The 57,671-nt window shown below is 58.2% G+C and carries 39 protein-coding genes and 15 pseudogenes (2 of these 54 cut by a window edge); 39 read left to right on the top strand and 15 right to left on the bottom strand.

Features of this window, described 5'->3' with window-relative positions; all coding sequences use genetic code 11:
• The 3 genes and pseudogenes from B0G74_RS05610 to B0G74_RS46485 form a co-directional block, all read left to right on the top strand.
• A protein-coding gene (locus tag B0G74_RS05610) for an amidase family protein (RefSeq protein ID WP_132373974.1) crosses the window boundary here: on the top strand, positions 1-355 show its 3' portion. 986 nt of this gene lie to the left of the window's left edge; 355 of the gene's 1,341 nt are visible here — the last part of the coding sequence; the start codon falls outside the window, past its left edge; its stop codon occupies positions 353-355.
• 86 nt (positions 356-441) lie between these two features.
• Positions 442-1,815, top strand: coding sequence for a carboxyl transferase domain-containing protein (locus B0G74_RS05605; RefSeq protein ID WP_132373973.1), 1,374 nt, complete (start codon positions 442-444; stop codon positions 1,813-1,815).
• A 518-nt stretch (positions 1,816-2,333) separates the two neighbouring features.
• Positions 2,334-2,450 (top strand): annotated as a pseudogene (locus B0G74_RS46485) (IS3 family transposase); the annotation flags it as partial.
• A 58-nt stretch (positions 2,451-2,508) separates the two neighbouring features.
• On the opposite strand, the gene B0G74_RS05600 reads toward B0G74_RS46485, so the two are convergent.
• Positions 2,509-3,456: a LysR family transcriptional regulator gene (locus B0G74_RS05600; RefSeq protein WP_132373972.1), complete on the bottom strand. Its 948-nt coding sequence runs from the start codon at positions 3,454-3,456 to the stop codon at positions 2,509-2,511.
• 483 nt (positions 3,457-3,939) lie between these two features.
• Here B0G74_RS05600 and B0G74_RS05590 point away from each other — a divergent pair, with 483 nt between their 5' ends.
• From B0G74_RS05590 to B0G74_RS05510, 16 genes and pseudogenes are all read left to right on the top strand, one after another.
• Positions 3,940-5,091 (top strand): 2-aminoethylphosphonate--pyruvate transaminase, encoded by a 1,152-nt coding sequence (locus B0G74_RS05590; protein WP_105512309.1) that lies wholly within the window; start codon positions 3,940-3,942, stop codon positions 5,089-5,091.
• Between the two features lie 28 nt (positions 5,092-5,119).
• Complete coding sequence (locus B0G74_RS05585) at positions 5,120-6,415, top strand: PLP-dependent transferase (protein ID WP_243658109.1); 1,296 nt, start codon at positions 5,120-5,122, stop codon at positions 6,413-6,415.
• 29 nt (positions 6,416-6,444) lie between these two features.
• Complete coding sequence (locus B0G74_RS05580) at positions 6,445-7,509, top strand: fatty acid desaturase family protein (protein WP_128589490.1); 1,065 nt, start codon at positions 6,445-6,447, stop codon at positions 7,507-7,509.
• The gene (locus B0G74_RS05575; protein WP_243658108.1) at positions 7,509-8,333 is read left to right on the top strand and encodes a gamma-glutamyl-gamma-aminobutyrate hydrolase family protein; all 825 of its coding nucleotides are present in this window, start codon (positions 7,509-7,511) and stop codon (positions 8,331-8,333) included. The genes B0G74_RS05580 and B0G74_RS05575 overlap by 1 nt, the downstream gene beginning before the upstream one ends.
• Positions 8,299-9,015 carry a LysE family translocator gene (locus B0G74_RS05570; RefSeq protein ID WP_243658107.1) on the top strand — a complete coding sequence of 239 codons (717 nt, stop codon included), beginning with the start codon at positions 8,299-8,301 and terminating at the stop codon, positions 9,013-9,015. The genes B0G74_RS05575 and B0G74_RS05570 overlap by 35 nt, the downstream gene beginning before the upstream one ends.
• A gap of 182 nt (positions 9,016-9,197) precedes the next feature.
• Positions 9,198-10,412, top strand: coding sequence for a GMC family oxidoreductase (locus tag B0G74_RS05565; protein ID WP_347814510.1), 1,215 nt, complete (start codon positions 9,198-9,200; stop codon positions 10,410-10,412).
• 358 nt (positions 10,413-10,770) lie between these two features.
• Positions 10,771-11,430 (top strand): homoserine O-succinyltransferase, encoded by a 660-nt coding sequence (locus B0G74_RS46480; RefSeq protein WP_243658106.1) that lies wholly within the window; start codon positions 10,771-10,773, stop codon positions 11,428-11,430.
• Positions 11,431-11,455: 25 nt separating this feature from the next.
• The gene (locus B0G74_RS46475; protein WP_243658105.1) at positions 11,456-11,791 is read left to right on the top strand and encodes a homoserine O-succinyltransferase; all 336 of its coding nucleotides are present in this window, start codon (positions 11,456-11,458) and stop codon (positions 11,789-11,791) included.
• Between the two features lie 123 nt (positions 11,792-11,914).
• The gene (locus B0G74_RS05550; protein WP_105512310.1) at positions 11,915-13,267 is read left to right on the top strand and encodes a glutamine synthetase family protein; all 1,353 of its coding nucleotides are present in this window, start codon (positions 11,915-11,917) and stop codon (positions 13,265-13,267) included.
• 613 nt (positions 13,268-13,880) lie between these two features.
• Positions 13,881-15,017, top strand: a complete 1,137-nt coding sequence (gene nifV, locus B0G74_RS05545) for a homocitrate synthase (protein ID WP_121311294.1) — start codon at positions 13,881-13,883, stop codon at positions 15,015-15,017.
• Between the two features lie 42 nt (positions 15,018-15,059).
• Positions 15,060-15,397: pseudogene (locus B0G74_RS05540) on the top strand (nitrogenase-stabilizing/protective protein NifW).
• Positions 15,398-15,411: 14 nt separating this feature from the next.
• Positions 15,412-15,510 (top strand): annotated as a pseudogene (locus B0G74_RS46470) (nitrogen fixation protein FixA); the annotation flags it as partial.
• A pseudogene (locus B0G74_RS46465) lies at positions 15,511-15,663 on the top strand (FAD-dependent oxidoreductase); the annotation flags it as partial. It lies immediately after the preceding pseudogene.
• 16 nt (positions 15,664-15,679) lie between these two features.
• Positions 15,680-15,978, top strand: a pseudogene (locus tag B0G74_RS46460) (ferredoxin family protein).
• A gap of 77 nt (positions 15,979-16,055) precedes the next feature.
• A complete protein-coding gene (locus B0G74_RS05520) occupies positions 16,056-16,541 on the top strand; it encodes a hypothetical protein (protein ID WP_105512344.1) in 486 nt (161 codons plus the stop codon).
• Between the two features lie 1,147 nt (positions 16,542-17,688).
• Positions 17,689-18,444 (top strand): annotated as a pseudogene (locus B0G74_RS05510) (DDE-type integrase/transposase/recombinase); the annotation flags it as partial.
• Between the two features lie 259 nt (positions 18,445-18,703).
• Here B0G74_RS05510 and B0G74_RS05505 read toward each other — a convergent pair.
• Positions 18,704-19,144 (bottom strand): annotated as a pseudogene (locus B0G74_RS05505) (LysR family transcriptional regulator); the annotation flags it as partial.
• Between the two features lie 468 nt (positions 19,145-19,612).
• On the opposite strand from B0G74_RS05505, the gene B0G74_RS05490 reads away from it, so the two are divergent.
• The 4 genes from B0G74_RS05490 to nodU all read left to right on the top strand — a co-directional run bounded on the left by B0G74_RS05490 (position 19,613) and on the right by nodU (position 25,031).
• Positions 19,613-20,362, top strand: coding sequence for a sulfotransferase (locus B0G74_RS05490; protein WP_132373967.1), 750 nt, complete (start codon positions 19,613-19,615; stop codon positions 20,360-20,362).
• A 98-nt stretch (positions 20,363-20,460) separates the two neighbouring features.
• Positions 20,461-22,473, top strand: coding sequence for a carbamoyltransferase (locus B0G74_RS05485; protein WP_116140763.1), 2,013 nt, complete (start codon positions 20,461-20,463; stop codon positions 22,471-22,473).
• A gap of 184 nt (positions 22,474-22,657) precedes the next feature.
• Positions 22,658-23,296: a nodulation methyltransferase NodS gene (nodS, locus tag B0G74_RS05480; RefSeq protein ID WP_132373966.1), complete on the top strand. Its 639-nt coding sequence runs from the start codon at positions 22,658-22,660 to the stop codon at positions 23,294-23,296.
• Positions 23,297-23,309: 13 nt separating this feature from the next.
• A complete protein-coding gene (gene nodU, locus B0G74_RS05475; protein ID WP_132373965.1) occupies positions 23,310-25,031 on the top strand; it encodes a nodulation protein NodU in 1,722 nt (573 codons plus the stop codon).
• Between the two features lie 198 nt (positions 25,032-25,229).
• Here the strand turns inward: nodU and B0G74_RS46455 are convergent.
• From B0G74_RS46455 to B0G74_RS46450, 4 genes and pseudogenes are all read right to left on the bottom strand, one after another.
• Positions 25,230-25,479, bottom strand: a pseudogene (locus B0G74_RS46455) (IS3 family transposase); the annotation flags it as partial.
• Between the two features lie 97 nt (positions 25,480-25,576).
• Positions 25,577-25,873 (bottom strand): annotated as a pseudogene (locus tag B0G74_RS05470) (integrase core domain-containing protein); the annotation flags it as partial.
• Between the two features lie 16 nt (positions 25,874-25,889).
• Positions 25,890-26,972 carry an IS110 family transposase gene (locus tag B0G74_RS05465; RefSeq protein WP_132373964.1) on the bottom strand — a complete coding sequence of 361 codons (1,083 nt, stop codon included), beginning with the start codon at positions 26,970-26,972 and terminating at the stop codon, positions 25,890-25,892.
• 293 nt (positions 26,973-27,265) lie between these two features.
• Positions 27,266-28,101: pseudogene (locus B0G74_RS46450) on the bottom strand (IS3 family transposase); the annotation flags it as partial.
• A gap of 175 nt (positions 28,102-28,276) precedes the next feature.
• Here B0G74_RS46450 and B0G74_RS05450 point away from each other — a divergent pair.
• The 3 genes and pseudogenes from B0G74_RS05450 to B0G74_RS05435 all read left to right on the top strand — a co-directional run bounded on the left by B0G74_RS05450 (position 28,277) and on the right by B0G74_RS05435 (position 31,867).
• Positions 28,277-29,296: an IS110 family transposase gene (locus B0G74_RS05450; RefSeq protein ID WP_132373961.1), complete on the top strand. Its 1,020-nt coding sequence runs from the start codon at positions 28,277-28,279 to the stop codon at positions 29,294-29,296.
• A 198-nt stretch (positions 29,297-29,494) separates the two neighbouring features.
• A protein-coding gene (locus B0G74_RS05440) for an IS3 family transposase (protein ID WP_132373960.1) occupies positions 29,495-30,669 on the top strand; the annotation gives its coding sequence in 2 pieces (ribosomal slippage) (positions 29,495-29,750 and positions 29,750-30,669; 1,176 coding nt in all).
• Between the two features lie 184 nt (positions 30,670-30,853).
• A pseudogene (locus B0G74_RS05435) lies at positions 30,854-31,867 on the top strand (IS110 family transposase).
• Positions 31,868-32,198: 331 nt separating this feature from the next.
• Here B0G74_RS05435 and B0G74_RS05430 read toward each other — a convergent pair.
• Positions 32,199-33,122: pseudogene (locus B0G74_RS05430) on the bottom strand (IS91 family transposase); the annotation flags it as partial.
• Between the two features lie 242 nt (positions 33,123-33,364).
• Here B0G74_RS05430 and B0G74_RS05420 point away from each other — a divergent pair.
• Positions 33,365-34,381 (top strand): tyrosine-type recombinase/integrase, encoded by a 1,017-nt coding sequence (locus B0G74_RS05420; protein WP_165923814.1) that lies wholly within the window; start codon positions 33,365-33,367, stop codon positions 34,379-34,381.
• A gap of 447 nt (positions 34,382-34,828) precedes the next feature.
• Here the strand turns inward: B0G74_RS05420 and B0G74_RS05415 are convergent, their stop codons facing one another.
• Entirely contained in the window at positions 34,829-36,034 is a 1,206-nt protein-coding gene (locus tag B0G74_RS05415) for an IS91 family transposase (protein WP_132373958.1), read from the bottom strand.
• 8 nt (positions 36,035-36,042) lie between these two features.
• Positions 36,043-36,921 carry a site-specific integrase gene (locus tag B0G74_RS05410; RefSeq protein WP_132373957.1) on the bottom strand — a complete coding sequence of 293 codons (879 nt, stop codon included), beginning with the start codon at positions 36,919-36,921 and terminating at the stop codon, positions 36,043-36,045.
• Between the two features lie 173 nt (positions 36,922-37,094).
• On the opposite strand from B0G74_RS05410, the gene B0G74_RS05405 reads away from it, so the two are divergent.
• Positions 37,095-38,834: a recombinase family protein gene (locus B0G74_RS05405; protein ID WP_243658104.1), complete on the top strand. Its 1,740-nt coding sequence runs from the start codon at positions 37,095-37,097 to the stop codon at positions 38,832-38,834.
• A gap of 8 nt (positions 38,835-38,842) precedes the next feature.
• Here the strand turns inward: B0G74_RS05405 and B0G74_RS05400 are convergent, their stop codons facing one another.
• Positions 38,843-39,046 carry a hypothetical protein gene (locus B0G74_RS05400; RefSeq protein WP_132373956.1) on the bottom strand — a complete coding sequence of 68 codons (204 nt, stop codon included), beginning with the start codon at positions 39,044-39,046 and terminating at the stop codon, positions 38,843-38,845.
• Positions 39,047-39,617: 571 nt separating this feature from the next.
• Positions 39,618-39,904, bottom strand: a pseudogene (locus tag B0G74_RS05395) (transposase); the annotation flags it as partial.
• 499 nt (positions 39,905-40,403) lie between these two features.
• On the opposite strand from B0G74_RS05395, the gene B0G74_RS05390 reads away from it, so the two are divergent.
• The 10 genes from B0G74_RS05390 (at position 40,404) to B0G74_RS46445 (ending at position 51,669) form a co-directional block, all read left to right on the top strand.
• On the top strand, positions 40,404-41,726 hold the full coding sequence (locus B0G74_RS05390) for a SidA/IucD/PvdA family monooxygenase (protein ID WP_132373955.1): 1,323 nt from the start codon (positions 40,404-40,406) through the stop codon (positions 41,724-41,726).
• A gap of 4 nt (positions 41,727-41,730) precedes the next feature.
• Positions 41,731-42,972, top strand: coding sequence for an MFS transporter (locus B0G74_RS05385; RefSeq protein ID WP_132376848.1), 1,242 nt, complete (start codon positions 41,731-41,733; stop codon positions 42,970-42,972).
• Between the two features lie 40 nt (positions 42,973-43,012).
• Entirely contained in the window at positions 43,013-43,792 is a 780-nt protein-coding gene (locus B0G74_RS05380) for a phytanoyl-CoA dioxygenase family protein (RefSeq protein ID WP_132373954.1), read from the top strand.
• Between the two features lie 16 nt (positions 43,793-43,808).
• The gene (locus B0G74_RS05375) at positions 43,809-44,144 is read left to right on the top strand and encodes a cupin domain-containing protein (RefSeq protein WP_132376847.1); all 336 of its coding nucleotides are present in this window, start codon (positions 43,809-43,811) and stop codon (positions 44,142-44,144) included.
• Position 44,145: 1 nt separating this feature from the next.
• On the top strand, positions 44,146-45,729 hold the full coding sequence (locus B0G74_RS05370) for a class I tRNA ligase family protein (RefSeq protein WP_132373953.1): 1,584 nt from the start codon (positions 44,146-44,148) through the stop codon (positions 45,727-45,729).
• Positions 45,730-45,747: 18 nt separating this feature from the next.
• Positions 45,748-46,905, top strand: coding sequence for a PLP-dependent aminotransferase family protein (locus tag B0G74_RS05365; RefSeq protein ID WP_132373952.1), 1,158 nt, complete (start codon positions 45,748-45,750; stop codon positions 46,903-46,905).
• Between the two features lie 365 nt (positions 46,906-47,270).
• A complete protein-coding gene (locus B0G74_RS05360) occupies positions 47,271-48,659 on the top strand; it encodes a cytochrome c peroxidase (RefSeq protein ID WP_132373951.1) in 1,389 nt (462 codons plus the stop codon).
• A 242-nt stretch (positions 48,660-48,901) separates the two neighbouring features.
• Positions 48,902-50,167, top strand: a complete 1,266-nt coding sequence (locus tag B0G74_RS05355) for an IS256 family transposase (protein WP_132373950.1) — start codon at positions 48,902-48,904, stop codon at positions 50,165-50,167.
• A 183-nt stretch (positions 50,168-50,350) separates the two neighbouring features.
• Positions 50,351-50,725 (top strand): DUF3564 family protein, encoded by a 375-nt coding sequence (locus B0G74_RS05350; protein WP_132373949.1) that lies wholly within the window; start codon positions 50,351-50,353, stop codon positions 50,723-50,725.
• Positions 50,726-50,838: 113 nt separating this feature from the next.
• Complete coding sequence (locus tag B0G74_RS46445) at positions 50,839-51,669, top strand: transposase (protein ID WP_243658102.1); 831 nt, start codon at positions 50,839-50,841, stop codon at positions 51,667-51,669.
• 137 nt (positions 51,670-51,806) lie between these two features.
• Here B0G74_RS46445 and B0G74_RS05340 read toward each other — a convergent pair.
• A pseudogene (locus B0G74_RS05340) lies at positions 51,807-52,292 on the bottom strand (IS110 family transposase); the annotation flags it as partial.
• 32 nt (positions 52,293-52,324) lie between these two features.
• Here B0G74_RS05340 and B0G74_RS46440 point away from each other — a divergent pair.
• Positions 52,325-53,204, top strand: a pseudogene (locus B0G74_RS46440) (IS3 family transposase); the annotation flags it as partial.
• 476 nt (positions 53,205-53,680) lie between these two features.
• Here the strand turns inward: B0G74_RS46440 and B0G74_RS05320 are convergent.
• From B0G74_RS05320 to B0G74_RS05310, 3 genes are all read right to left on the bottom strand, one after another.
• Complete coding sequence (locus B0G74_RS05320; RefSeq protein ID WP_132373946.1) at positions 53,681-54,985, bottom strand: site-specific integrase; 1,305 nt, start codon at positions 54,983-54,985, stop codon at positions 53,681-53,683.
• Positions 54,986-55,207: 222 nt separating this feature from the next.
• Entirely contained in the window at positions 55,208-56,791 is a 1,584-nt protein-coding gene (gene guaA / locus B0G74_RS05315; protein WP_132373945.1) for a glutamine-hydrolyzing GMP synthase, read from the bottom strand.
• Positions 56,792-56,994: 203 nt separating this feature from the next.
• Positions 56,995-57,671, bottom strand: partial view of a hypothetical protein gene (locus B0G74_RS05310; RefSeq protein WP_132373944.1) — the 3' portion only. The gene runs 61 nt beyond the window's last position; only the last 677 of its 738 coding nucleotides appear in the window; its start codon lies off the right edge, out of view; the stop codon is at positions 56,995-56,997.

Genomic DNA, 57,671 nt, shown 5'->3' with positions numbered 1-57,671 from the left:
CGCCAATCTTGGTGGACAGCTTATATCTGCCGCAGATTATTCATCAGCAATCCAGAATATAGGCGTCTTACGTCTACAAATAGACTCGCTGTTCAGCACTCGAGGCATCGATTTTCTCGTGTACCCGACAGTTCCGCGTAGCGTCCCTCATCTGAGCGATGCCAGCAGGCCGGGACTGTTTGCCGAGGTGATACGTAACACCGACTTGGCCAGCAACGCCGCGATACCTTCTATCACCCTTCCAGTTGCTCCCGACGATGCATTACCGGTGGGATTGAGTATTGACGCCGCGCGGGGCCAGGACCGCCGCCTTCTGGCCGCAGCAATGTCTATGGAAGACATTTTGGCTTCCTGAAAATGAGGCTGCCATTCAACACCGCACAGACGCACGGCACCGATAACAGCCAACATTCATACGCATTGCCAGGAGGCAGATAGCTAATGCAAATTTCGTTGAAAAGAATAAACGTGCTCTTTGACGCAGATAGTTTTGTTGACCGTCAACCTGCCGCAAAAAGTCATTTCATCTGCGGCGAAGGAACCATAAATTTGGTAAAAACCTTTCTGGTCATGAATCGCGGAGGAGACTGTGAATTTCAGGGAGGCGGACAGTGGCGCACTGCCGAGCAGATCATCAGCACGGTAACTCGGGCCCGGGATAAACGTGCCCCCTTAATCTACATTCAGGACAAGGCAGGAGGGACAGGTAGTTTTGACACCGCGAAAGTGCTCTCGCCGGACATGGCCAGATTACTTTTATCTCCATTCGGAATGGGCAGGGTCAGTGCATCCCTCGCAGAATTTGCAGAAGGAAATTTGCTAATTTCCGTCATACTCGGTCCGACCTCAGGTCCACTTGCTTTACCGTTGATGCTCGCAGACCTAGTGTTGATGACTGAGAAAGGTGCTCTATGTATGGGTCGTCCGGATATGGTGAAGGCAATGCTGGCCCAGGAGTCCGATCTCTATTCGCTAGGTGGAACAGACGTTCACAGCAAGGGCTCGGGCTCGGTTCAACTGGTATTCAAAGATGAAGAAAGTTTATTCAAGTGCATAAGAAAATTACTGCATGGAAGTTTCAAAGGCAAGGGACCCCATGGCCTTGAATATGAAGAACCCGATGCGGTTGATTTTGAAAAATTAATTCCAACAGATCATCGCACACCCTATGACATGCATCATTTGCTGAATTCCTTTATCGACAAAGGCAGCTTTACGGAAATAAGCGACGAATACGCGGAGGAAGTGTTGACCGCCTACGCGAGCATCAAAGGAAATTTCGCTGTAATTATTGCCAACAACCCCCGACATAATGGAGGTGCAATTTATCGGAAATCCGCCTCAAAAATGGTAAAAATGATAAATATTGCCGCAAAAACCAACATTCCAATCATATTCATTGCCGATATCCCAGGATTTATGATCGGCAGAGAAGCTGAAAAAAGTGGCATATTTTCGGCCGCAGCGGAATTATTCAGAGCACATGTTCGATGCAAGGTACCAAAATTACTGCTCGTTGCCAGAAAAGCGTATACGGGAGGAGTGTACGCCATGGGTGGTCCTGGATTTGACCCTGTGGCAGTACTGGCGTATCCGCGGGCCCACATCGGCGTTTTCAGCCCGGACACGATGAAGAAAGTAATGTCTGAGTCTGATGAAACCACCAGATCCATAATGCGAAAACTGACCGATGAAATTGAAAACCCAGAATTGTTGAAAATTAATGGGCTGATTACTGATGTCATCGAGATAGAACATACTCGAGAACAAATTACCAAGTATTTGTTCCCTGTAGGGAGTGAAGCTAGCGCCTGAGTTGAATCGCAAGCGTCTCACTTCCACAGTCCAGCGCAGTCTGCTTGTCGGTAACGCGGATACATGGCGGGCGGATACGACCGCATTAAAGGGCGAAGTTTCGCGGTTTGGCCTCGGTCTGCCGTTGTTGAGAGCTAGCGAGGAGGTGCATGCGGCGTCGACTGAAGCCGACGCCGACCGAATGTCGACGAACCAAGTTGCAGTCTCCAGCGAAGCCACGCTCAACCGCGAGCAGATCCAGAAGGACCGAGAAAATGTTGAAACTAGCGCTTGCTGGCCGTGGAAGTCCGACGTTAAGTCGTGAGTTCGGTGCACGGAGTGGTGGCAGGCTGCCGAACCATCGCGATCACTCACAAACCGTCCGAGAAACCTGTATTACATAACGGCCGCTAGCGTCGACCGACGACAGTCCCCGTGGCGCACAGCACGCGTACTGTGAGCGATAGACTTCATTAATGATGATCTTCAGCACCCAGCGACCGCGCAGTCGCAGCGTCGTCCATCACCGCAGCGCCATTCAGGCAACAACCAGATTGACACATGGCTTACCGTTCGCGCCGAACCTGCTCAATCAGGCGTTTGCCGTCACCGCGCCGAATCAGGCCTGCTGTGGTGATATCCGTTATGTCGCCACAAAACCTTCGAAACCCCACAGATCCATGCCGCATAAGCCTTGCTGAAAGATCCCATTTCCTAACCTGGGTGGACTGGTCTTCGCGTGGTCTCACGCGGAGCAACCATGCGTGACGCCTCCTGCAATATTATCTCCCGCATCCAGTTGCTTGCCGGATCACTGCTGTGAAGGGCAGACCATTGGACGGCCTCGGTGAATGCGGGCAGTGGCAGCGGAAGTTCGACGATCCGCAGAGGCATCGTTTTTTCGAAATGCTTGGCCAGCCTGAAGGGCATCGTCCCTATACGGTCAGTGTTTAATAGCATAGGCAGGATCATGCTAAAGCTCTGCACGATGACCTCGTTCCGTCTCTTGAGGCCGTGCTCAAGCAAAAACCACTCGTCGACGGAGGGCCGCCGCGTCCGTCCGAACCTGACCGAAACGTGCCCCATCGACATGTATCTCTCGAATGTAAGCTGCCCTGATAGCTGCTTGTTCGTGCGGCAGCCTACGCACACGAGTGTCTCCTCGAACAGCTTCGCTTTAGGATGCGCGCTCGACATGAACAATTCCGGCAAGATAAGAAAATCGGCTTCGCCGCGCCGGAGAACCTCATCGGGGTCATCGGCAAGTGGCAGCAATTCGAAGCCGACGGCGGGAGCTTCCCGTGCAATACGCTCCACGATCTTTCGAAAAAATACGACTGCCATGAAATCGGAAAGGATGATCCTGAAGCGGCGATCCGATTTGGCCGGGTTGAAGACGTCCCGGGAAATAACGGAGAGCTGGATGTGCACCAGAGCCTCGCGGATTGGAGCAGCGAGCCCTTCAGCACGCGGTGTGGGGACAAGTTCCCGGCCCCTCATCGTAAACAGTTCATCGCAGAAATAGGCGCGTAGCCGGGCGACGGCCGCGCTCATGGCCGGCTGGCTCAGGTTGATGCTGCGTGCCGCCGCGGTGAGGTTACGCTCGGTCATCAGAGCATCGAGCGCGACGAGGAGATTTAGATCGAGGCCCTTGAAACGCATGATCCCAACTTATAAATAATGTGGATGTGTTCCATCAAAACAATCGACTTTACGCGTTGTGCGGCATGGAGGATAGTGTTCCTGGTACATCCGATTGAGTTTCGCCAACCTGCTGGCGCCTTCGTGGTGCCGGGGTAGCGGAAGAAGTGTGCGGTAGAACTGAGCGAAGCCGAGGAACTGACATTGCAGCAGTTGTCGATCAATCACATGCATCGGGGCACGCGAGCGCGGCCCTGTCGCTGCTCGGACACAGGATCAAGCGCAAGCTACTCCAGCGGGCTTACTTCCACCGGCCTCCCATAGGATTCGTGCATCCGTCGATTCCATGAAGATTGTGGAGCTACTAAGCCTTACTGCAAGCAGCTCGACACTCGCCCACCGCCAGATTTTGCACAGACAGGAAGATTCCCCTGTGAAAACTTTGCCGCGCGGCAAAGCGTTCGTACCGCATTTGCATATAAACGTCTAAATTAGGAGTGCTATATGTACGGCCAACATCATTTCTTAATGACACCAGGCCCGTTGGCCTTGAGCGACGAAGTGAAGGCGCAGATGCAATTCGATATGGGCTCGCGCGACCGGAGCTTCAAAAACATCACGGCTTTGGTGCGTGAACTAATGATCGAGCTGATCGACGGGAATGACACACATTCGGTCGTCCCAATCCAGGGCAGCGGTTCCTACGGTATGGAAGCTGCGCTGGCTACCTTCATCTGTCCGTCTGATCGGCCGCTCGTCTGCATCAACGGAATTTATGGCGAGCGGATACTGAAGATACTGGAGCTGCGAGGCGTGCAGACCGTCAGCATGAAGGCGCCGAGCGATCAACCGCTCTCGGCCGCCGACATCGCCGCGTATCTGGAGCAGGACCGCACGATCACGCACCTTTGTTTCGTGCATTGCGAGACGACTACCGGTGTCATTAATCCACTCGATGCGATCGTGGATCTGGCTAAACGGCGCGGCGTCAGGACGATCATCGACGCGATGAGTTCTTTTGGCGCCACCGACATCAGTGCCAGGAGAATCGCTTTCGACGTGCTCGTAACGTCCAGCAATAAATGCATCGAGGGGCCGCCGGGCGCGGCTTTCGTCATCGCATCACTTGATCTGCTCAGGAGCAAGGGCAATCCGGTCAATTCCTTTGTCCTCGACGTCCGTAATCAGTGGCAAAGTTTCGAGCAAACCGGCGAATGGCGATCCACGCCACCCACGCATGTGATCCAGGCATGCGCAAAAGCGCTTGAAGTACTTGCCAGTGAAGGCGTGATTCACCGCGGCGAACGTTACGGCGCGGTGCGTGACGAAATCGTCCGCTCGACCGAACGATACGCATCGCCACTTCTAAACGCCCAAGTGCGCTCACCCGTGTGTCTGGCGCTCACGGCAAACGGCATCATTAATACCCAGAGGGATTTCGATGCGCTTTACGCGCATCTCACCAACTACAACCTCTATATCTATTCGAAGCTGCATCTTCAGACCCGCAGCTTCAGGATCGGATGCATCGGCTCCATCAAGCCGGCATGGATCCGCCTGCTGGCGACCGCATTTCGAGACTTTTTCGACGCGTCCCGGATTACCGGAAAGGCGTCAATCCACCCCGAAGCTGAATTCGTCAAAGAGGTCTTGTAACATGTCACGGAATATTCCCGGCACGGAAATGTCCCGAGAAACCGCGCTCCTGTATGCCGGTTATCGGCACGACCCCATCACCAAGGCCGTCGCGGTGCCGATCTACCAATCCACCGCCTATGAGCTCGACGGCGATCTGTCGAAGATTGCCGACATCTACAACGTCAAGGAAGACGGATTCACCTACACGCGGATCATCAATCCAACCACGCGCATCCTGGAACAGAGATATGCCACGGTGGACGGCGCCGCCGATGCACTCGCCGTGGCGTCGGGACAGGCCGCAACGTTCCTTGCCCTCGTGAATCTAAGCAGCGGGCAGCCTGGCGACAACGTCGTGGCATCGAAGTACCTGTACGGGAATTCTTGGAACCTGTTGTTCAACACGTTCAAACGGCTGGGCATCGAGGCGCGATCGGCCGACCCACGAGAGGTGTCATCGTTCGAATCGCAGATCGACGATAGAACCGTCGCGATCTTCGGCGAGGTGTTTTCCAACCCCTGTCTTATACCGTTTCCCGTCGCGGCGCTTGCCGAAATCGGCAAGCGCCGCGGCATTCCGCTTGTGGTCGACAACACGACCACGCCGCTCGTGTCCCGCCCCGCTTCGCTTGGCGCCGCCATCACAACATATTCGGCGACGAAATACATCTGCGGCCACGGCACGACGCTGGGCGGGTTGGTAGTCGACAACGGCAACTTCGCCTTCGACGATCCTTCCCGCTTGCCTTTACTCAATGAGCCCGACGAAGCGCATGGCGGAATACTCTGGCGCGATGCCGTGCGGAAACTGGGCGACCTTGGCGCGAGCGCCTATCTCCTGAAGGCACGGATGACCTGGCTTCGCGATACCGGTGCCGCGATCAGTCCGTTCGCGAGCTTCCAATTGATTCAAGGCCTAGAGACGCTGCATCTGCGCATGCAACGCCATTGCGAAAACGCGGCGGCGGTGGCCAGTTTCCTGAAGCAGCACCCGAAGGTCAGGCGCATCTCGTATCCGGGGCTCGCCACTGGACGCGATCGCGAACTCGTTGACGAACTGGTCGACGCCCGCGTCGGTCATGGCGCCATGATCATGTTCGAACTGGACAACGAGGCGGCTGGCCGGGCGTTCATCCAGAACATCCGGCTCATGTATCACGTTTCGAACGTGGGTGATGCGCGGACACTCGTGACGCATCCCGTCTCGACCACTCACACCACCGTCCCGAAAGAGAAACGCGAGGCCGCGGGAATATTCGACGGATCGATCCGCCTGTGCGTCGGCATCGAAAACGTGGACGACGTGATTTTCGATATTCAACGCGGGCTCGACGCCATCTGATGCCCAATCCGGCGAGGAAGATAACCATCATGGAAACGTCTCAAGTCTGGAAACTGCGGAACAAGCGGTTCGATACATTCCATTTCTCCCGCGACATCACGCGGGATCTGTCCGAATTGCGACCGGACAATATCACCGGCGCGCTGTACGTTCTGAAGGACTACCTGGTCATGCTGGCTTGTGCGTTTGTCACGGTTCGGTTCAGTTGGTGGCTTTACCCAATTGCGGTGCTCATGATTGGCGCGCATCAGCGGGGGCTGACGACGATCTCGCACGATGCCGCCCACCGGATACTCGCGAAAAATACAAAATGGAACCATTTTCTCGGCATTACGTTCGCCGCCTATCCGATCTTTCAACGGCACTGGGCCTATCGCGTTTCCCATGTGCATCTTCATCATCCGTACCTTGGCGATCCCGAGCAAGATCCCGACCTGCAGTTTTTCATCTCTTCCGGGGTTTATCAGGTGCGCGAGCCGCGCGAGTATGCGTTTTCGATCGTCTGGAAGGCCATTCTGGGCGGGGCCACGCTGCGCTATCTGAAGTACCTGTGGCACAACCGCTTTCTGATTTCGAACAAGGACGACAAGAGCGTCGACAAACGGGGCGCCGCCATCGATTCCTACGGGTTCGCGGCCTTCTGGGTGATCATCATTGCCGGCTTTGCCAAGGCCGGTGCGCTGCATTTACTGGTGCTGTTCTGGCTGATTCCCTATCTGACCACCTTCCAGATACTGGGCTGGTTCATTGAGATCGCCGAGCACTCGCCAATGTGCGAGACCGAGGTCGAAAACGTCTATCTCACGCGCAACCGAAAGGGCAACCTGATCGAACGGCTGCTGTTCGGCGTAAATTTCGATGAATACCATCTGGAGCACCATCTTTCGCCCGGTGTTCCGTTCTGGCTGTTAGCGCGCGCGCAGAACATCCGCATGCGCGATCCGAACTATGCCGAGATTACCGATTCCTGGGGCGGCCTGTTTGTGCGTGGCCCCAAGGGGCAGCCGAGCGTCATCGGCCAGTTGCTCGACCGGAACAGGCGTCTCTACGACGCGCGGCGTGCATCCCTCTCAACGGCGGTGCAAGAGCAATGATGGACAAACCTCGTGATGTGGGTCGCGCCGTCGTCGGAGTCACGGCCAATCGTCACCTTTACGACGGCGTTCACCGTGACTGGTTGCGGCGGCGCTACATCGATGCGCTCGACCGGCACGCATCCGTCGAATGCGTGATCCTGCCAACGATCGACGGCGATCTGCCCTGGGACGCAACCGTGCGCAATTTCCGCGAAGTGATGCGGCGCCTGGACGGCCTGGTATTGACCGGCGACGAATCGAATCTCGATCCCAGGATCTTCAACGAGCAGCAACGCGTCTGGAATCGCGGGGAAGACGATGTCATTCCCGGCGAGCGAGATCGGCCAAGGGATCGTCTGTCAAGCGTCGCATTGTCGGTCGCTATTGAACTCGAAATGCCGGTCCTCGGTATCTGCCGCGGTTTGCAGGAGATGAGCGTTCATCGGAACGGCACGCTGCATGCCGACTTGTCAGTGGTGGGCCAAGGCATCGTGCATAGCGAGAACCCGAACGTGCCTCGCGATCAGCAGTATCTCCCCGTTCATACGATCCAGGTCGTTCCCGGCGGACTACTGTCGTCGATCGTCGAGAACCGCGAGCTCTACGTCAATTCCCTGCACAACCAGGGCATCACCACGGTGGCGTCCGGTGTTCAGTTGGAAGCGGTCGCCGAGGATGGCGTGATCGAGGCTCTGTCCTACACGACGTCAGCGGCCTTTCAACTCGCGGTGCAGTGGCACCCCGAATGGCATGCCGCCGCCGATACCACGAGCCGGAAGATATTCAGGGCATTCGGAAGTGCATGCCATGCTTATCAATCAACGGGGCAATTGTCGAAATAGCGGCCGGGCCGGTTTTTTGGCAATCCAATCTCCCTTGCAATTCAATCGCATCTTCAGGCTAACTGGACGATTTATGGATTTACATTTGTTGGCTTTGTTTTCCGTTGCCTTCACGTCCGCAATCGCCGTGCCCGGCCCCAACGTTGCGTTTGCAGTTGCCCAGGCGATCAGGCATGGAATCAAAACGACAATTCCCGGTGCATTATTCGGTTTTGGGCTGGGAACCGCCATTCACGCGACGGTCGTGCTGTCGGGCGTCGGTTTGATCATCTATGACCATCGCTGGATCCTGACTTACCTACGATGGATCGGGGCGATCTATCTCGCCTACCTCGCGGTCGGCGCCTTCTTCGCGAAATCCGGGCCGAGCGACGGGAAGGTCGGCGATTCGAGCCCGAAGCAGATGTTTGTCGATTCGCTGCTCGTTTCCCTGACCAACCCCAAGGGATGGCTGGCCAGCCTGCTCACCTACCCGAGTTTCATCAGCCCGCGCGTTTCGTACACCATCCAGGCAATCTCCTTGGGTCTGGCGGCGATGGTCATTTCGCTCTCGATCTATAGCGGGTATATGTTCCTCGCCCACAAGGCGCGCGCGGCCTTCGACAACAAATCTGCATTCAACAGGGTAACAGGCGTGATTTACGCGTTGGTCGCGCTTGGTCTGATCCTGTCTCCTTATTGACGGACTGGAATCACCGATGGTTTATCGATCAACGGCATGACAAAAAGGAGCACCATGATCTTCGACTATATTTTAATTGGCGGTGGCAGCGCGGATCGATCATCGCGCGACGGCTCGCCGATGCGAATATCGGCTCGGTCCTGCTCATCGAAGCAGGACCACCTGACGAGGGAATCCCCGCGATGATGGATATCTCCCGTCTGTTTGAACTCGATTCCGGTACGGACTGGGCGTTCCTGACCAAACCCAAGAAGCATTCCGGCCGCCAGATCACGTACTCGCGCGCCAGGATGCGGGGCGGCTGCGGCAATCACAACGACTGTGCCTACCTGGTACCGCCGGAAGCGAATTTTGATTCATGGCGCGAGCTTGGTGCCGATGGATGGTCAGGAAAGGATGTCAGACCGTATTTCGAGCATCTGAAAGAACGCGTCACGATCGAGCAGCGTCCGGAGCGACACCTCGCTTCGCGCGCGTTTATCGAGGCAGGTGTCGCGCTCGGATTGCCGAAGGTCGATTTCGGCATTGGCATGCTGACCTTGAACGTGCACGGGCGCCTGAGGAATTCGTCGTCCGTCGCCTACCTCCATCCGTTGACGTCCTTGCCCCCTAATCTGGAGATCCAGACCGACACGCTCGTCGGCAGGATCAAGTTCATCGGCAGCGTGGCCAGCGCCTGCCTCACCGGGAGGGGGCGCATTGCCGCCGGGCGGGAAATCATTGTTTGCGCAGGGAGCATCCAACCTCCTCAGCTTCTTTTGAGCTCGGGAATCGGCGATGCGGCCGATCTGCGTGAACTCGGTATCGACGTGGTCCACCACAGTCCCGGTGTCGGCAAACACCCGATCGATCACTACTCAGTGCCGGTGATTTTCGAAACGGCGGCGCCGGTACCCGACCGGCACATCACGCCTTACGAGGCGATTGCCATGCTGAACACCACACCGGGCGCGCAATCGGTGGAGAGCCAGCTACAACTCGGCCCGACGGCCGGCTGGGTCAACGGGCGGTTCGGTGACGAATACCAAGCGTCGACCCCGAAGCGAGATCTATTATTGCGCTCGAGCCGAATGTCGCCAGAAGCCGGAGCCACGGGTTCCGAAAATTACCTCCCCCGATATTTGCGTCGCGCCGACAATCGACCTCAACTATCTTTCGGACGCCGATCATTACGACGAGAATATTCTGCTCGAGAGCGTTTCGTTTGCCGGCGGCTGGGCCAGACGGAAAGCTTCAAGAGAATTATCAGCAAGGAATTGCTGCCCGGCCCCGACATTATTCAAGAGAGCGATCTGCGCGAATACATCCGGAAAAATTGCCAGACGAACTATCACGCTGCCGGCACCTGTCGAGCAGGCTCCGCCAACGATCCGAACGCCGTCGCGTCCCCGATCTGAAGGTCAAGGGGGTTTCCGGGCTGCGCGTCTGCGACGTGTCCGTGTCCGTGTCCGTGTCCGTGTCCGTGTCCGTGTCCGTGTCCGTGTCCGTGTCCGTGTCCGTGTCCGTGTCCGGCGATGGTGTCGGTCAATATCAATACAACCGTCACGATGGTCGGCGAAAAGGCAGCAGATCTGATTGTTTCCGCTGCCAGGCAGTTTGCTTCCGCCGAAACTGGCAGCCAGTCAAGCGTGGATCGGCAAGTACCTGGCCGATCGATGCCGATATCGGCCAGATGCTCGGATTGGCATCGTCTCAGTCGCGCACTGAAGCAGAAAAGACGAATGAATACGCTGCAGAATAAATCGCAATTCCCGTATGGTTTCCGTGATCGATGCCGGCTGCGGCGAAAGCCGCGACCGAATCGTTTTGATACCTGGCGTACGTTTAACTCATAACGGAGGCTGCAAGCCCATGCCAATCAGAATTCCCAAAGGTTTGCCCGCAGTGTCCGCACTTGAGACGGAAGGCGTCACGGTGGTGGACGAAGAGAGCACGGTATATCAGTATCACCGGCCGCTGCGCGTTGGCTTGCTGAATCTCATGCCAAACAAGATCAGTACGGAAATCCAGATTGCCCGCCTGCTCGGCGCCACAGCGTTGCAGGTCGAATTGACGCTCGTCAAGATCACCAACCACGCGCCCAAGAACACGCCGACTGAACATCTCGTGTCGTTCTACCACGACTGGTTGGACGTCAAGGCGCAGAAATTCGACGGATTCGTCATTACCGGGGCGCCGGTCGAAACGATCCCTTTTGAGGAAGTCAGTTATTGGGACGAGCTCGCCAGCATCTTCAGCTGGACGCAAACCAACGTCCACAGCTGCTTCAACATCTGCTGGGGGGCCCAGGCGGCAATGCATTATTTTCATGGCATGCCCAAATACGCGCTGAATGAAAAAGCCTTTGGTGTATTCAGGCATCACGGCCTAAAAATCGACTCGCCGTACCTGAAGGGTTTTTTCCGACGATTTTGATATCCCGGTGTCACGCTGGACGGAAATGCGGCACACCGACATTCCGGCCGACAGCGGCGTCTCTGTGCTCATTGACTCGGCGGAAACCGGCCTCTGTCTGCTCAACGACTGCAAACATCACGCGCTCCAAATCTTCAACCACATCGAGTACGACTCACACACGCTGGCCGACGAGTACTTCCGCGATCGAAACGCGGGCAGAGACATCCATCTTCCGAGAAACTATTTCCCCGACGACTGCGAAACCTTGCCGCCAAAAAACCAGTGGCGTAGTCACGCACATCTGTTGTTCGGAAACTGGATAACCCAGATTTTTCAAACCACCCCATCCGATCCGGGCAGGATCGGCATCGATCGATGATGGCCGCCCGACGGCGTACGCCCATACGGATTGGAACCACCTCGGCCCCGGCCGCCCCAAGGGCCTCCCGTGCAGATAATTGAAATGACACCTTCTTCTTGATAGATGGCTGAAAACATGAGCATGAAATTCGATGAATTGAAGCACGCAGTGACCTCTGGCGCCATAGACACCGTGCTCGTCTGCATGGTGGACATGCAGGGCCGCCTGATGGGAAAGCGGTGTCATGCCGATTTTTTTGTCCATCACGGCTACCAAGAAACGCACGCCTGCAATTATTTATTGGCCGATGACATGGACATGCTGCCGGTGCCCGGTTATACCAGCGCCAGTTGGGTGGACGGTTATGGCGATTTCCTGCTCAAGCCCGACCTCTCCACCTTGCGGCGGCTGCCGTGGCTCGACGCAACCGCATTGGTGATCTGCGACGTGTTTGATCATAATGGGCAGCCGGTTGTCCATTCGCCGAGACAGATTCTGCAGAAACAGTTGCGCCGGCTGGCCGATCGCGGCATGTGCGCCTGTTTCGCATCGGAGCTGGAGTTCTATTTGTTCGATGAATCCTACGAGGCGATATCGAGAAAAAAATACAATAAGCTGGAGACATTCGGCGCCTACAATCAGGATTACCACATCCTGTCGACAACGCGCCAGGAATCCGTCATGCGCCCGATCAGAAACGGACTGCACGGCGCAGGAATCGCCATTGAATGCTCTAAGGGCGAAGGCGGTTCGGGTCAGGGAGAAATCAATGTCCGCTATTCCGACCCGCTGGTGATGGCCGATCACCATACGATCATTAAGCACGGTAGCAAGGAGATTGCGGCACAGCATGACAAGGCGATCACCTACATGGCAAAGTGGAGTTATGATCTGGCAGGTTCCTCCAGTCATGTCCACGCCTCGCTGCGGTCGCTGGACGGGCGACCGCTGTTTTATGACGACAAGTCGCCTCACGGCATGTCCGATCTGATGCACCATTACCTTGGGGGCCTGCTGAAATATTCGAAGGACATCACCCTCTTTCTGGCGCCCCACATCAACTCCTATAAGCGATTCCAGATCGGCACGTTCGCGCCGACCAAGGTCGCATGGAGCCAGGACAATCGGACGGTCGGTTTCCGCCTTTGCGGCGAAAGCTCGGACGCCGTCCGCGTGGAGTGCCGCATCGGCGGTGCGGATCTGAATCCGTATCTCGCTTTTGCGGCCCTGATCGCGGCGGGTCTTGCGGGCATCGACGAGAAACTGGCATTGCCAGACCCGTTTGTCGGCGACGCTTATCGGGATGCCGAGCTACCGGAAATTCCGAAAACGCTGCGGGACGCCACCGACATCAGTTCGAATTCGACGTGGCTGCGCGAGGTGTTGGGGAACGAGGTCGTCGATCATTACGTGCACGCCGCGCGATGGGAGCAGTTCGAATACGATCGGCGGGTCACGGATTGGGAGTTGGCCAGGGGATTCGAGAGAAGTTGAATCGCCACGGGACTGCCACGTTAAATTGTTCGCGACGCGATAGGGGTTGCCCTTCTACGAGCAGAAAGTTGTCAAGGTCATTTTCGAACTGACTCGTGAATCGCCGACATGTCCCTCCTACACCTCGTCAGGACGAGGTGATGTTGCTGTAGTCGAATCTGCCGGGAGCACCCGTTTTGCAGTATCGAGTCCATATGTCGTAGCGTCCATCTGGGGCCTCTGTTCCTCAAGTGGTTGTGTCGCAACTCCACTTCGGCACATTGATGTCGTTCGGTCCTGGGGACCCTGAAGCGCGCCCACTTCTCCGGAGGGAGGGCAGCGTCCATTCCATCTCGACCGGTTCATGGCCAAATTGCTTTGTTAGCCTAATTATTTCGAGTATGCATCAAGCGAACAGGTTCGACATTCCATCCGCTAGCGGATGGAACCGATCGAGCCACCTCCAGCGCGGCCGAATTGTCCGGAACGTAACATTCGCGACACGAACAATCGGACGATGCACCGCCATAACCCGACATTGTGCCGGTCGACATCCCGCAAATTGTGCCCCGACTGTAGATGCTCGCTTGGCACAACGCTTGCAATCCATCGGCGACAACTCAAGAGACCTGACATGCTCAATCCGATCATCAATGACACAACGCTTCGCGACGGCGAGCAGACCGCTGGCGTCGCATTTCGCACTGAGGAAAAATGCGCAATCGCCGCCGCACTGTCGCAGGCCGGCGTGGCCGAACTCGAAATCGGAATTCCTGCCATGGGTGAGGACGAAATGGCGTGCATCGCTGCAATCGTCGACCTGAACCTCGACGCTCGCCTGATGGTTTGGGGGCGCCTCACCGACGAGGATCTCACCGCGGCATTGCGTTGTGATGCCGATATCGTTCATCTCTCGGTTCCCGTTTCGGATATTCATTTGCAACACAAGCTGCGGCAGTCGCGCAGTTGGGTACTGGCGCAGATCGCACGCGTCGTCGGCGAGGCAGCGAAAAACCATCCCAGAATTTCCTTGGGCATGGAAGACGCCTCGCGCGCGGATCCCTCATTTCTCGTAGAAGTGGCTCAATGCGCGCAGCAGCACGGCGCCCAGCGCGTGCGCTTTGCCGACACTGTCGGTATCCTGGACCCCTTTAAGACCTTCTACGCCATTGCAGCGCTACGCGTTGCCGTCGATCTGGAGATCGAAATACATGCGCACGACGACCTCGGGCTCGCCACAGCCAACACACTAGCCGCCCTTGGGGCCGGCGCGACCCATGCGAGCACCACCGTCAACGGGTTGGGTGAGCGCGCCGGCAATGCAGCGCTGGAAGAAGTCGTGATGGGCGCACGGCACCTGCTGCGACGAGAAACTGGCGTCGACACCAGAGCGCTGCCCGACATTTCGTCGTTAGTCGAACAAGCCTCAGGCCGCGCAGTTTCCTTCAACAAGAGCATCATCGGTAGGAACATCTTTACTCACGAGTCGGGCATTCACACCGACGGCCTCGCGAAGCACCCCACGACCTACGAGGGATTCGATCCGGCAGAGCTCGGCCGGCAACGGTCGACGATACTCGGGAAACATTCTGGATCTCAAAGTGTGCGTGAGGCCTACGACGCTCTAGGCGTGAGGGTGTCGGAGCGGCTCATCCCGCTCCTGCTTGCGCGCATCCGTTCTTTCGCCACGCAGTACAAGCAGGCGCCGAATGCAACCGATTTGCGCCGCTTCCTGACCCAAACCCGCAGCACGCGGGTGAAAGTCTCGTGAGTGTGGTTATGGCGGCCGAACTTGTCCAATAGAAGTAACGACATGCAAGAAGTTATCGAACAACTGCGTCACCTGTCGTCGGCCGAGGATTTCCTGCGATTCTTCGACATCGCATTCGACGAGAAAGTGGTGAACGTGAGCCGCCTGCACATCCTCAAGCGCTTCTTTCAGTGTATCGAGCAACAGAAAGAACTGCCGTGTAACAGCGCGACGGCCGTGCTCGCCGTTTACCGATGCTTACTGCAGAAGGCCGACAACGACTTCGTTGTATCCACGCCCGCGAAGCAAAAGGTATTCAAAGTTTTTTGGAAGCGGACGGTCGGCGGCTCGTCTCAGTTGACGACCTGCGCGCGTCGCTGCCGGCACGCGGCGGCGCCTGACCTGGAGTACCTCAATGCATATTGTCGTCTGCATCAAACAGTTCCCGGATTCCGTGCAGGTCCGGGTTCACCCTGTCACCAACACTATCGTGCGCCAGGGTGTTTCGGCGATACAGTTCTTTACAACATACCCTGATCTCGTCGCTCAAGCGGCCCGCACCATGATTACGGTAAATGGCGTCGACAAAAAGACCAGAAAGCACGAGATCATGGCCAGTCTCCGCAAAAATCGCTCACTGACCGGGCTGGTCAGCGACGCATACAAATTCGGAGAGCCTTCTGATGAAAACGGTCACTGTCAATATCGAGGAAAAGCTGTTTCAGAACCGCTACCGCGTGGACGTCGGGGCGCCGCACGTCCACATCAAAAGCATTGAAGTCTGCACCAACGACTGTGCCGAAAAAACTGCACGTTCGTGTGCCCGGTCTCCTGTTATCGGAAGGAGAGCAGCGGCTCGGTCACGCAGATTACCGACGGCTGCCTGGAATGCGGTAGTTGCCGCATTCTGTGCACGGACCATCACAACCTCGAATGGGTGTATCCGCACGGCGGGCATGGCATCCAGTTCAAGTTCGGGTAGACAAACACATCCATCGTCACATCGGCTTCCGCGCGCCGCAAAAGCGGCCGGACGCCTCACCATATCGGAGTAAATTGTTGAATCTCATTACTGGTATCGAATCGACCGATCTGTTTGGCGGCAACGTCCCTTCCCCCGTGCTACAGTTGATCGAGACAACCCGCGGCGGCAGCAATGACGATGTGGCCGCCGCGTTGTGGACTGCGGTCCTGTCGTATCCGCGCTGCCTGCCATCCTACTATCTGCTGTATAAGTTCCATGCGAACCGGGGTGAACTTGGCGAGGCGCAGGAGGTCGCGACCAAGGCTTTGGCGGCCGCCGCCCGGCAAGCGTCGCTCGACAGCGACTGGTGTGCGGTGCAGCCGGGCGACACCGACTTCACCATTCCTGGTCCGGGCCGCTTCTGGCTCTTCACACTGAAGGCGCTCGCGTTCATCAGCGTGCGGCGCGGTGAGCGCGCCGTTGCACTGAAGCTGATCGCCAAGCTGCGCAGGCTGGACCCGCTCGATTGCATAGGCTTGGACGTCGTTGAAGCCTTGCTCGCACAGTCCGGGTCCCGATAATCGCCGTCGGAAGATCAACTGACAGATCGACAATATGCCCGCGGCGTGGCTATGGTAGAACTCCATTGCAGTCCATGGCGATCGTTTCAGCATCGCTTCAGTAGTCAAAGCTGACGCTCACCGCACACTTCGCGCGGGCGCGCACGCAGGGCTACCTAGACAGCCAGATCTTCATTCTAGCCCGAAGCAATCCGCGAAATCGGCACAATCGCCGCTGAGCTCGGCTGAAAAAAGTGAACGCCAACATTCCGTAAAATTGAGGAATGGAGGTATTGATGAACCGAATCCCCAAGGCTGTGTACACTGTTATGTCGCACTAAATTTGGGTTTCAGCGGAGCTGTTCGTCTCGGTATCAAATAGGATAAGTTGTAGCACGCCGCCTTGAACATCATGAGATATGTCGGACGTGAAGAAGGCCAGTACTGCTCTGTTATCGTGGGAAGTGACGAAGCCCCACACGAACAACAAACCAGACCGGCCTATGCCTCGAATTGTATTCGCGTTTCCTGTTCTTGAACGACATCTCAACGCGGCCGATCGCACGCCACAGGTCCATCGGCCCGTCGCTTGCGGGCACTGCGGCTGCTCGGGCGTGTGGTGTCACGGCCGCTATCACCGCAAGGCTGACCGCAGCGCCGCCGGTGATCTCAATCCGGTTCCCGTTTTGCGCTTTCGCTGTCGAGCCTGCAGCCGTACGTGTTCGCGCCTGCCGCTGTGCATTGCGCCCCACCGCTGGTACAACTGGGCGCTCCAGCAGCAGGTCCTGCTTCTGCTGTTTGCCGGCTGCTCGCAGCGCCCCGTGCCAGCGCGATCTTCGCGCTTGGTCGGCATACGGTACGGCGCTGGTGGCAACGCCTCGGCGAATGCAGTCTCACCTTCGAATTCTATTTGCGTAGCCGTTTCGGCCAACTCGGGCGCTCAGTCGAGATTGCTGAATTCTGGTTGCGCTGTCTGCAGCGCATGCCACTGTGTGAGGCGATGGCCTGGCTCGATGGCGACGGTGTTTGCGTCCCGTGATCAACGGCTTCTGAACGGGTGCGCGACGGCGTAATTCCTGTCATTCCGGCTATCCACACACTTTGCCCACTCGCGCCGAATTCGGATCGCGGTTCTCATGGTTGCTCCCTTTTAACAATTGGAGTGCGCATGAAGGACATCGACCCGAAGGCCCTGTTTCGCCTATCTGTACTCGGACCACTGGTCAGTCGGGAACGGCTTGATCGTGGCGATGTGCAGAAGATCATCCGGCAACTGGCTCAGCAGGAGTACGCCATTCCGGGTTCCCGCCGACACCACATCGGCGAGAAGACGCTTCAGTCGTGGTATTACGCCTGGAAACAACACGGGCTGGAAGGCTTATGCGGCAAGCCTCGTGTTGATCGCTGGCAATCGAAGCTGCCGCCCGCAGTGCAAGCGGCGATCCTTGCGGCCAAACGCGAGAATCCGCGACGTTCGATCCGCCAGATCCGTCTATTGCTCGAGTCCGCCGGTATCGTGGCGCACGACACGCTCTCGCGCTGCGCCGTTCATCGGCTGTTGCAAGCCAATGGGCTCTCGCGGATCATTGGCTCGGCGAGTATGCCCGAGGAGAAGCGCAGCTTCGTGGCCGAACACGCCGGCTCCATCTGGTACGGCGATGTTCTGCACGGTACGCACCTGTCGCTCGGCCGTGGCCGCCGCAAGACTTACCTGGCCTCGTTGATGGACGACGCCTCGCGGCTCATCGCCCATAGCGCGTTCTGTTTCTCTGAGACCGCGATCGACATCGAGGGCGTGCTCAAACAGGCCTTGCTCAAACGCGGCGTACCGAAGATGTTGATCGTCGACAGTGGTGCCGCCTACCGCGCTTCCACGCTGCAAGGCATTTGCGCACGGCTGTCGATCAGACTGGTTTATTGCAGGCCGTACGCGCCTGAGGGTTATGTGCCGGCCAAATATATGGCGCGGCGAACGGCCAGAAGTATGCAACATATTTTAAATCGTTCGATACTGGTTCGCCCATGTTTTCAAAGGAGGGCAAGCCATGTTGGAAACCCTATTCGCTCGCCCTTGTCATCTGGCTCGACACTGCTCAAACCCGTTCGCCGCATCGATAGATCAGTATCTCGAACATTGCCTGGAGCAAGGCTATCCACGGTCGTCATTGAAGAAGATCGCCTGGGTCGGCTTCGCCGCGCCGGAGAACCTCATCGGGGTCATCGGCAAGTGGTAGCAATTCGAAGCCGACGGCGGGAGCTTCCCGTGCAATACGCTCCACGATCTTTCGAAAAAATACGACTGCCATGAAATCGGAAAGGATGATCCTGAAGCGGCGATCCGATTTGGCCGGGTTGAAGACGTCCCGGGAAATAACGGAGAGCTGGATGTGCACCAGAGCCTCGCGGATTGGAGCAGCGAGCCCTTCAGCACGCGGTGTGGGGACAAGTTCCCGGCCCCTCATCGTAAACAGTTCATCGCAGAAATAGGCGCGTAGCCGGGCGACGGCCGCGCTCATGGCCGGCTGGCTCAGGTTGATGCTGCGTGCCGCCGCGGTGAGGTTACGCTCGGTCATCAGAGCATCGAGCGCGACGAGGAGATTTAGATCGAGGCCCTTGAAACGCATGATCCCAACTTATCCATAGTGTGGATGTGTTCCATCAAAACAATCGATTTCACGAATTGTACAGTATGGAGGATAGTGTTCCTGGTACATCCGATTGAGTTTCGTCAACCTGCTGGCGCCTTCGTGGTGCCGGGGTAGCGGATGAAGTGTGCGGTAGAACTGAGCGAAGCCGAGCAAATGACGTTGCAGCAGTCGTCGATCAATCACATGCGTCGGTAGTCTTCTTCGCGGGCCCGCCGCATGCTTGGCAACGATTTGGGATTTCCGCGAGGTTCCAGCACTTCAGCTTTCTGGTCGCGCCATCACTGAAGCGCAACCATCGCCAGTGTGGAAGTCAGCCTGTCACGGAAGATCCTCAATGGCATCCAGTCAATCTATCGACGCTGGAACGCTGGCATCGTGAGTCGGCTGACTTCACATCATTGATTCAATCCCGAACTGTCGCGAACAACGTTATCTGGAGCCAGAATGACCCACCCTACACCGCCTCCTGAGCCATTTGCAATCCTTGCGATGCCAAGGACGGGCACGCACTATCTGGAGCAGTTGCTAAACAGGCATCCGAACGTATTGAGCAACGGTGAGCTGCTCAATACGTATGATACGAATTGGCCCGATAAGAATCGCCTGCTACGTGGCGACCGTGAGCTCCTCGAGCTTGCCTACCTTCGCTACCCGACGCGGAGCGACAAGACCAATGTGACGCATGTCGGCTGCAAGATCAATGAACCTCAGTTTCGCGCCCGTCCGGGCTTATTGGCTGAGCTGGCTCGTTGGCCACGCCTCAAGGTCATCCTCCTGCCTCGCAGAAACACATTGGAATCGCTTCGATCGCTGGTGCAGGCAAGGCAAACCGGCCAATGGCTGAGGTTCAGTTCTGGCAACGATGCGGCTCTGCCTCCGCGCGTCGGATTGTCAATCGCCGACTGCGAGGCCTACTTCAAGACCGCCGAGGATTTCCACGCTAGGGTCGCGCACTCCTTCGCATCGACCAACCTGCTTGTGATGGAGTACGAGAGCCTTCTTTGCGAATCCGCCGCATGCCTGGCAACGATTTGGGATTTTCTCCAAGTTCCAGCGCCTCAGCTTTCTGGTCGCGTCATCCTTCAGCGCCAGGAAACGCGACCACTGGACCAAACGGTACGGAATTTTCATGAATTGCGGCGCCATTTTGCAGACGGACCCTACGCGAGATTCTTCGGGGCTGGTGAGGTCTGACTGGTATTCGCAGCGGCGAGCGATAGCCTACCTTACTTAGGTGGTGCGGGTTCGAGTCTTGCCAATAGGGCCTTCCTCCCACAATCAAGGAGAGAGACATGCTGTGCTTAGGAGTGAGCGGCGGGCTGGACAAAGTTCATGAAAATCCACTCGAACTGCCGAACACATTTCTGCACGATGGCGCTGCGGTGCTTGTCCGGGACGGACGCGTAATAGCGGCCGTCGAAGAGGAGCGCCTCAACCGGATCAAGCACTCTAACAAGTTCCCGAGCAGTTCGATTCAATACTGCCTTGCATCCGCAGGGATTCAGCTCAGCGATATCGACCGCATCGCGTTTTACGCTACCGAGGCCTATTGCAACGTCATGCTCGAACGCCTGTTCCTGTCCCAGCCGAACATCTCAATTCCGGTGGATGCCAAGCTGTTTCTGCGTAAGTTACTAATGCAGGAGTTCGGTACCGAAGTCGATCCTTCGCGAGTCTCATTCGTGAGTCACCATCTGGCGCATGCCGTGAGCGCGTTTGCGATGTCTGGATTCGAGCAAAGTCTGATCCTCGCGGTCGATGGCGGTGGTGATTTCCTCTCGGGGCTTTTGGCGCTCGGGTCCGGAACAGAAATTACGCAACTCGCGACTTTCGCAGAGCATAATTCTCTAGGGCTGTTCTATCTCGAAACAATCCGGTATCTCGGTTACGGCTTGTTCGACGAATACAAGGTCATGGGGCTTGCACCTTATGGGGACCCCGCTCCCTATCGCGGGCTCTTCGAGCAATTCTATCAACTCTCCGCCGACGGTGAGTACCGCGTCTACCTGGACCGCATCGGTCCGACGTTGCTCCGCAGCATCCAGGTCCGGCGAAAGGGAATGCCATTCACACAGCAGCATCGAGATGTGGCTGCTTCATTGCAGGAAGCGCTGGAGCGGATCGTGTTTCACATTCTCCGCCATCATCGCGAGGTCACCGGTATGAAGCGGCTGTGTATAGCCGGAGGAGTAGCTCATAACTGCACCATGAACGGTAAGCTGCTGTATTCGGGACTTTTCGAAGACATCTTTGTGCAGCCCGCAGCGCACGACGCCGGTTGCGCATTAGGCGCCGCCCTTATGATGTCAAACGACTTCGGTCAGCCCGCGCCGCGTGAGCGATTGCAGGAGGTCTATTGGGGGCCCGATCTTGGGAGCGATCTAGTCGTGGAGCAAGAATTGAATGCGTGGGCCGGACACCTCGACGTTGAACGCAGTGATGACGTGGCAGGCAGAGCAGCCGACTGGATGGCAAATGGCGCCGTGATCGGCTGGGTGCAGGGTCGTTCGGAGTTCGGGCCACGCGCGCTTGGCAACCGCAGCATTCTTGCCGATCCCAGGCCGACCGCAAACAAGGACCGGATCAACGCCATGGTCAAGAAGCGCGAGGGTTACCGACCGTTCGCGCCATCAGTGCTGGAGGATGATGCGCACGAATTTTTTGACCTCCCAGAGGGTACCCGCGAATTCCCTTTTATGAATTTTGTAGTTCGCGTGCGCGACTCCAAGCGTGCCTTGCTCGGCGCCATCACGCACATTGACGGTACAGCGCGGCTGCAAACAGTATCGCGGAAAACCAATCCCGCCTACTGGGAGGTTATTAATGCGTTCAAGAAGCGGACAGGAATCCCAATTCTGCTCAACACTTCCTTTAATAACAACGCTGAGCCAATCGTAGATTCGGTTGCAGACGCGATTGCCACATATCTGACGACAGAGCTGGATGGACTTGTGGTCGGGCCGTTCCTCGTCAAAAAACGGCCCGCAACGCAGGAACATTGGACTGCGCTCGCGGTTTCACTGCCGCCCTATGCATCGCTCTATCGAATCCGCGCTCACACAGCGCGGGATCGTCAGGAGACGGTATGCGAAATTCGCACCGGCGGCTCCATCTGTGACAGTGTGCGCATTTCACATGAGTTGTTCGATATGCTAATGCAGATCGAAGGCGAAGCCGTGCTCGGACATCTTCTCGATACAATTACGCTTGAGCAGACGCGACGTGAAACCCTCGTCAAGGAACTGCGCGGATTGTGGGAACAGCGTCGGGTTCGACTGCATCCCTCACGGGCGTTGTCACGGTAACGACGCCCTTCCAATGAGTGGCTGAAGGTCTGAAGCTGCGTAACAGCCCTCGCGAGCTATTTTTTCTGGAAGTTAAACAATAGCGTTTGGTCGCCGTGCAGTTCTCGTAGCAACACGCCTCTTTTCAACGGAGCACCAGTCCCGGCCCAAGGTCCGGATACTTGCAGCGGCGAACCATAAAGGTATGGCGGAATTGAAACATCAAACGAACTTCGAATTGCTGCGCCGGGAATTGGACACAGACGATCCATGGCGGCTCGACAACAATCCGTTTGAGCACGAGCGCCACAGGCAAATGCTTCGGATGGCACTTTCGCAGGGATCTGTCACAAATGCGCTCGAAGTCGGATGCGCCGGCGGAGCCTTTACGGAAAAATTGGCACCGCACTGCCAACGGCTCACCGTGATCGATATTGTGCCACGCGCAATTGCTAGGACACGCGAACGGATGATGGACCCACCACACATCAATTGGATCGTCTCCGATGTCCAGCATTTTTCGACTGAGCAACAGTTCGATCTGATCGTGGTGGCGGAGGTTCTCTATTACCTCGACGGCAGCGTCGAGGTGCGCGCCGCTGTCCGCAATTTAGCACGGATGCTTGCGCCCGGTGGACAGCTGGTTTTCGGATCGGCACGTGACGCCAATTGCCGGCGATGGGGCCACGTTGCCGGAGCCGAGACGGTCATAGCCATCCTGGAAGAAGAGCTGGTTGAGATCGATCGTTTGAGCTGCGTCGGTCAGTCGTTGAATGAAGACTGTCTGCTCGCCTGCTTTCGGAACGGGACTTCTCCTTCGTGTGGACCAACTTACCAGCGTTAGGCAGGGAGATATTATGCGCATCTGTGGGATCAAACTGACACACGACGGAGCGATCGCCCTTGTCGAGGATGGAAAACTCGTTTTTTGCGTGGAGCAGGAAAAGCGAGACAACAATCCGCGGTATCAGGCGATCGACGACCTCGACGCGATCACGATCGCATTGTCCGAGCATGGTTTCCGTGCGCACGATATCGACCAGTTTGTCATCGACGGCTGGGACGGGGTAGTCGAGTCGCAGTTTCGGGTCCTCAGTGGGTCGCTTCCCGTCAGCCTAAAAGGGGCCCCTTATGCCGAACGCCGAGCCGATGATCTGCTCGCTTCGCTCGACGGCTCCGGACTGCTTGTCGGCGGCCACTCCTTTCCTTATAAAAGCTATCCTCATGTGTCAGGCCATGTGGCCTCCGCGTACTGCACCAGTCCCTTTGCCCAAAGCGGGCAACCTGCATTCTGTTTGGTGTGGGATGGTGGCATCGTCCCACGGCTCTATCATGTAGAACGCCACCACGCCCGCCATGTTGACTGCCTGTTCCCCATGGTAGGTCACATCTACGCCGCAGCGGGTCATCACTTTGGTCCTTATAAGAAGCCGGGCGGCGCCCGGTGGGATCTGGGTGTGGCCGGCAAGCTGATGGCTTACATCGCGCTGGGCTCCGTTGACGAAGATATCGTTGAGGTATTTCGCGGGCTTTATCAGGCACGCTTTGCTGGCGACGCGGAGTGTGCGCAAGCTTATCGCGAGAACATCCACAGCGCGGACGCGTCACTAGCGGCTGTAGGAGAGTTCTTCGAAGCTAGCGCGCTGCGACTGGAAGCCAGGCCATCCGAAGACGTACTCGCCTCGTTCCATGTATTCCTCGAGCGTCTTCTCGTTCATGAAATGGGTATCGCGCTGCAGCGCCATTCGATTCCGGGGCCGAGAAATTTGTGCATCGCTGGCGGATGCGGGCTCAATATCAAATGGAACAGCGCCCTGCGCGCGAGCGGTTTGTTCGACGCAATCTGGGTACCGCCGTTTCCCAACGATAGCGGCTCGGCGATCGGCGCCGCTTGTTGCGCGCTGGCAGCTGAGAAGGGCTTCGTGCCGCTGGAGTGGTCGGTATATAGCGGACCGGTCTTAAAAGGTTGCCAAGTACCGCCCGGATGGACGGCGTCTACTTGCTCCATTGCAGAACTCGCCAGCATACTCGCCAGTAGCAAGCCCGTCGTTTTCCTTGCCGGCCGGGCCGAGCTCGGACCACGAGCATTGGGGGGCAGAAGCATTCTGGCCGCCGCGACTTTGCCCACAATGAAGGATCATCTCAACGACATCAAGTTTCGAGAGCACTTCCGTCCCGTGGCGCCAATTTGCCTTGAGGATCGTGCGCCGACCATTTTTAGCCCGGGGAGCCCTGATTCCTATATGTTGTTCGATCATCAGACGCGCGCGGAATGGCGAGAAAAAATCCCTGCCGTCGTGCATCTTGACGGATCTGCCCGATTGCAGACCATTTCAAGAACTTCCGAGCATCCGGTGGCGCAACTTCTGGTCGAATACGAAAAGCTGACGGGCATTCCGTTGCTCTGCAACACGAGCGCCAACTATCACGGACGAGGTTTCTTCCCGGACGCTGCTTCAGCCTGTGCGTGGGGACGCGTCGAACGTGTGTGGTGCGATGGTTTGTTACTGACCAGGACTGGTCTGTCGCCGTCAGTCGACGAAACACTTTTCGCTACGTCGCCGTTCGAAGATTGCTGACGTTGCAGCTCAGTGGTCAGTACGATGCGGTCAATTGTCCCGGCAGCTTTATCGCTAAGGTCCGAAGACGATCAGCAGGCCGCCCTTGGCTCGATTTTCGCAAGCACTTATCCCGGGCGGAGGTTGCTCATCGACCCACGGAAGCTCGATGCCATCCTCGGAAATTTTCAAGGTAGTTGTTGCCTCAACGTTTAGAGTTCAGACGGCCTTTCGCTCCTGCTTATCGCGCTGCGGAGTGCCTGGCAGGTTGTGAGTTCGATCCGGGTTCAGATGCACAGTACTTATGCGCTGCCACTTGCGCGTGCGGCCTGTCCATCGCAGCGGATTGCGTTGCCGGGCAGTCTCATAGAGCGCCATGCGCCGATTCCAGAATGTCCTGATCAAGGTTGGCATGACGCTGCGCCGGCGTCACGAACCGGATCGCGCTGTGACGATGTTCGTCGTTGTACCCGCGCACCAGTGCGCCCACCCAGGTGCGCGCGACAGAGGTGACGCCGTTGGTTCGGACAGTCAGATCGAGTTTATAAGTGGAAGCGCCGGGGTCATCAAGCTGCCGATTTGATCGCTGGCAGTGTCGCGAAGTATGCCTCATCCGGCGTCTGATCGGACAGACTCGAATGAGGTCGTTTCTGGTTGTAAAGATTCAGGTAATCGCCAATAGAACGGCGGGCATGGCTGACCGATTCATAGGCCCTCAGATACACCTCTTCATATTTCACGCTGCGCCACACACGCTCGACGAACACGTTGTCGCGCCAGGCACCTTTGCCGTCCATGGACAAGCGAATGCCGCGGCGGAGCACCGCGTCGGTGAAGTCTGTCGCTGTGAACTGGCTGCCCTGGACGCCCTTCTAAAGGTCAAGTAGCAATTTGAGTCTGTCCGATCTGGCTGTTACGCTGCCGAATTACGTAGTAGACCTCCCGGGCGATATAGCGCTTGAGACAGCGGATCGCTTCAAGCTTGGAGTGCCCCTCGCTGACGCGTTTGTCGACATAGGCCCTCGTGCGGGCGTCGGTTCTTAATCGACCGATGGCAATGATGTGCAGTGCACTATTGGCAGCGCGGTCCCCGCCTCGATTTAGCCGATGTCGGGTTACCTTTCCTGAAGACGCTGGGACGGGGCTTACGCCACACAGGGCGGCGAAGCTCGCCTCCGACTTAAGTCGGCTACTGTTGTCGCCAGCTGTCAACAGCAGCTGCGACGCGGACTCGTAGCCGATTGAATTGCGCGAGACCAGATCTTGTGCAAGCTCGTCAACGAGGGCCGCTATCATGACGTCGAGGTCGGCGATCTCATCGTGCAGTTCGAGATAGCGACGTCCGAGCGACTTTAGCGTGATCCCGTAAGCAGAGGCCAGATTCCGGAAGTCAGAGAGATCCGGACGCCACGCGGCCAACGTGCGGATAAGCTGCATGCGGGTCATCGCACGTAGTGGCTCACGCAGCTCATCAGGTGCGCAGACAATGGTGTTGTGGATCAATTGCAGGGCAACACGCCGGGCGGCGATGGCCGTCTTGCGACAGACTTTCAACACGCGCAAAGACTCGATCATGCCATCACGGGTCTTCGGTGTAACCGTGCGTACGCCGGCGAAGGCAGCATGTGCTGCGTTCTGGGCATCCAGCGTATCGTCCTTACCGCGTTTGCGCCGGTCGCTTTTATCCGGGGTGGTCACCTCCAGCACCGTTACCCCTTGCTGCAGATAGCGAAGCAGGCCCGCGCCGTAGGTCCCGGTGCACTCGATGCCGACTCGGGCGAGTTCGCCAAATGAGCGCATCCATATCATCATCTGCTTATAGCCGTGTCGTGTGGTTGGGAAACATTCGCTTCCCAGCACGCGATCATGTTCGTCAACGACGGCCGCCACGTGCAGATCCTTGTGCGTATCGACCCCGCCCACCACGGTGCGACGGCCAGCAGTAGCCTGTTCTTCTTTCATGCAGCCTTGCTCCAGTTCTCGATCTTGGATTGGGCGATTCCACCGACATCGAGTACCTGGACAAGACAGTAAAGTGACAGAGCGTCAGGCCCTTCTTGAGTCACATGTATCGACGAGGCGAAACCTCGCCGTTCGGCAGTTCCGGACGACCGACAGGTCCAGGGAAAGACAATCAGTCGATCGGTGTTTGGGTCAGGTTGCCCGGAACGCTCTACGGCACCAAATCTTCCGCGAATAGTCGATGCCTGTAAAACACAGACCGGCCGGGAATAATTGGTACCGACATTCTTACTATCGGTGTTGACGATCTCCGGTTGACCGTATTTCGCGAATGCTTCCTCCAATGCCTCGACAGCATTCATCGCCTCCATCGTGATCGCCACACGGTGGGCCAGTACCTTTCGGCTGGCCCAGTCCACTACGGCGGTCAGGTACACGAAGCCCCGCGCCATCGGGATGTAACTCGTATCCAGTGCCCAGACCTGGTTTGCGCGATTGATCGTCATGCCCCGCAACAGATAAGGCCAGATCTTGTGCTTCGCATGACGGCGGCTGGTGTTCGGCTTGCAGTACAGCGCTTCAATGCCTATGCGTTTCATCAGTGTGCCGACATGTTTGCGTCCGACCTGGACGCCTTCCCGCTTCAGCAGGCGCACCAGCATCCGCGCACCGGCGAACGGAAACTCCAGATGCAGCTCATCGAGCCGGCGCATCAGCTTCAGATCAGTCTCGCTTACCGGGTGCGGTTGGTAATAGGCGCTCGAACGAGCAATGCCCACCAGCTGGACCTGCCGGCTCACCGGCAGCGCGTGCGCGCGATCAATCATCGCTTTACGCTCAGCAATCCCGCCTTGCCGAGCGCGCCCTCCAAAAAATCATTCTCCAGTGTCAACTGTCCGATCTTCACGTGCAACACCTTCACGTCGACGGGGGGCTCGGCCGATGTCTTGCCTGTCTCGAACACTTCAGCAACGCGTTCCTGCAATTGCTTCTTCCAGTCCGTAATCTGGTTCGGATGCACTTCGAACTGTTGCGCCAACTCCGCCAGCGTCTTGTCGCCCTTCAGGGCCGCCAACGCCACCTTCGCCTTGAACGCTGGGGAGTGCGCGCGTCGATTTCGTTTCGTCATTTCTGGGTTCCTATTTGCCAGCCATTATGGCCGACTCGGACCCCAGCTTTTTCCACTTACCGAGCTGTCCGAATTCCCGGCGCCACCTCTAAGGACGGTGGATCCTCACAGGCAAACGGCATCGATGTGCCAAGGTGGAGAATACGGAGTTTCCAGGCAAACCGGAGAATCCATCGTGAAGCTTACGCCAGTTGGGATTGACATTGCAAAGTCGGTTTTTCAGGTCCACTACGTCGATCAGGAAACCGGAGAAATCGTGAACAAGCCGATCAAGCGTGCAAAGTTTCTCGAGTACTTCGCGAACCGGGCTCCGTGCCTGATCGGCATGGAGGCGTGCGGCGGATCGCACCACTGGGCCCGGCAACTGACGAACATGGGTCACGAGGTAAAGCTGATGCCGGCGAAGTTTGTGAAGGCTTTCAACATCCGCAACAAGAACGATGCAGCGGACGCTCGGGCAATCTGGATGGCTGTCCAGCAACCCTGCAAGCCCGTCGCGGTGAAAACGGAGATACAACAGGCGATGCTTGCGCTACACCGTATGCGACAGCAGCTGATCAAATTTCGCACAATGCAGATCAATAACCTGCGTGGACTGCTGATGGAATATGGAGAGATCATGAGCAAGGGCCGGAGCAAGCTGAACAAGGAGATACCGGTCGTGCTGGAACGGATCGCGGAGCGCCTGCCCGCCGTGCTGATCGATACTTTTCGCGAGCAGTGGAATGGACTGGCGAAGCTGGACGAACAGGTCGCCGAGATCGAGCGCCGGATGCGCGAGTGGAAGAAGGAAGACAAGGCGGTGAAGGCGGTTAGCGAAATTTGCGGCGTCGGGCTGCTGACGGCGACGGCAGCCGTCTCAATGATGGGCGATCCGAAAGCATTCAGTTCGGGGCGGGAGTTTGCCGCATGGGTTGGCATCGTGCCGAGGCAGACGGGCTCGGGCGGAAAGGTGAGGCTGCACGGAATTAGTAAGAGAGGCGACGCCTATTTGCGCACACTGCTGATCCATGGTGCGCGTAGCGTAATAGAGCACGCAAAGGAGCCCGGCGAGTGGGTCGAGCAAATGATGAAGCGGCGACCAAAGAATGTGGTGGTCGTAGCATTGGCGAACAAGATGGCGCGGACGATCTGGGCTGTGCTGGCCCATGACCGGCCCTACCAGAAGGCCTACGTGAGCGTGAAGCCTGCCTGAATGGTTCACGCGAAACAGAGGATCAACGTTTAACACAGGCTGAACGTCGAAAGGTTGCGCAGCAATCGAGTGTGATGACAAACCAGGTAGGACCGGGACTCGCTAAACCTGAATCCGCCGTCCAGCTTCGATTGAGCTTGCCCGTAAAAAATGGATCCCTTGCTGAGTGTGTAAAACTCACGCGAGGAGGAAGGAAAGATGGGTAATCCGAGAGCACGGTACACGCAGGAATTCATGATAGAAGCCGTGCGCATGGTCCGCAGCGGCCAGAGCATGGCGGCGGTGGCAAAGATACTAGCCATTAGCCCGAAGACGCTGCACAACTGGGTTAAGGCCGATGCCGCTGGCAAGCTGAACGGCGCAGGCAAGCAGGTTTCTCCCGAACAGATGGAGATTGCCCGGCTGCGCGCGGAGTTGGCACGCGTGAAGATGGAGCGCGACATATTGGAAAAAGCCACGGCGTACTTCGCAAAGGTGTCGGATTGAAGTACGCCTGGATTGAACTTCACAGCCGACAATGGCCGGTTTCCCTGACCTGCCAGGTGCTGGGTGTCAGCCCCAGCGGTTACCATGCCCGCAAGGCCCGGGACGTCGATACGGAGCGTCCGCGCCGACGTATCAGCAACGACGCCCTGCTGGTCCACATCAAGGCCGTGCACGCTGAATCCAAAGGCGAGTACGGCTGGCCGCGGGTGTGGAAGAAGCTGCTTGCCCAGGGCATTCGCGTCAGCAAGGATCGTGTCCAGCGGCTCATGAAGCTGCATGGCATCAAGGCGAAGACCAAACGCCGCTTCAAGGCCACCACCGACAGCAACCACAACCTGCCGGTCGCGCCGAACCTGCTGCAACGCGATTTCTCGCCTGCTCGCCCCGATCAGGCCTGGAGTACGGACATCACGTACCTCTGGACTGACGAGGGCTGGCTGTACCTGACGGTCATCCTCGACCTGTTCAGCCGTCAGGTGGTGGGTTGGTCGATGCAGCCACACATGCGCACGGAGCTGGTGTCTGACGCGCTGCGTATGGCGTGGTTTCGCCGCCGGCCGGAAGCGGGCCTGATCGTCCATAGCGACAGGGGTAGCCAGTATTGCAGTCATGACTTCCAGGACCTGCTTAAGGGCTACGGCATGCGCAGCTCGATGAGCCGTCGAGGAAATTGTTGGGACAACGCGCCGACCGAAAGCCTGTGGGGATCGCTCAAGCGAGCACGCATCCTTGGCCAGCGCTTCGCAACGCGTCGCGAAGCGATGGACGAGGTAATCGACTGGTTGAGCTTCTACAATCATTCGCGCTTGCACTCGACGTTGGGCTACGTCAGCCCGATGCAATTCGAGCAGGACTGGCACGCCGCCCAGAACCAACGGGTGGCATAATCTCCGCTCAGTTAAGGGATCCGAAATTCGCGGGCAACGTCAGAGCTCGCGCAGGAAATGAGGTGCGAGTCAGCGTATTTCATAGAGGCCCGCAGCAGCAATACCGGCTGCAACAAGGCTGATGGCATGGACTCCCGCCCCCTTCGGGGCGACACTTACCTCACCAATTCCCGGGAGAACGTCAATGCCTGCACTTACCATTGGTCTGGATATCGCAAAGAACGTGTTTCAGGTTCATGGCGTCGATCGCCATGGCAAGACCGTTGTGCAGCAGAAACTTCGCCGAGCTGAGGTGTTGAAGTTCTTCGCAAAACTGGAATCCAGTCTGGTTGGTATCGAGGCCTGTCACGGCTCCCATTTCTGGGCCCGTGAGCTAACCGCGTTGGGACACACGGTCCGCCTGCTGCCGACACAATATGTGAAGCCGTTTCTGCTCGGTGGCAAGAACGACGCGAATGACGCGGCAGCGATTTGCGCGGCAGTGACGCGCTCAGGCATTCACTTCGTTGCGATCAAGAGCGCTGAACAGCAGTCGCTGCAGTCGGTTCATCGCATGCGCCAACGGCTCATCCAGGAGCGGACAGCGAAATCGAATCAGATCCGGAGCATGTTTGCTGAAGAGGGGGTGATCTTCGCGGTCGGGCTTCCGCAATTGAGAAAGGGAGTGGTTGAGCTCGTCAACAATCCCGATGCCCACATTACCGCATTGCTCAGACGGCTTGGCTCGATGTACCTCGAGCAACTGAAGGCACTGCAGCAATGGCTCGACGAACTTGCTGCCGAGATAGCGGAGATCTTCAAGAGCAACGAAGCTTGCCAACGGCTCGCTACCGTTCCAGGAATCGGGCCAGTGATCGCGACCGCGCTCGTCAGCAGTGTCGGTGATCCATCGCAGTTCAGGAACGGCCGACAGTTTGCGGCCTGGCTGGGGCTGACGCCGAGGCAAAAATCCAGCGGAGGCAAAACCAGGTTAGGCGGTATCACAAAACGCGGCGACACCTATCTGAGAACCCTGCTTGTACAGGGCGCCCGCGCGGTCATGCACTTCGTGAACCGTCGCGACGATCAGCACAGTCGCTAGATCAAGGCTGTGATGCAACGCCGCCACGTGAGCATTGCTGCGATCGCCCTGGCGAACAAGACGGCGCGCATTGCCTGGGCAATATTGACAGGTAACGGCTGCTTCCGAGTTGCGTAACAGGCAACAGATATTGAGTATTGCTTTATTTCTTTCGCGATTGCGCAAGAAGCAGCAAGCATGGCGAACCGGTCGGACCGGCGCTTGCAGATCCTGATATATCCGGCGGCTGCAGTACGAAGCCAGAAGGCCGATGAGGAGCAAGCGCGCAAATTTCCATGATGGCTCGTGCAGCAGCAAGCACATCAGAAGCCGAATGTACGGACGCAGTCGTGACCCTCAAAATGCAAACCGATCTTGCTCATAGGCGGGAGTCCATGTACGGATATAAAGCTGCAGCCCATCCTGTCTGTCTGAACACACGAAAACTGTTGCAAACGGGACGCGTTCATATAAAGCGGCGGATGAACTCATCGGCTGTCAGGGTCATGGTCCTGTGGCGGGCTTCGTGCCGGTAGTCTTTCCACCGGAACAGCACCGAATCGCCATCAAAGTGCAGCAGCCGGTTATTCGAGATGGCGACGCGATGCGTGTAGCGACCCAGGTAGTCGAGCACCTGTTGGGCGCCGCCAAACGGTGGTTTGGCGTAGACCACCCACTCGGCCCGGGCGGTGGGCGCAAGCCACGCGGCGAACGCCCGGGGATCCCGCAGGCGTTCGAGCTGGCCATGGAAACGCAGCCCGCCGGCGTCGAAGGCGCGGCGCAGCTGCTCGAGGAACAGGCGGCGAAACAGGCGCGAGAGCACGCGCACCGGCAGGAAGAAGCCGGGCCGGCACGCGATCCAGCGCTCGCGATCCGGGGCAATGCCGCCGCCCGGTACGACGCAATGCACGTGCGGATGGTGCAGCAGATTCTGCCCCCACGTGTGCAGGACCGAGAGGAAGCCGATCTGCGCGCCGAGATGTTTCGGATCGGCGGCGATCGTGCGCAGCGTTTCGGCCCTGGTGCGGAACAGCATGTCGTAGAGCACGCGTTTGTTCTGGTACGCGAGTGCCGCAACGGGTTCTGGCAGCGTGAAGACCACATGAAAGTACTCCACCTCGGGAAGCAGTTCGGCGCGCCGGCGTTCGAGCCATTGCGCACGGGCAAGTGACTGGCATTTCGGGCAGGCGCGATGCCGGCACGAGTTGTAGGTGATACGCTCATGTCCACATGTATCGCACTGCTCAACATGCCCACCGAGTGCGGCGGTACGACACAGTTCGATGGCGCTCATCGCGCGCCGCTGGGCACAACCGAGGGCGTCGGCATGGGTCTGCCGGTACTGCGGGCCGCGACGGCGGAAGATGTCCGCCACTTCGAGCGCGGGTCTCATCGCCAGGTTCAGAAATACTCGGGCGCGGCGGGTGCAGACGGAATAGGTTCAGGGCGCGGAAGAAGGTCGAAGGGACTGGTGGTGGCGCACACAGTGCTCGTGGCCACTTTAAGATAGCGCAAATGTGCTGCAGCACATTTCCGGTACCTCCCGTTTGTCGCAGAACTGGCTGCTGCGGCCAGCGACCGTTTCAGGGAGCGCTACGGTGCGCTTGTCCGACCATTTCCCGATGGAGGTGCAGCATGAAAGCGACGTACCCCAACGTACTGGCCCAATCACTGCGATCATTCGTCAGCGAATATCTGACTGAACAGCGTGGTGTGAGCCGGCATACTGTGCTCAGTTACCGGGATACCATGATTCTACTTCTGCGTTTCATCGCGGCGTCCAGGCACTGCGATCCGGTAAAGCTGGATCTGGATGCAATCTCGCCGGAGGCTGTTCTGGCGTTCTTGAGCTATTTGGAACAAGAGCGTCATAACAGGACCTCGTCGCGCAATGTAAGGCTCGCTGCCATTCATGCGTTCTTCCGCTACGTGGGTTCTCACTCTCCCGACAGGATGGAACAAGCCCAGCGGATTCTCGGAATTCCCTTCAAGCGCACGCGAACCAGATCGATAGACTATCTGGAGGAAGACGAAATTCGCGTCACCATGGAATGTATCGATCGGGGTACGTCGCTCGGACGTCGCGATTACGCGTTACTCGCCGTCGTGTTTAACACTGGCGCACGAGCCCAGGAAATTGTCGATTTGAACGCCTGCAACCTACAAATCGCCCCCCCACCGCTGGTAAGTTTATTCGGGAAGGGGCGCAAACGGAGGATCTGTCCTCTCTGGCCCGAAACGGCGCAGGTCCTGAAGCAGTACACAGAGGAAATGCGTCTGGATATGCGCTCCGATATGCCACTTTTCTGCAATCAGAGAGGACAGCGGCCTACCCGATTCGGAATCGCTTACATTATGTCGAAATACTGCCGCGCAGCAGCTGTCAGATGCCCGTCAATGTGCAACAAACGGCTCCACCCGCACAGCGCCCGGCATAGTGCCGCAATGTTGTTGCTCAAATGTGGCACGGACCTGCCAACCATCAGTCACTGGCTCGGTCACGCCAGCATCAACACCACCAATCGTTACGCAAGTGCCGATCGGGAAATGAAGCGTCAAGCAATTGCTCGCACAGGAGTCGCTAATCCCGTCAGGGCAAAAGCGTCATGGCGTCGTGACGCGTCCGTGATTGAATGGCTTGCGTCGCTTTAGCGCCGATATAATGGGGAGTCCGGTCGCTCGGACTCCCCTACCTGTAAGTGCTTTCTTTGGCAACTCCACATTACTGACCTCTCGACATTAGGCAGAGATTTTTTTGGTTGGCGGTCGCGGCAACCAGCGCATCGCCATGTCGTCGGACCTGATCCGCGACCGGTAATCAAAAAAATGTTTGTGCGAAACCGCTCCACAGGCGGTGGCCGCTATGGGCATTGAATGGCCGCCGCGGTAATTTGTGATGCCTTGCAGGGGCGATCACACACGGACTTCCGGCGAGAGTGGGAAGCATCACGTGTAAAGGAAGCGGGAATGTGCGCGTGAACCGGAAAATCACCCGCCATTTTGGAGTACGCTGGTGCGCCAGCAGATCGAAGGCACGAGTGCAGCCGCGTTGGCCTCGTCAGGAAAGGCGAACGTGTACGGAAACAGGTGCGGTGGCAACTAGCGCGCATGGGTGGGACCTGGCGGGGCTCGTGGAAGGCTGCCGGGCATGTCTTGGATGTGGAGCATGTGTCCCTTGCCACATACGGGGCAGTCGCGCAGTGACTTGCCGGTGAGTCGCTGGTAGCGGTCACGGTAGTCTTCCCCGGGCTCGGCTGCGGCAGCGGCGGGAGCCTCGACACCGAGCAGCTGCCTGCAGGTGGCGAGCCTGGTGGCACGGTGGCAGTTGGCGAGCCACCCGTAGCTGCGGATGCGCTTGAAGCCGTCAGGCAGCACATGCAGCAGGAAGCGACGGATAAACTCGTCGGCCGTGAGCGTCATGGTCCTTTGTCTGGACTCGTGCCGGTAGTCCTTCCAGCGGAACTGCACGGTGTGCCCGTCGAAGGCGAGCAGCCGGTTGTTGGAGATGGCGACGCGGTGGGTGTAGCGGCCCAGGTAATCGAGCACGTGTTCGGCACCGCCAAAGGGCGGCTTGGCGTAGACCACCCACTCCGCCCGTGCCGCGGGTGCAAGCCAGGCTGCGAATGCGACGGGATCGCTCAGGGATTCGAACTGACCGTGCAGGCGCAGCCCGCCGGCGTCGAAAGCGCGGCGCAGCTGTTCGAGAAACAGGCGGCGAAAGAGCCGTGACAGGACCCGCACGGACAGGAAGAAACCGGGACGGCAGGCGATCCAGCGCTCGCCGTCCGGGGAGATGCCGCCGCCCGGCACAACGCAATGCACATGAGGGTGATGCTGCAGATTCTGTCCCCAAGTATGCAGGATCGTGAGGAAGCCGATCTCGGCGCCCAGGTGCTTCGGATCGGCGGCGATCGTGCGCAACGTTTCGGCGCTGGCGCGAAACAGCAGATCGTAGAGCGTCCTCTTGTTCTGAAGCGCGAGGGCGGCGATGGATTCGGGAAGCGTGAAGACGACATGGAAATACTCGGTCGAGGGGAGGAGCTCCGCATGCCGGCGTTCGAGCCATTGCGCGCGGGCGAGTGACTGGCACTTCGGACAGTGCCGGTTACGACATGAGTCGTAACTGATGCGCTGATGGCCGCATGCATCGCACTGCTCGAGATGGGCACCAAGCGCTGCGGTACGACACAGCTCGATGGCACTCATCACGCGTCGCTGCACACGACTGAGCCCCTCGGCATGGGATAGCCGAAAACTGGGCCCACACTGGCGGAAAATGTCCGCCACTTCGAGCGCCGGCCGCATGACCGCGCTCAGAAGTACTCGGGCGCAGGTGGCGGGGATGGAATGGGTGCCGGGTGCGGCAGCAGATCGAAGGGACTGGTGGTGGCGCACACGGTGCTGGTGGCCACTTTAAGGTAACGCGATGTTGTGGACAGGGACCTATGGCCCATCAGCAGCTGGATCCGGCGCACGTCAGTCCCGGTTTCCAGCAGATGCGTGGCGAACGCGTGTCGCAAAGAATGGGGTGTCACGGGTTTGGTGATGCCGCTGCGCTTGCGTGCAAGCTCGCATGCGTCGCCCACGGCATGGCGGGTGATGGGCCGCCCCGGAATGCTGCCTGGAAAGAGCCATTCCTTCGGATGGGCGTCCTGCCAATACAGCCTCAGGATCTCGAGTAGCCTCGTCGAGAGCATTACATAGCGATCCTTACGGTTCTTCCCCTGGTTCACACGAATAACCATGCGCTTGCTGTCGACATCGGTGACCTTCAGATGCACGACTTCCGACACCCGCAGTCCGGCGGCGTACGCGGTCATCAGGATGGTGCGGTGCTTGAGACTGGCGACCGAATCGAAGAAGGTGGTGATCTCCTCCAAACTGAGGACGACTGGCAGTCGGAACGGCTTCCTCGGCAAGGGAAAATCCTCGTCGCTCCAGTCGCGCTTGAGCGTCACACGGTAAAGAAAACGCAGTGCACCGACCGTTGCGCCGAGACTGGCGGGTGCCAGCTTGCGCTCTTCGAGCAGGTAGACGAGCCAGGCCCGGATCTCGTCGGGGCCCAGCAGTTCGGGCGAACGGCGAAAGTGGCGGGCGAAACTGCGTACCTGAATCAGATAGGACTTCTGTGTGTTCTCGGCGAGATTACGGATCTCCATGTCGTGCAACATGCGTTGGCGCAGCGGCGTCATGACTAACCTCCTGGAAGCAGTGATGGAGCCCGGTTGGGCATCCACATACTGCTCCTGGAGGTATCTGCGCCCCCTCGTTGGGATCCTGCGTCAGCTCACCGCCACAATGAACGTCAGCCATCAGCTCTCGCACTCCTCCCCTACCGCGTCAGCGGTTTAGTACAAATCGAGTAATGCTACACATAACGTTACTCGACGCCGATGGCTGCTACGACGCGGGCGACTTCAACGACGGCTTGATACTTGGTCTCAAAGGTACGATGGCACAGGCCGAACTGCACTTCTTGCGCGGCCGCCTCCAGGGCGGCAAACTCAACAAGGCGAAGAAGGGTGAGTTGCGCTTTCCACTGCCCGTCGGCTTGTGCTACGGCGATGACGGCCGCATCGCTCTGGATCCCGATGACGAGGTACGCGGTGCCGTGCAGCTCGCATTCCGTCTGTTTCAGGAGACCGGCAGCGCGTACGCGGTTGTCAAGCGCTTTGCCGAAGAGGGTCTGCGCTTTCCAAAGCGTGCCTATGGAGGTGCCTGGGCAGGTCGACTCATCTGGGGGCGCCTGAGTCACGGACGTGTTCTCGGTTTGATACGGAATCCTTCCTATGCCGGCATCTATGTTTTTGGACGATATCAGTATCGTCAGCGCATCACAGCACAGGGAGAGGTCCATAAGCACGTACAGCCGGTTCCGAAGACAGAGTGGCGCGTTCATCTGCCAGACCATCATGATGGATATATCACCCCGGAGGACTTTGAGCGCAACCAGGAACACCTGGCGCAAAACAGGACCAACGGCGAAGGTACCGTGCTCAGTGGTGCGGCGCGTGAAGGATTGGCGCTGCTTCAGGGGCTGCTGATATGCGGCGGCTGCGGTCGGGCGTTGACCGTTCGCTACCAGGGTAACGGCGGCCTTTATCCATTGTACTTATGCAGTGCTCGTCGCCGCGAGGGGCTGGCGACCACAGATTGCATGAGCATGCGCAGCGAACTACTTGACAACGCAATTGGCGAGGCTGTATTCACCGCCCTGCAACCAGCCGAACTCGAGCTCGCCGTGACCGCCCTGAGCGAACTGGAACAACGCGATCATGCCATCATGCGCCAGTGGCACATGCGCATCGAACGCGCCGAGTATGAGGTCGCACTCGCTGAACGTCGCTATCAGGAATGCGATCCGGCCAATCGTCTGGTCGCGGGTACCCTCGAACGGCGCTGGAATGACGCGATGCTTCACCTTGAGGCGATCAGGACGGAATCCGCCCAGTTCCAGAGCCAGAAGGCACTCGTCGCGACGTCCGAACAGAAAGCTCAGGTCCTCGCGCTGGAGCGCAATCTGCCGCGCCTTTGGCGGGCGCCGACCACGTCAGCGAAGGATCGCAAGCGCATGTTGCGACTGCTCATCCGGGACATCACGGTCGAGAGACGGTCCGCCACGAGACAAGCCTTGCTGCATATCCGCTGGCAGGGCAGCGCGTGTACTGATATCACCGTGGACTTGCCCAAGCCGGCTGCCGACGCGATGCGCTACCCCGCCGCGTTCGTCGAACAGGTGCGCGAACTATCGCAGCATCTGCCTGACCGGCAAATCGTGGCGCACCTCAATCAGGAAGGCTTGCGCAGTTCCACTGGCAAATCGTTCACGCTTGAGATGGTCAAATGGATCCGCTACCGGTATCGAATTGAAGTAACCTGCTTCAAGCGGCCGGACGAGCTCACGGTACAGCAGCTTGCTCATCGGCTGCATGTCAGTCCACACGTCGTCTATTACTGGATCGAGCGCCAGGTAGTCCAGGCCCGCAAGCTCGATGGGCGGGGCCCGTGGTGGATCGCGCTGGATGCCGCCAAGGAACGGCAGCTAGACGATTGGGTGCGCACTTCAGGGCATCTACAGCGGCAACATTCCAACACTCAACTGTGAGAGGTGCATTATGAAGTCCCCGTCGGAATTCCCAACGAGCGCTTGCGGTGCTTGTCATTGCCCTTCGGAATTTCCACGCCACGCACCGGCGGGGGAAAGTAGCTCCCTGAAGACATCCGGCTCCACAGCTTGTACAGATTGCCTCCAAGCCGCTGTTCAAATGCCTCGATGGTTTGCCCGTCCACACCATGCGCGCCATGGTTCGCTTTCACCTGAAGCCATGCTGTCCACACAGACTGCTTCGTTATTGCAAACGGCCTGACTCGACTCATCGGCTCATCCCATTCTCTGGTTGGCCCACAAGTCTTGCCGGATGACGCATTCCCTTCGCTCCACCCCCGTTACGAGGCTTCATCGCTACTACGAAATGCTCCGCCCCTGTATCCCGCATCGGTACTCTCGCCTTCTTCGAGTCTTTCAAATCAAGCTTCTCCCTTCGCATCGGAATGACAGGTTCCTATGTTCCGTTCAATCGCCTGGAGTAACGTCACGCCGTCTATATGCCGGTCGCCACCAAGCCAGTCATCAGGCTCCCGTTTGGTTTATCCCAGGATGCAACGTGGACCCTGGTTTTGACGACGGGTGGGAAAAGCTATCGACACCTCATCGACGGTTCGCTTGCGCTCGTCTCGTTATTCCGTACCTGACGCATTCACTGCGCCTTTTCTTCAACGCTCACCACCATGGCTCTTTACCACAGCAGCTTGAAGTGGTTTGATGCCTTCTCCTGAAAGACGACATCGAGGGGCCTGCCCTCATCGATCAAACAGCTTTCATAGCACACACGTTGCGAACTTTTTTCAATAAATCGCGCTCCATTTTTACTTCGGCCAATTCCTGCTTGACCCGCCCCGCCCCGGCTCGGCCTCGACCTCCATCAGTGGTCTCTGATGCTGCCCAACATTCTCCAGCTTGCCATCCTTTGCAGCACGAACCCAGTTTGCTAATGTCTTCATCAAAATTGACAATCGATACGCGGCTTCGAAGATGCCGAGGCAATCGGCTATTACCAGCTTTACTGCCTCTTCACGAAACTCCTTCGTGTACACAGCCTTGGGGATTCGGTTCATCAATACCTCCATTCCTCAATTTTACGGAATGTCGGCGTCCACTTTTTCAGCCAACCTCACCATCGCACGACGCGATTGATGACGATCGCCGCAAGCGATGACCACGATAGACAGATTCGATGTTCTGAGTCCCGGATGTTATCCGAACCACTGAGCAGCGTGACAACTCTCTCTTTGGACTGCGGGTGATCCGGCGTCTGAATCCGATAACGCCGCGTGGACAATTGACGCACCGCAAGGTTTGCGTATGTTCAAGGTGTTCAGCTTCTCAATTCCTCGTATGATTCACTCAGGCGGCCCGAGGTAATGTCAAACCGAGCATAGTGCTGGTCAGAATGCCATTGGGAAGAAAAGCGATCGTCATCTACGGTTTTCGTTTTCCTGCAGCGGGCATCGGCTACGCAGTACGCCGGTACGACCGCCTCAATCTTAGTTCACGGGAATTGCGCTGCACTATATCGGCTGGCCCATTTCCCTCTAACGGCGGAACAACCTTCCTATGGACATGCTAGACGTCATCGGTATTGGTATTGGACCCTTCAATTTAAGCCTCGCGGCGCTCATTCAGCCCACCGGTTTGCGAGCGCTCTTCTTTGAGAAGCGCATAGAATTCTCCTGGCATCCCGGGCTCATGCTGACCCAAAGTCAACTCCAGGTGTCGCCGCTCAAGGATTGTGTGACCCTGGTGAATCCCACAAGCCCATATTCCTTTCTCAACTATCTCTCTGTACATCGACGCCTGTACAGCTTCGTGAATAAAAGTGGAAACAGCACGTCGCGAAGTGAGTTCACCCACTATTACCAATGGGTCGCGCAATGCCTGGACACGCTTCGATTCGGCGAGGAGGTGATCGATATCAGGCCTTGCAGTAAGGGCTATTGCGTGACCACTACCGCGCGCACATATCATGCGCGCGCGGTAGTGGTCGGGGTCGGCGTCGAACCCAAGGTGCCGGCATGTGCGCGGCAGGTGGTTGGCGAGACGGTCTATCACGTAGACGACTACCTTAACCGGAAACCGTTCAGCGAAGACGAACATGTGCTGGTGGTGGGCGGCGGGCAGAGCGGCGCGGAAGTCGTCGAGCACATGCTGACCGAGTCAGGTCCCGACAAGATCACTTGGGCGACGTCGCGCGCCAATCTGTTTGCGATGGACGACAACGCATTTGTCAATGAAGCATACATGCCCAGTTATAGCCAAAGCTTTCACACGCTGCCGATCCAGCAGCGCAGGGCCATTGTCGAAAGCGAAAAGCTCACCAGCGACGGCATCTCCGCCAGCCTGTGCAACCGGCTCTATGAAGCGTTGTACGAACGCAGCGTCCATGGCACGCTAGCCGACTGCTTTCGTCTGTTGCCTTCGGTGACAATGGACGAGATCACCCGCCGCAGCGGTCGCTGGCATATCGGGTTGACCTCGCGCGTCACGTCGCAGCGCAACGGCATAAGCGCGGACAGAATCATCCTGGCAACCGGTTTTCAGCCGCGCCATTTACCATTCGTTCAGAAGCTGCTCGACGGCGCAAGCCTTGAAGACGGTCTGCCAACGCTCGATCCCGATTACGCCGTGCGCTTCGATGCGCCAATGCCCGGTCCCGTGTATCTGCAAAACCAAAGCCGCGTGCAGCATGGCCTGCAAAGCGTCAATCTTTCGCTGGTCGCGTACAGGAACAGTCGCATCATCAACAGTCTGCTGGGTCTTGCCTTCTATCCGGATGTTCCGGACCGGCAACTGCTCGACAGCCTTGAGGATCAGGAGACTGAAGCAGGATCAATACTGTGCGACGCGCCTCAGGCCTCGCGCCGGCCGGCAGTGGCGTAAGCGCATGACTGACTCCTCCATTTATCTATCGACTGGCAAGCGTGCGATCTCGCACCCCGAGCACTTGCCGGCATCCCTGCAATTACGGGCGTTCATTCCGTTTCTGATCGCGTCACTGGTGATCGCCGCTTCGTACGGGACGAGTTTTCTCCTGCCCGAGTACCTGCAATCCCTAGGCATGAAGAGCGATGTCGCCGGCGCCGTGATTTCGAGCGGTATGGTCTCGACCATGATCTGCTGCTGCGTGGCTGGACGCATAGCCCAGCGTATCGGTGTCATGCCGACCATTGCGCTGGCCTCGCTCGTCATGGCAGGCAGCATGCTCTGCTTCGCCGCTGCGCCAATGGACATTCGTGCCGTCTATGCGGGCGGTTTGCTGTTGGGCGCTGGGTGGTCCGTGTTCTTCATACTCGCGCCGCTGCAAATCATCCATCATCTGTGCCCCAACGCGCGTATCCAGTACCTGACCTTCGTTTCCGGCACGCAAATGGCCGGCCTAGGCATGGCGGCGCCTTTGAGCCGCCTGATCGCCCAACATACCGGCTCGATCGCGCTGGCCTACCTTCTGTTCGCTGCGGCATGCGCGGTGGCGGCAGTCTGCGTCAAGATCGCCAGCGAGGCGATGAGGGATAGGTCCTGTTTGCCGATGACGCGCGTGGCCATTACCGCGACCGACACGTTGGCCCTGCTCAGGGCACGAACAGCAGTGCCGATCGCAATGATCGCACTGGCAGCCTGTGTCTTCGCCGGGCTGGCGACTTACCAGACACCCTATGCCGTCTCGCGTAACCTCAGGCCAGACCTGTTCTTCCTGACGTTCACGATAACCAGCGTGGCACTGCGCTTGTCGTTCGCGAGAACCCTGGGACGCATCAACCCCGCGCGACTGGCGCTCGCATTGTTTTTGCTGACCGGCGCCTCGCTCGTACTGTTCCTGTCGAACCGCGGCAGCACGACGCTTTATATCGTCGCTACCGCGCTGTTCGCCACGGGCTACGGACTGAGCTACTCGACCCTGAATGGCATGGCCGTGAACCTCGCCGGAGACCACGGCGTTTCGGTGCCGATGACTTCGCAAATCTTTACGCTTGCCTATTTCATCGGTCTGTTCGGATGCCCTTTCCTATGTGGCGCCCTGATTCACGTTTTCGGCGCCGATGCAATTCTCGTCGCCCTGCTAGGCGCCGTACTCGCCAATGTCGTGCTACTCGGCGTCATGCGAATGAAGGCACATTTCGCCGCCTGACTTCTCCTTGAAAACTCCTTTCTTTAACGAGGTGGTTCGTATGCTGAATGAAACGCAAAAATCCAAGTGGCATGAAGATGGATATCTAAAAGTAGAGGGCTTTTTCGATCCGGTCACCCGCGAAAAGATCTCTGCTCTGGTCAACGATGTCTCGCGCTGGGAAATCAGCGACAACAAATGGATGATGTGGTTCGAGAAGACTGAGGACGACCGCAGGATCGTTTCAAAGGTAGAGAACTTTTTGGACTTCAACAACGAGCTGCGCGACCTGTTGCTGGCCGACAAGCGTATCCAGACGGCTGTCGAATCGCTTCTCGATGAAGATACCCGCATGCTCAAAGAACTGCTCATCTTCAAGTACCCGGACAGCGGCGGCTATCGTCCGCATCAGGACATCTATCACATCCCGCACAACATTCCTGAACGCATGGTGCATGCCGTGGTCGCCATCGGCATCGACGATTCCGGTCCGGACAACGGCGGCCTGTTCTTCAGTCCGGGCAACCATCAGAAAGGTGTGTTTCCGATGGACGCCGGCGGCGTGATTCATCCGGAGGTGGCCGAGACGTTCAAGTGGGAACCCATGCCCTGGAAGGCCGGCGACATCTTCGTCTTCGACGACTACGCGCCGCACTATTCGCAGCCCAACAAAAGTAACCGTTCGCGCCGCGTGCTCTATCTGGTGTTCCAGCGCGCCTCAACTGGCGGCCCCACGCGTACGGAATACAACAAACTGAAGCGTGCCTACAACCCACCCGAAGGAAAGGAATCGGATATCCACGATCTGAAGCCGCCAAATGGCATTTTCTATCGCACCTAATGTAATTCACCGGAGGATGTGCGTGTACACAAAGCAGATTGACTCATCCATGATGCGGCCGGAATACGGCGTTCTTGTTTGCCGGCTGCTCGAACATCTGCCCGCTGGCCTGACAAAAGCGTTCGGCACGTCGATTGTTGAGGTCGTGCCGGCGGGCGCTGTCAATCTGCACTCCCATTCCGAGCATGAACTGTGGGTACTCATTTCAGGCAAGGGAGTCTTCGAGGTGAATGGTCAGGCGCAGCCAGTCGCAGATTCAACGCTGCTCTATATCGAGCCGAATCAGGAGCACGCGATTCGCAATGCCGATCCGGCAGCGAGCCTGAAATTTCTATCGATATGGTGGGACTAACGTGACCACACGCACTTTTTTCGTTTGCCCCGCACCGCCCTGCCCGAACGGCAAGCTGCATCTCGGCCATATCGGCGGGGTCTATCTGCTCACCGATCTTTTCGTTCGCTTTCAACGCATGAGAGGTCACCGCGCCTACCACGTCACAGGTGCGGACGAGCATGGCACCTATACGGTAGTGAAGGCGCGCAAGCTCGGTCGTCCGATTGACGAAGTCGCGCAGCTGCATATTGACGAGATAATGGATTGCTTGCGGGCAATGCACATCGAGCCCGATGTCTTCGTCAGAACAACGGACGCTACGCACAAGCAGAACAGTCTGAAGATCTTTCGCGAGCTGGAAGCTGCAGGCTACATTGATGTGCGTGATGGCCATCAACTCTACTGCGAAAACTGTGACCAGTTCGTGGCCGATTCGCTTGCCGTCGGCCGCTGCCCCGCGTGCGATGCGTCCACCGACAGCAACTTGTGCGAAAACTGCGGTTTGGCGCAACAGCACTCGAAGTTGCGAGCGCCAGTCCACACGTCGTGCGGCAAACCGCTATCGCTTCGCCCCATCGAACAGGCGGTTTTCGACATCCCTCGCATGGCAGCCATGCTTGACGATGCGATCAAGGGGAGTGAATGGGATCAAACGATCCAGCGTAAAGCGCGTGCATGGTTGCGTAACGAATTGCGGCCGCTGCCTATGTCGCGCATTTTCGACCGGGGTGTGACACTTGAAGCACCCGCGAAGATTGCGGGACAAACGTTGATGACGTGGTTTGAAGGGCTTTGGTGTTTCGAGACGGGGATCCGCCTGCAGTGCGCGCGCGACGGGGTCAACTACGACACCGTGATGCGCGACCCCGATACACGCCTCCTGTTTTTCATGGGCCAAGATAACCGCTTCTACTACACCATCGGCGTGACTGGCAGTCTGCTTGCGCGCGGCTATCCGCTTCCGGCAAATCATTCGATCCAGGACTTTTACAAATTGGAGGGCGAGAAATTCTCGACCAGCCGCGACCATGCACTCTGGGCGGATGAAGTATCCCGGCAGGTCGACCCGAGTGTATTGCGCTATGCGCTCGCTCGGATTGCCAAGCCGTTCGGCACCAACAATAACTATTTCCAGATCGGCGAACTGATCCGGTCGGCTTCGCACATCCTTGCGTGGGAAAGCGCCCTCCGCCGCGATTCACTGCACTCGGCGAATGTCGATGGAAGCGGTCTTACGCCGGCGCACGACGACATAGTCCAACGTTATATCACCGCGATGGACCAGGTACGCTTCTGGAACGCCCTCGATCTGATTGACGAATACTTCGTCGCGACGGGCTTCGGCACGAGCCCGGAAACGTGGCGGCCGGTGCACGTATCCGTCTTTCTGAGCATGCTCCATCCCGTGATGCCAGTGCTGGCCGAACGCTATGGAAACGTGTTCTTTGGCGGGAATTGGACACCGGCACTCGGCGCAAACGCCACGCTATCGGCTACGCCTCCCAGAGCAACGGCCGAATTTCCGCCGTTCGGAATGCCGATTGCCGACTCGTTCATCCGCCAATATCAATCGCGCTTCCAGCGCGCTGTCGATGCCGCGTAACCAACGATGGAGCCAGTCATGTCGATGCGCAGTCGCACTTCGCTCAGTTATGGGGTATTCGACTACACCTCAGGCAAGGACACAGTCAACTTCGCCTATGGGCTTCCCGATCCTTTGACGTTCGCCCGCCTGCAATGGCCGGACCCGCTTACCGTCGAGACGGGCGTCAGCATCTCCGACCTACCGCAGTACACCGACGCCTATGGCCTTCCCGAACTGCGCGGACAGCTTGGCCAAAGGTACCGGATGGCGCGTGGCAATGTCATTCTGACGAACGGCGCTTCACAAGCCCTGCAACTGCTCGCCGATGCTTTTATCGACCCAGGAGACGTCGTGCTGACCGAAGACCCGTCCTATCTCGGCGCGTTGCGCATTTTCTCTATTGCGGGCGCGACGGTGGTTCAAGTAGGTGCGGATTCCTTGGGTGTCGACCTCGATCTGCTCGAACAAGCATTGCTGCACGCAAAGGGGCGAGCCAAGTTGTACTACACCACTCCGGCGTTCCACAATCCGACTGGACGATACTTTGCACACCGGCATATGGTCGAGGTGGAGGCTCTACTGTCCCGCAACGGCGTGCGGCTGGTGCAGGACCTGGTTTATAGCGAGTTGCCCTACGATGGCGCGTCACCCGAGGTTCTGCAGGCGGGCGGCAACATCATCAATGTGCATAGCTTCTCCAAAATCTCAGGCCCCGGGCTTCGCGTAGGCTGGGTGCTGGCCGAGCCGGAAATTGTCGACCGCCTGGCCCACCTGAAATGCGATGGAGGTGTGAGTCCCATTGTCAGCAATATGGCGCTCGCCTTATTGCAGTCGTCGTCTTTGGACGCTCACGTCGAACACCTAAGGACGCACTACCGGAGCAAGCGTGACGCAATGCATAGGCTGTTACAGGCCTGCCGATTCTGCAAACCGGATTACGAGATTCCGAGTGGTGGATTTTCGTTCTGGGTCTCGCTTGCCGAAGGCATCGATTCCGCCGAATTGGTCCGCGAGGTGCGCCGGAAGCACAATGTGAAACTCGTCGAAGGAAAGCACCATGGACCGTGCGGTGCAGCCCGTGTACGCTTAAGCTTCAGTTATCTCCAGCCGCGTTTGATCGAGCGCGGCTTGGCTCAGATAGACGATGCGCATGCGAGCCTTCTGACATCGACGCGCTTTAAGCTGCGTGGCTAGAGAATGCCAAGTACTACGGATAGTCGGTGCGAGATGCACAAGCGTAGGCCGAGCGAAGACATCCACTGCGCCGCCCCTACCGCAAACAACTCGACGAACGCTTTTCGGCATGGCACTACGTCACTGATTTCGCCCAGGATCCGTCCGTTATATAGACAGACACCCCCTTCGCGCGTGTCTCGGAACCCTCAACGTGAGAACCTCAGTACATTCTGCGTTCGGTTCGGCAATTGATTTACCGCAATAGTCGATTGCTGTGCGTTCTGTACGATCAACGCGTCATCGCTCTGAAGCCGATATCAACATCAAGACCTACCTGATGTAAACGGTATGGAATTCCGACCAAAGTCGAAGCAGGAGAGCAAGTGAAGAAACTTCTGATCGTATCGATCGCCGTCGTGCTGATAGGCTATCTATGCATCAGCGGTATCGCGTACATCCACCACAAGGACTATGCGGAAAGAGCGGCCGTGAGACTGGCCGCGTCCCCACAAGCGTACGGCATCCGTGAAGTGTTAGATCGAAACGCGTGCTATTACTGCCACTCGACGAAAACCGTCCTGCCCAACTATGCCGCGCTACCAGGCATTCGTCAGCTAGCCGAGCACGACATACAGACGGGCCTCGCCTACTTCCGCATCGACAGCCTGTACGCGGCGCTCGAGAGTGGCGCACCGGCCCCCGAAGCCGATCTTGCAAAGCTGGAAACCGTTGTGAACGAACGCACAATGCCACCAAATCTGTTTCGCTTCGTACACTGGACCACCGGCTTGAGCGCCTACGATCAACGTGCGCTTCTCGACTGGATCGCGTCCCAGCGACGCAGCGCATATGCGACGCCCGGCGTTGCACCAGAGTTCGCTAACGAGCCGGTACAACCTTTGCCTCATTCCTTGCCGACTGACGCGGGCAAGGTCGCGCTCGGGAAGCAGCTTTTCAACGATGTCAGACTATCGGCGGACAACACGATATCGTGTGCGAGCTGCCACACGCTAGCGATCGGTGGCGTAGATCGAAACAAGGTTTCGTCCGGCGTGGGCGGCCAGTTGGGTGCAATCAACGCACCGACAGTGTTCAACTCGGCACTCAACCGCAAGCAGTTCTGGGACGGTCGCGCCGCCACGCTGCAGGAGCAGGCCGGCGGCCCACCGCTGAATCCGGTCGAAATGGCGTCCACGTCATGGAGTGAGATCATCGATAAGCTGAAACAGGACTCATCGCTGACGCAACAGTTCTTGCGGGTATACCCGGACGGTTGGTCAGGCGAGAACATCACAGACGCGATCGCCGAATATGAGACGACACTGCTAACGCCGAGTCGCTTCGATGCTTACCTGCGCGGCGACATGGATGTGCTGAATGGCGAGGAACTGCGCGGCTACCAGTTATTCAAAGCAAACCATTGCGCGACCTGCCACGTTGGCAAGAATCTGGGCGGACAGTCGTTCGAACGGATGGGCCTTGCGGCTGACTACTTCGCCGCGCGGGGTTACGAACGCACCGACGCAGACAACGGCCGCGCCAACTTTACGAAAGATCCGCTCGATCGCCATGCGTTCAAGACGCCGACGCTGCGCAATGTTGAGTTGACCGCGCCCTATTTCCACGACGGTAGCCGCGTCGATCTGCGCGAAGCTGTACGTGACATGGCGACATATCAGGTCGGTAAACAATTGGCCGAATCGGAGGTTGACGCAATCGTCGCGTTCCTGAGGACGCTAACGGGTACGCACCAACCCGTCGCGACCCATTGATCCGACCACCGCGGCTGACATCAGGGCGCGACAAAAGCACCTTGCAACGGCCGCGCGCACGCGCTGATCCTCCCCGCACGCGCATTGGGGAGAGATGGCGCTACCCCTACGGGCCGGTCGGGGAGCTAAAGTCGAATCTGGTGTACGGGGGGAGTTGAGGCGGGAAGTTGAAGGCGGTGGAGGTTTCAGCTGAGAATCTGATTGTCGAAGTCGGAAACCAGCAAAAAATCAAACCATCCACCATGAGCAAGGATACGGAAAAAGCAGTCGTCGGTCTATCGGGAGTCGGGCTTGGTCTGGACGAATTGGTTCGTCACGGGGCGCGGCAAGTGATTCAACAAGTGATCGAAGCGGAGCTGGCAGAGCTGATGGAGCGGTTCGCGAACGTCAAGACCTTGCACGGGCAACGCGCCGTGGTGCGCAACGGTTACTTGCCAGAGCGCGAGGTATTGACGGCCGCCGGGCCGATTGCGGTGAAGGTGCCGAAGGTGCGCGATCGATCGGGATCGGGCGTGAAGTTCAATTCGGCGATCGTGCCGCCGTACGTGAGGAAGTCGCCTCGCGTGAGCGCAGCGCTGCCCTGGTTGTATCTGAAGGGTATTTCGACGGGCGATATGGGCGAAGCGTTGAGCGTGCTGCTGGGCGATGATGCCAAGGGCTTGTCGGCCAACGTGGTGAGCCGGCTGAAGGCGCAATGGGCCGACGAGCATGTGGCCTGGAGCCGTCGTGACATGTCCGGGTCGCACTACGTCTATTGGTGGGTCGACGGCATTCACACGGGGCTGCGCAGTGAGAACTCCGATGGACAATGCTTGCTGGTCATCATCGGCGTGAAACCGGACGGGAGCAAAGAGCGTGTGGCGATCGGCGATGGTTATCGCGAGACGAAAGCGTCGTGGCTGGAACTGCTGCTCGACCTGAAAAAGCGCGGTCTGAAGGCGGGCCCACGGCTGGCGGTCGGCGACGGCGCAATGGGCTTCTGGGCGGCGCTGGAAGAGGTGTTTCCGACCACGCGTGGCCAGCGCTGCTGGTTTCATAAAATGGGAAACGTCATGAACGCACTGCCCAAGTCGCAACAGGCACGCGCGAAGGCCGACATGCAATCGATCTGGATGGCGGCGACCCGCGCCGACGCGCACGCCGCGTTCGATCGTTTCGTGTCGATCTATGCGGCCAGATATCCGAAGGCGACCGAGACGTTGAAGAAGGACCGGGAGGCCTTGCTCGCGTTTTACGAATTCCCTGCCGAGCACTGGCAGCATCTGCGCACGACCAACGCAATTGAATCGACGTTCGCGACGGTGCGCCACCGTACGACGCGCACGCGTAACTGCGTATCGCGACCAACCTTCCTCGGACTGGCGTTCAAGCTGATCGAGGAAGCCGAGAAAACCTGGCGCCGTGTCAACGGCCCGGAAAAGATCAAGCTGTTGCTCGAGGGCGTTGCCTTCAAGGACGGCGAACCGGTGCAAGACGATCGGCCGGTTCAGCAGAAATTCGCCGCTTGAAATCGTCCGCCGTCAAATTGCTCATACACCACTCTTGACCTTAGCTCCCGGTCGGGTGGCCCGACATAGACGTACGACGCGCATGCGCTGATGCAATGAGCACTCGGTCAGTGATTCCGTGGCAAGCGCCGCGATTTTCTCGGTACGTCTCAGCTTGGCGGAATATATGTTCGGAGAATCTTCATGCGTCTTACTGTCCAGCTCGACATGTTCAATCGGGCCCATCCGATGGCATTTGCAATCCTCTGGATCGACAAGGAAAAGCGGCAATGGTCGCGCGAAGGTCATTTTGGACTTGAACTGCCTAAATGGGGCTCGCTGCACGTGGATTGCGGCAATACGCTAGTGTGCGAGCCCAACGACAGGACACCAGTATATGTTCTAGAAGGACTGAATCTAGACTGTTGCTACGGACTCTTCCAAGGTGAAGCCGGACGCGTGCAGTGGTGCACGGAAGGCGACCTCGCTCTGATGTCTGGCCGTTGGCGTGTGCAGTGTATCGACAACGAACGGGCGCAGCCGGAACACGGACTGTTCGCTACCGGTGGCGACTCCTAACGCAATCTGGGTTACAGGTTGTGATAATCATATAGCCGACCTCCCTCCGTTCGAATCGAACGGCCGGCGTACAGTCAGGGTGCGAACACCGACGTGACGCACAGGAGGCCAGCATGAATAAGTTTAGTGGAATCGACCTGCACTCAAACAACAGTGTGGTCGTCGTTAGCGATGACGCTGACCGGGTTGTCTACCAGCGACGGTTGCCGAACGATCCGGTGCAGATCCGGGCGGCGCTGGCGCCGCACCGCGAAGATCTGGTGGGCGTGGTCATCGAAGCGACGTATAACTGGTACTGGCTGGTGGATCAGTTGATGAACGATGGCTACCGGGTGCATCTGGCCAACCCCGCGGCAATCAGGCAGTACGAGGGACTGAAATACAGTGGTGACTTCACCGATGCCGCCCATCTCGCACAACTGCTGCGTCTTGGACTATTGCCTGAAGGCTACATTTATCCAGCAGAAGAACGTCCGGTGCGCGACCTCTCTCGCAAGCGGATCCAACTGGTGCAGTGTCGTACGGCCCAGATCCTCGCGATTGAGAATCTGTTCTCACGCCATACTGGTGGGCAGATGCAAGGTGAGCGGGTTAAGCGTCTGGATGAGATGCAGAGCCGACGGTGCGAGCGAGAACGAATCGGCTTGATCGTCGCTTGCCGCGCAGTGGAAGCCGCTACGGGCTACGCCCTTCGCAGCTTCCACTGCGCGATACATCCTCACACGAAGGAGGACAAGCACTCCGCAAACCCATACACTTATCCACAACCGGTCCTGCTTCGGACCGGTCTCCACCCCGGCTCAAAGCTCGGTCGGCGCGGTGGCTCAAAATTCATTCGGCGCGGACAGGTGAAGGACTGCTGTACTACAACCGGTCATGTTGGGCCGCTGGCCCGGACCCTGATGAAAGACGCGCGCAAGGACCTCATTCGTTGGGCGGGATAGGAATCCCCGTTTCTCTGACAGGTATGCCTTGCGCGGGGTCCAACCCGCTTCACATCACCGCTGGCAGTGCAAAGTGATCGTCTATCCGCTCATGATGACTTTCGTTGGTCGTCGGTGTTTGGTGAGGCGCGACGACTTCACGCTGCGGCCGGTTCGTGCTTGAAATCGTCGCCGTAATTTAGCATTGCCCAAGCCATTCTCGCATTCTTGGCCGCGATCGCGACTGCCGCACGCCAGTAGCCGCGGCGTTCCACCAGGCTGCGTACCCAGCGGCTGAACCGGTCCTGCTTCTCGCCGAGACTGGCGATCACGGCGCGCGCCCCGAGCACCAGCAGGCTGCGCAGGTAGGCGTCGCCTGCCTTCGTGATGCTGCCCAGCCGCGCCTTGCCGCCGCTGCTGTGCTGGCCGGGCGTCAGGCCAAGCCATGCAGCCACCTGGCGACCGTTCCTGAAATCATGTCCGGCACCGATGCTCGCAAGCAATGCACTTGCGGTGGTCGGACCGATGCCGCGCAGTAGCATGAGTCGCTTGCTGCGTTCGTCCTCACGCGCGATCTCCCTGATCGCTCGGTCGTATTCGGCCAGCCGGTCCTCGATGAGGTAGCCTGACTTTTTAAGACACTCCTTTTTGACAAACTTTATCAATGGGAGCACAGATGACGAAACCAAGAACATACACACCAGAGCTTCGTGAAGAAGCTGTAAAGCTTGTGCTTGCACAGGGCCTGACGCTGGATGAAGCGGCGAAGCGAATTGCCATTCCGATGGGGACTTTGGCCACGTGGGTCGAAGCAGCCAAGCTTGGCGATGGCGCCGTGACGGCGCCAGGCAGTCGTACGGTTGCCGAATTAGAAGCCGAGGTAGCCAGACTACGTAGGGAACTGGCGGAGACCAAGATGGAGCGAGATATCGTAAAAAAAGCGGCAGCGTATTTTGCGCAGGAGTCGCTGCCAAATACGCGGTCATGAATACGATGCGACTCGATTATCCGATTGCTGTCCTGTGCCGTGCCTTTAAGGTTTCACGCAGCGGCTTCTATGCCTGGTCTAAAGGTAAGCTGTCTCCACGTGCGCAGGTTGATGAACGCCTGAAAGTCGCCATCAAGGCTGTGCACAAGCAGAGCCGCGAGACCTATGGCACGCGACGCGTGCAGCCTGAGCTTGAGGCACAAGGCTTTATAGCCGGCCGCGACCGCATCGCTCGCCTGCGCCGAGAGCTCAATCTGCGGTGTAAGCAGAAGCGCAAATTCAAAGCACGACGAATTCGAATCACAACTCGCCTGTCGCCGACAATCTGCTGAACCAGACGTTCGCGCCAACGCGGCCAAACGAAGCCTGGGTGACAGACATCACCTATTGTGCCACCGACGAGGGATGGCTCTACGTCGCCGGCATTAAGGACGTCTTCACCTGTGAGTTGGTTGGATACGCCATGAGTGAGCGCATGACGCAAGGACTCACGGCGCAAGCCCTGTGGCGTGCTGTGCGCAACAAACGCCCCGAGAAAGGCCTGATTCATCATTCGGACAGTGGGAGTCCGCCAATAACCAGAATCAGGCGAGGCGCCGGGAATCGTAGCCTGAAACAACCATCACTGTAACGTCGAACCCCAGCGTTGTATTTACGCAAAAAATGGCACGAATTTAAAGCCCGCCGCAAATGAGTACATCAATGAGTACGTTACGAAGGAAGAACAACAAAAAATCCTTTAAACTCAATATGCTATAAGACGAACATGAGTCCTCTCCTGAGCATCGAACTGTTGCTCAGTGAGGTATATAGGATTTCGAATTAAATGATCAAGCAGTTGAACGTGCCGCGCTTTTAGTCCGTTGCCGTCCATATTGGAAAGAAGTAATCCAGGTGCAGACGAGTACGTTTTTGAGTACATCGAAAGTTCGAGTTCGAGAAATGTACTCGCCTGCACTCTTGCCTGCCATTCGCCGACCGACAATCTGTCTCCGCTCGGTTCTGACAGATACACCGTCTCCAGGACTCGACACTGTGTCGCTTCTATGCGGTCAGGGTCAAGCCGCGCTCGGCCGGCTGTACCGGACCGGCGCTATGCGTCGCGGGATCCTTTGCTATCCAGCCGTCAAGCATATCCGCCCACGCCTGCAACATTGACCGCCTCTGCTCGGCATATTCGGCCTTGTTGTAGACGGCTCGCACCCCGCGCTGCTCGTGCGCCAGACACTTTTCTATCCAGTCGCTGTTGAACCCGGCTTCATGTAACTGCGTGCTGGCCGTTCTCCGCAGGTCATGCACCGAGAAGGATTCGAAGTCCTCTGCCCCGCTCTCGCGGACAATCTTGACGGCAGCGTCGATCACGCGATTCAGGGTGGCGGCGCTTATCGGCAGTTCCGTTTCGTAACGACCGGGATGCAGGTATGAGCTTGCGCCGAAACACGTCTTGAAGGTGACCAGAATATCGAGGGCTTGCTGGCTCAGATAAACGTTGTGCGCGCGCCCGGCCTTCATCCGGTCTTTCGGAACCGTCCAGACCGCCGCATTGAAATCCACCTCATCCCACGTGGCCAGGATGAATTCCGACTTGCGCACCATTGTCAGCAGCATGAACCTGACCGCCAGACGCAGCGTAGGCAGCGTGGGCGTGCGCTCAAGGGCCTTGAAAAACACATGAATTTCGGCTGGCGTCAGTGCCCGGTCGCGCGGCTTGAAGGTGGCGATAGCGGAAGGCCGGATATCTTCTGCCGGATTGGCTACTTTTAGCCCCCTTGCCTGCACAAAACGGTATACCTGCAGCACGATTTCGCGCGCCTGAACAGCGGGGGCGGCAGCCCCCCGTTCCTTGATCTTTTCGCACCTGGCCATGAGGCGTACCGGAGTAATTTCCTCGAGCTTCAGCCGCCCGAATTCCGCGGCCAGATTCCGGTCATAGACGGACCGCCGCATTGTGCGGGTCGACTCCGCGAGGCTCGCTTCGGCAAAGTACTTCTCGGCCCACTTGCCGAACGTTAGCGCCTCGGCCGCTTCCACGCGCTTTTCGACCTTGGCCCGAGACGGGCTGATGCCCTGCTCGACGTCGCGGCGGGCCCGTTCGATAAGCAGCCTCGCTTCCGCGAGGCTGAGTGACATCCCGAAGCTCAATTCGTGCGTCTCACGCACGCCCTTGGCGGGTAGCCGGGCATCGTAGCGGCCAATGACCAGCGTCTCCCTCCGCCCGTTGAGCCGGTAGTCAAACCGGAAGCTGACGACACCGGACACCGTAACCGCGACGTACAGGCCGCGCTGGTCGGCCACCTTGTAGATCCTGCCGGCAGGCTTGAGCGCCCGCAATTCCAGATCGGTAAGCATGCAATACTCCGTGAACTGATACCGTCACCTGATACCGTCACGCGTCGTGACGGTATCGCGTTGGATCGTCCGCAGAGCAAGATGCTATACCGTCAACCATACCGTCGGTAGTGCCCAGCTGTTATCAGCCCCCATTAGACTACATCAGGCAATAAACCCTTGATTCTGTGGGGAAAAGCGGGAGAATCCGGATGTCTGCAGACTGCCGCAGAGCAGCCTGAATTACTCCCACTCGATCGTCGCAGGCGGCTTACCCGAGATGTCATACACAACTCGATTAATCCCGCGCACTTCATTGATGATCCGGTTCGACACATGCCCCAGCAGTTCATGCGGCAGATGCGCCCAATGCGCGGTCATGAAGTCCAGCGTCTGCACGGCACGCAACGCGACCACGTACTCATACGTCCGCCCGTCGCCCATCACGCCGACACTCTTCACCGGCAGAAACACCGCGAACGCCTGGCTCGTCAGATCGTACCAGGACTTGCCGGTTTCCTTATCGATGAAGGTACGCAGCGTCTCGATGAAAATCGCGTCCGCGCGGCGCAACAGGTCCGCGAAATCGCGCTTCACTTCGCCGAGAATCCGCACGCCCAGACCCGGACCCGGGAACGGGTGGCGGTACACCATGGCCGGCGGCAAACCGAGCTTGACGCCGAGTTCGCGCACTTCGTCCTTGAACAGTTCGCGCAGCGGTTCGAGCAGCTTCAGATTCAGCGTCTCAGGCAGGCCGCCCACGTTGTGGTGGCTCTTGATGGTCTGCGTGGCTTTCTTGCCCTTGCCGGCCGATTCGATCACGTCCGGATAGATCGTGCCTTGTGCCAGCCACTTCGCATCGGTCAGCTTGCCGGCTTCGGTCTGGAACACTTCGACGAATTCCGCGCCGATGATCTTGCGCTTCGCTTCCGGATCGGTCACACCGGCCAGCTTGCGCAGGAACACTTCGCTTGCGTCGACGTGAATCACCTTCACGCCAAGGTGGTCAGCGAAGGTCGCCATTACCTGCTCGGCTTCGTTCAGGCGCAACAAGCCATGATCGACGAATACGCAGGTCAGTTGATCGCCGATCGCGCGATGCAGGAGCGCCGCCGCCACCGACGAATCCACGCCGCCCGACAGGCCCAGAATCACGTGCTCTTTACCGACCTGCTCGCGAATCTTCGCGACGGCTTCGTCGATATAGTGGCCCATTTCCCAATCCGGCTGCGCTTTGCAGATCTGCAGCACGAAGCGCTCGAGCATGGCGCGGCCCTGCACGGTGTGCGTGACTTCCGGGTGCCATTGCAGGCCGTAGAAATGGCGCTTTTCGTCGGCCATCGCCGCGATCGGGCACGATTCCGTGGACGCCATCAGCGCGAAGCCCGGCGGCATTTCCAGCACCTTGTCGCCGTGGCTCATCCACACCTTCAGCATGCCGTGACCTTCCGGCGTGGTGAAGTCGCTGATGCCTTCGAGCAGGCTCGTGTGATTGCGCGCGCGCACTTCGGCGTAACCGAACTCACGCAGGTGGCCGATATCGACCTTGCCGCCTAGCTGCTCGGCCATGGCCTGCATGCCGTAGCAGATGCCGAGCACCGGCACGCCGAGTTCGAACACGGCTTGCGGCACGCGCGGCGTATCCGTTTCGGTGACCGAGCTCGGGCCGCCGGAGAGGATCACGCCCTTGGGCGCGAAGTCGCGAATGAACGACGCATCCACGTCGTACGGATGAATTTCCGAATACACGTTGGCTTCGCGAACGCGACGTGCAATCAGTTGGGTGACTTGCGAACCGAAGTCGAGGATCAGGATCTTGTCATGCATGGCAGCGGACGGAGTCAAAAGTGAGCGGATACGGAATGCAGCGCGCGGGGCGCGGCGTTGAATTCAAAGCGGTCCACGTGGGGACGATCGAGCATGAAGCGTAACGATGCAGCGTGTTGGCGCGAGCGGCGCCGCAGGCTCTTGCCCGCGGCGCACGCAAACCAGATCCGAATGCTTCGGCGGACGGCGTGGCGCGCAACGCGTCAGCCATGAAACGGCGGCCGGGGCGCGCCAGGCGCGTCGGCCGCGCCGTTGCGCGCTTCGTCTCGCGCGGCCGCGGCTTGCGCCCGCGCTGCGCGTTCGGACGGCGTCAGACTGGCTTCGTCGACTACCGGATGAAGCGGTGCCCCTGCAACAGGACTTGTGGCACTGACGGGCCGCGTAACCGGCACGACGGGCTCGACGACCGGCTCAGCGTGATAGACCGGGAAGCCCGCTGTGACATGGCCCGGCTCGCGCCGGTTGGCCGCGTCTTTCGCGGCGTCTTTGGCCGCCTGCTTGTCGGCACGCTCGGCGGCGACGGCTTCAGCGAGCCGCACTCTTTCACGCCGCCGCACCGCGCCCGACAAACGCACACCACCCAGGCCGATCACCAGCAGCACCACGCCTGTCAGCACCGCGACGATCTGCCCGAAACCAGTCAGCGCCGGCGTATGCAGACCGAGCAGCCAGATCAGCATCAGCACGCCGGTCAGCCAGTTCACATGACCGACCACCTTGGCGACCGTGGAAGTAAGCGCGCCGTCGATCGACGCGTGAAAGGCCAGCCATGCGAGCCCGATCAGCGCCACGCCAAACCCCTGGCCGACCAGAGCCGGCTGGGTTTGCACCAGAAGCAGCGCGTTGTACAGCGAAGTCCACGGCGTCAGCAGAAACAGCA

The sequence above is a fragment of the Paraburkholderia sp. BL9I2N2 genome, from assembly GCF_004339745.1.
GTDB lineage: Bacteria > Pseudomonadota > Gammaproteobacteria > Burkholderiales > Burkholderiaceae > Paraburkholderia.
The sequence above is the reverse complement of the archived record's forward strand: the minus strand, read 5'-3'. Positions and strand labels throughout refer to the sequence as shown.

What these genes read in the sequence shown, in the direction of transcription:
- B0G74_RS05605 (WP_132373973.1), top strand. Translation starts at nt 442, where the DNA reads ATGCAAATTTCGTTGAAAAGAATAAACGTGCTCTTTGACGCAGATAGT.
- B0G74_RS05600 (WP_132373972.1), bottom strand. Translation starts at nt 3,456, where the DNA reads ATGCGTTTCAAGGGCCTCGATCTAAATCTCCTCGTCGCGCTCGATGCT.
- B0G74_RS05590 (WP_105512309.1), top strand. Translation starts at nt 3,940, where the DNA reads ATGTACGGCCAACATCATTTCTTAATGACACCAGGCCCGTTGGCCTTG.
- B0G74_RS05585 (WP_243658109.1), top strand. Translation starts at nt 5,120, where the DNA reads ATGTCCCGAGAAACCGCGCTCCTGTATGCCGGTTATCGGCACGACCCC.
- B0G74_RS05580 (WP_128589490.1), top strand. Translation starts at nt 6,445, where the DNA reads ATGGAAACGTCTCAAGTCTGGAAACTGCGGAACAAGCGGTTCGATACA.
- B0G74_RS05575 (WP_243658108.1), top strand. Translation starts at nt 7,509, where the DNA reads ATGGACAAACCTCGTGATGTGGGTCGCGCCGTCGTCGGAGTCACGGCC.
- B0G74_RS05570 (WP_243658107.1), top strand. Translation starts at nt 8,299, where the DNA reads ATGCTTATCAATCAACGGGGCAATTGTCGAAATAGCGGCCGGGCCGGT.
- B0G74_RS05565 (WP_347814510.1), top strand. Translation starts at nt 9,198, where the DNA reads ATGATGGATATCTCCCGTCTGTTTGAACTCGATTCCGGTACGGACTGG.
- B0G74_RS46480 (WP_243658106.1), top strand. Translation starts at nt 10,771, where the DNA reads ATGGTTTCCGTGATCGATGCCGGCTGCGGCGAAAGCCGCGACCGAATC.
- B0G74_RS46475 (WP_243658105.1), top strand. Translation starts at nt 11,456, where the DNA reads ATGCGGCACACCGACATTCCGGCCGACAGCGGCGTCTCTGTGCTCATT.
- B0G74_RS05550 (WP_105512310.1), top strand. Translation starts at nt 11,915, where the DNA reads ATGAAATTCGATGAATTGAAGCACGCAGTGACCTCTGGCGCCATAGAC.
- nifV (WP_121311294.1), top strand. Translation starts at nt 13,881, where the DNA reads ATGCTCAATCCGATCATCAATGACACAACGCTTCGCGACGGCGAGCAG.
- B0G74_RS05490 (WP_132373967.1), top strand. Translation starts at nt 19,613, where the DNA reads ATGACCCACCCTACACCGCCTCCTGAGCCATTTGCAATCCTTGCGATG.
- B0G74_RS05485 (WP_116140763.1), top strand. Translation starts at nt 20,461, where the DNA reads ATGCTGTGCTTAGGAGTGAGCGGCGGGCTGGACAAAGTTCATGAAAAT.
- nodS (WP_132373966.1), top strand. Translation starts at nt 22,658, where the DNA reads ATGGCGGAATTGAAACATCAAACGAACTTCGAATTGCTGCGCCGGGAA.
- nodU (WP_132373965.1), top strand. Translation starts at nt 23,310, where the DNA reads ATGCGCATCTGTGGGATCAAACTGACACACGACGGAGCGATCGCCCTT.
- B0G74_RS05465 (WP_132373964.1), bottom strand. Translation starts at nt 26,972, where the DNA reads ATGAAAGAAGAACAGGCTACTGCTGGCCGTCGCACCGTGGTGGGCGGG.
- B0G74_RS05420 (WP_165923814.1), top strand. Translation starts at nt 33,365, where the DNA reads ATGAAAGCGACGTACCCCAACGTACTGGCCCAATCACTGCGATCATTC.
- B0G74_RS05415 (WP_132373958.1), bottom strand. Translation starts at nt 36,034, where the DNA reads ATGCGGCCGGCGCTCGAAGTGGCGGACATTTTCCGCCAGTGTGGGCCC.
- B0G74_RS05410 (WP_132373957.1), bottom strand. Translation starts at nt 36,921, where the DNA reads ATGACGCCGCTGCGCCAACGCATGTTGCACGACATGGAGATCCGTAAT.
- B0G74_RS05405 (WP_243658104.1), top strand. Translation starts at nt 37,095, where the DNA reads ATGCTACACATAACGTTACTCGACGCCGATGGCTGCTACGACGCGGGC.
- B0G74_RS05390 (WP_132373955.1), top strand. Translation starts at nt 40,404, where the DNA reads ATGGACATGCTAGACGTCATCGGTATTGGTATTGGACCCTTCAATTTA.
- B0G74_RS05385 (WP_132376848.1), top strand. Translation starts at nt 41,731, where the DNA reads ATGACTGACTCCTCCATTTATCTATCGACTGGCAAGCGTGCGATCTCG.
- B0G74_RS05380 (WP_132373954.1), top strand. Translation starts at nt 43,013, where the DNA reads ATGCTGAATGAAACGCAAAAATCCAAGTGGCATGAAGATGGATATCTA.
- B0G74_RS05375 (WP_132376847.1), top strand. Translation starts at nt 43,809, where the DNA reads ATGTGCGTGTACACAAAGCAGATTGACTCATCCATGATGCGGCCGGAA.
- B0G74_RS05365 (WP_132373952.1), top strand. Translation starts at nt 45,748, where the DNA reads ATGTCGATGCGCAGTCGCACTTCGCTCAGTTATGGGGTATTCGACTAC.
- B0G74_RS05355 (WP_132373950.1), top strand. Translation starts at nt 48,902, where the DNA reads ATGAGCAAGGATACGGAAAAAGCAGTCGTCGGTCTATCGGGAGTCGGG.
- B0G74_RS05350 (WP_132373949.1), top strand. Translation starts at nt 50,351, where the DNA reads ATGCGTCTTACTGTCCAGCTCGACATGTTCAATCGGGCCCATCCGATG.
- B0G74_RS46445 (WP_243658102.1), top strand. Translation starts at nt 50,839, where the DNA reads ATGAATAAGTTTAGTGGAATCGACCTGCACTCAAACAACAGTGTGGTC.
- B0G74_RS05320 (WP_132373946.1), bottom strand. Translation starts at nt 54,985, where the DNA reads ATGCTTACCGATCTGGAATTGCGGGCGCTCAAGCCTGCCGGCAGGATC.
- guaA (WP_132373945.1), bottom strand. Translation starts at nt 56,791, where the DNA reads ATGCATGACAAGATCCTGATCCTCGACTTCGGTTCGCAAGTCACCCAA.